Origin of the sequence: Halococcus sp. IIIV-5B, from assembly GCF_003602035.1 — an archaeon.
Taxonomy (GTDB): domain Archaea; phylum Halobacteriota; class Halobacteria; order Halobacteriales; family Halococcaceae; genus Halococcus; species Halococcus salsus.
The window spans coordinates 1-53699 of sequence record NZ_QZWE01000021.1; the positions used below are offsets into that span (position 1 = coordinate 1).

The window sequence follows — 53699 nt, forward strand, 5'->3', positions numbered from 1 at the left end:
GGGGAACCCGCCTCGGTGGCGACGTCGGACACCGTCGGCACCAAAACCACTATGTCGGTAGCTCCGTAGGTAGCCTATGGTCAAAACCGCGATCCAACTCTACACCCTCGACGGGTTCGCCGTCTCCGAAGGCACGAAGGTTCGGATAGCGGCCGAAACCGACGTCGACGGTGTCGAGATGGTCCACTACGACGCCCCGTCGGCGGAGACGGTGGCCGCGCTCGACGAGACCGGGCTCACCGTCGCCGGTCTCTCGGTCGCCGCGGCGGACCTCGACGAGTCCATCGAGGCGGTCGTCACCGCCTGCGAGCGGCTCGACTGCGGGACCGTCGTGCTCGGCTTCCTCGGGCCCGAGCACTACCGCTCCGAGGCGGCGACACGCGAGACCGCACGAGCGCTCTCGGCGTACAGCGCAGCGCTCGCCGAGCACGGCCTCCGATTCCTCTATCACACCCACCGCCACGAGTTCGAAGCGACGGGCGACCGGAGCCGCTTCGAGCTGCTGATCGAGGCGACCGACCCGTCGGTCGGCATCGAGTTCGACCTCGGCTGGGCGGGCGTCACCGGCGTCGACCCCTACGACCTCCTCGCGGAACACGGCGACCGGATCGAGCGGGTCCACCTGAAGGACATGGACTTCGCGACGGAGACGTTCGTCAACCTCGGGGACGGCGACCTCGACGTCGAGCGCGGGGCGAAGACCGCAACCGACGCGGGCGTCGAGTGGCTGATCTACGAACACGAGGACCCCTCGGACCCGGTCGAGTCGGTCGTCACGGGCGCGTCGAAGCTCCGGCAGTTCGCGTCGACACCGGTTTCGAACTGAACCTCACCGATCCCGTTCGATCACCCGCCCCGCGAGACCCGTCTGGGGAACGAATCCCCGGGTTCGTTCGAGGTGGTCCGCATGCGCCGCCCGTCCGGTCGATCGGAGGCGGTCGAGGTAGGGTTCGAGGTCGTCCGGGTGGAACGGCCCACCGTCGACGAGCACCTCCCAGACCGGGTCGGCGGGTGCGCCGGGCGCGTCGGGGTTGCCGCCGGAGCGGTCGCGGGCGGTGTCGAGGAGTCGAGCGCTCTTCCACTCGTCGAGGAGGGCGAGTCCGGTGCCGACTACCTCGGGCCGTTCGTCGGCGATATCGTCGGTGAGGTGGGGGTCGGTGTGGACGTCGAAGACCTGGACCGCCGGGAGCGCCTTGTAGGCGTCGTGGTAGCTCCGACAGAGGAGATATCGGTCCCATCGAATCGCACGCTGGGCCGCCCACGCGGCGGTCGACGTCACGACGTACTCCCGCTGGCCGGCGGTCGGGTCGCGGCCGGCGAGCGCCGCGGCGAACGACCGGCCGTCCCACCGGGGGCCTGATTCACCGCCGACGAGTTCCATCACCGTCGGCGGCAGGTCGAGGTGATATCTGAGCGCGGTGTCGACGCCCGGCTCGACGCCGGGACCCGCGACGACCAGCGGGACGTTGGTGACGGGGTCGTCGGCGGTAGCGTGGTCGCCGTAGACGTTCCGCTCGCCGAGGCTCTCACCGTGGTCGGCGCTGACGACGATCAGGGTCTCCTCGATGAGCCCGCGTTCGTCCAGCGTTTCGAGGAGCGTTCCGATGTGGTCGTCCATGTACCGGATGCCGGTGTCGTAACCGTCGACGAGATGGCCGAAATCGTGGGTGTCGCGGATCGCGTCCGGCATCCGTTCGTGGACCACCGGCGGTTCCTCGTCGCCGACGCCGTCCCAGTAGAAGTGGAGGTCGCGGGCGCTGAACGGCCCCGGTTGCTCGCGCTGGGTTGCGATCCGCTCGTCGGTGAGCCAGCCGGGCGTCGGGTCGTCCGCGAACGGGTCGCCGTAAGAGTGTGGGGTTCGGTACGGCGTGTGTGGGTCCCAGAAATTGACGTGGAGGTACCAGTCGCCGGGCCGGCCGTCTAACCACTCGGTGGCGGCCGCCGTGACCTCGTCGGCGGTCTCGCGACCGTTGCCGCCGGTGTCGAGCCACTCGTCGAAGCCGTCGAGTACGTGATGTGCACCGTGTCGCGACGGGAACGGCGAGACGAAGGCGGTGTGGTAGCCCGCGCGCTGCATCGCGGCCGGCCAGGTGTGGAACTCGCCGAGACCGGTGAACGCCCGGCGCGCGCCGATCGGTCGCGGGTCGGCGTTCCGACCGCCGTGACTGACGACGCCAGTGTGGAACCCGAACCGGCCCGTGAACAGCGCGGTTCGCGAGGGGAGACACGGCGTATCCGAGGCGTAGAGGTTCTCGAACCGCCGACCGCGTGCGGCGAGCGCGTCGATGGTCGGCGAGGTGTTTCGGTCGTAGCCGTAGCAGCCGAGGTGGTCGGCACGCAGCGAATCGCAGTCGAGGTAGAGGACGTTCACGACTCGACTGGTGGCCGCCGTCGTGGCATACCTCTTTCGGCGAACGCGGTGGCTCGACCCGCAACGGAACTCAGCGCTTAAGCCGATCACCGTCGCATCAGGGGTCGACGCATGGCACAGGGATTCGGCCTCGACGGACTGACGGAACTGCGCGACGAACGAAGCCGCTCGATAACGCCCGAGAACCCGACGGGTGCCGTCGGCGGTGGCGGCACGGCGGCCAGCGACCTCGGTCCGGGCCGGAAGGGCCGACCGAACGTCACGGTCGAGCCGGGCGAGACGGCGACCCTCGCGGCGATCGAGGGATCGGGGGTCATCCGACACGTCTGGATGACGGTCTCTGGAGGCGACGCGAGCGAGGACCACGCGCTTCGGAACCTCGTGTTGCGTGCGTACTGGGACGACGAGGACGAGCCGTCGGTCGAGGCCCCGCTCGGGGACTTCTTCTGTAGCGGTCACGGGCGGTTCGCGACGGTCAACTCGTTGCCGGTCGTGGTCGCGCCGAAGGGTGGCTTCAACTGCTACTTCCCGATGCCGTTCCGCGAGGGGGCGCGGGTCACGCTCGAATCGGCACACGACGAGGACCTGATGCTGTTCTACCAGATCGACTACAGCGAGGAGGTGGTCGACGACGACGTCGCGACGTTCCACGCCCAGTGGCGGCGGACGAACCCGACGACGCTCGGCGAAGACCACACGATCGTCGACGGTATCGAGGGTGACGGCCAGTACGTCGGCACCTACCTCGCGTGGGTGGCGCTCGGCGATCACTGGTGGGGGGAGGGCGAGGTGAAGTTCTACCTCGACGGCGACGAGCAACCGACCCTCTGTGGCACGGGAACCGAGGACTACGCCGGCGGAGCGTGGTGTTTCCTCCCGACCGGCGCGAAGGGGCTCACGGACCAGGAGACCTACTCGACGCCGTATCTCGGCCATCCGTACTACGAGCACGACGGCTCACATCCGCCATATCACGGGATCTATCGCTGGCACGTCCCGGACCCGATCCGGTTCCGAGAGGACCTCCGGGTCACGGTCCAGACCATCGGCAACGACGGGACCGGATTGTTCGAACGCGCCGACGACGTCGCCTCGGTCGCCTACTGGTACCAGCGCGAACCGCACGCGACGTTCCCCGACCTCCCCGACCGCCGGGCGCGCCGGCCCCGCTGAGACGCCGCAGAACCACTCCCTTCTATCGACACCGGATTCGCGCGACACGGTCGCCTGTCGTCACCAACTAGACCGAAGGGCCCAAATTCATCCATGTCGGAAGCAACGGCACTTGTTTCCGACGATAGGGAAGGGTAGAGTGAACGATCATAAACGAAAATCGCGTTCGTCCGATCGCCTCCGTCAGTGACGGATAGTTCGAGCCGTAGTCGAAGTCGAAAATTGATCGTATTTATCGTCTTTTCGGCGTCTTTTCGTAGCTACCGGCTCTATCTCGAATTATTCGTCTTTTTCTCGGCTCGACTTCGGTTTCACAACCATCCCCTATGGTCGGAAGGTCTATGTTCACCGGCTGTGAATTCGAGGACATGCCCGACGAAGACGGTATCAAGGCCGTTCGGACGACGTTCCGGATCGTCGAGGAGCTCCGGGTGGCCGAGCGCCCGCTCGGGGTTTCGGAGCTCGCGCGTCGGCTCGGGCTCCCGGTGAGCACCGTCCACAGCCACCTCACGACCCTGGTCGAGAGCGAGTTCCTGACGACGCGGAACGGGACGTACGACCTCGGCTACCGGTTCCTTGAGGTCGGCGGGCATCGACGCCACCGAACGCGGCTCTTCGAGTACGCGAAACCCAAAGTCGACCAGCTCGCGGCCGAGTTCGGTGACGAGGTCGGCCTCTGTGTCCCGGACCAGGGACGCGGAGCGCACGTCTACTTCGCGCGCGGTGACGAGGCGATCGGAACCGACACGTTCACCGGGATCCGGCTGCCGCTTCACGCGACCGCGACCGGCAAGGCGATCCTCGCACACACGCCACGGGACCGTGTCGAGACGGTCCTCGATCGGTACGGGCTCCCCGAAGTCGGTCCGAACACGATCACCTCCCGCGACGCACTCGACGCGGAACTCGACGGGATAGCACGCGAGGGGATCAGTTACGACCGGCAGGAGCGGCTCGACGGTATCCGCGGCGTCGCGGCCCCGATCCCGCGTCCCGATGGCCCGAGCGCCGCGATCGGGCTCACCGCCCCTGTCGGCCGACTCACCGGCGATCGCTTCGAGCACGACATCCCGGAGCGGATCGGGAACATCGCCGAGACGATCCGCATCAAACTCCGGTACGCGTGAGTCCCGCCCAGCACGACCGAAGCCACTGTCCGACGTGGTCGGAACAGTGAAGAGCCGACCGAGACCAGGGACACCGGTCGACCCGTAACGTCAGTAGGGTCGTTACACGAGTTCGAGGAACGGCTATCCGTGGAGAGTGCTACTCACGGGAGCAAGAGTCAAAGACAGAGTTAATTAATTTGCCGAGGACGGGTAGCTGTGGAAAGATCGCTGATCGACCGAGGATCGTCAGCAAACAGTACACGCTTAGAGGGCTTCGTTCGTCGCTTCGACGGTGTTCTAAAGCAGCCTTCGATTTTCCCGAGAGACGGTCATTTGCGTGATGTTGTACGGGTATGGTGAGGAAGCAGTGGGCCCCACCGATAGATTTTCGCTTTTTTGTTTAAACCACGAGTATCCGTTGACTTGTGAGTATTCGAAGCCTTCTCGAGGTATATCTCGAATATAGAGGTCTGATTTGTTGAGAAAGTTGATTTACTTTGGATCCAGTCCTGTATCAGAAATTATTGTCTGATCGAGGGGCGGCGGCTGTGACTCTCAGGTGAAAGGATGACGACAAAGCGACGGTAGTGGAGCTTCCAGCGGGGACCAAGGGAACGAAGTCAGGGATCGAACCAGCTATCGCCGGATCAGTGAAGTGGGTCCTGAAGACCCGCTTCCGTGAACGCTTCCTCGCGCTCGATACACGCCGGACACTCCCCGCAGGGCTCTCCATCCACGTCGTTGTAGCAGCTGAAGGTGCGTTCCCAGTCGACCCCGAGACGTTCACCGAGGCGGAGGACGTCCGCTTTCGAGCGGTCGATTATCGGCGTCCGGATCCGGATCGAGTGCTGGTCGGTCGAGCGGTCGACCGCGCTCTGGGCGGCCTCGATGAAGCTCGGTCGGCAGTCGGGGTAGTCGGTCTCGTCGTTTCGCTGGGCCCCGTGGTAGAGCGTGATGGGCTCGCCAGCGTCGGTGTGGTGCTCGGCGAGCGCGGCGGCCGTGGTGAGGAAGTGGAGGTTTCGCTGGGGGACGTAGCCGACGCTGTGGCGCTCGTCGGTGGTGTGATCCCGGTCGTACGCCTTGTCCTCGATGGTTCCCTCGGCGAACCCCGCAAACACGGTCCGATAGTCACAGTCGTGAAGCGGGATGTCGTGTCGGTCGGCCTGGGCTTCGGCGTTGGCCCGCTCGATCGCCTCGGTCTGCTGGCCGTAGTCGATGTGGATCGCCTCGACCTGGTCGTGGTCGCGGAGCGCCCGCTGCAGGCAGACCGCCGAGTCGATACCGCCCGAGAGGAGCACGAACGCCGTCGAAGTCGTGTCGGTTTCGTCAGTCATGGTGGAAGATGGTACAGGGTGTCGACGTCGGTTCGCAGGGATGGTTGCATCGGCTATCGCCCCGCCTCGTCGTTCCAGAGATTGACGTGGAGGCGCGGGGTGTACCGGTAGCCGTGTTCCATCGCGAGGTCCGCGACGGTCCCACGGTCCCCGGCGATCTGGGCTTCGGTTCGTCCCTCGGGCATCAAGAGCACGTCCCCGTTCCGTATCCGAGCGCTCGTTCGTTCGCGAACCCGGTCGACGAGGTCGGTTATCTCGTCGAGATCCGAGGGATCGGTGACGACGAACTTGAGCTGTGTGGGGTAGTCCTCGACGAGTTGTGTCAGTGCATCGAGGTCGAGACGGCGCGTTTCGTGGCGTTCACGCCACTCGCCGTCACCCTTCGGGTCCCGTGCCGGCGTAGGGGTGCTGCTGGCGAGCTTCGGGCTGATGCTCGCGAGGTCGATCGCGGCGTCGCGGTGGACGGTCCCGTTGGTCTCGACGGTGACGTGGTAGCCCTGATCCCCGAGCGTGTCGATGAGGGTGACGACATCCTCGTGGATCAGCGGCTCGCCGCCGGTTATCACGACGTGTTCCGCCCGGTCGTGGCTCGTCACCTCGTCGACGATCGCTCCGATCCCCATCCAGGCGTGGGTCGGTTCCCACGAGGTGTGGTACGAATCGCAGAACCAGCAGCGCAGGTTACAGCCGCTGGTTCGAACGAAGACCGAGGGAACGCCGGCGAGTTTTCCCTCGCCCTGAAGCGAGCAGAAGAGCTCGTTGACCGGCAGCCCCGCCGCGTCGGGGTCGACTTCGTTTCGCGCGTCCTCACCGGGTTCGGCCTCGGCGTTGACCGGCATGCTATCTCGGGGCTTCCGTCCGGAGTTCGCTCGTTTCGGCGACCGAGACGGCTACGTCGGTGACCGTCGACGGCAGCCGCTCGACCAATCGCCGTTCGAGCACGATGCTCATCACCTCGGCCGTCGGGGGCGCGTCGAGCACGACCAGCGCGTCGCCGTCGCCAGCGTCCTCGAAGGCCTCGACGAGGGGGTCGCCGTGTTCGAGCAGGAATCGGTGGTCCCACTCGTCAATGACGGCCGTCACCGTCCCCTTGTCGACGACCCAGCCTTCCTCCCGTAGCGTGCCGGTGACCTCGACGCCGACCTCGTAGTTGTGGCCGTGTGGACGGCTACACTTGCCGTCGTGCCGACGCAGTCGGTGGCCCGTACTGATACGGATCGGCCGTTCGTGGCCGATCGAGAGCGTCCGTTCGTCACCGATAGCCGACGACGAGTCGCCGATGGCCGACGACGAACCGGTTCGATGTTCGTTCGAGGCGATTCGGGGCATAGCTGGCTATTATCCCACAGTAGCATAAGGGTGGTCAAACGAGCGAGGCGGGCCTACTCCTCGTTGTCGAGTCGGCCGTGGCGGTCGTCGATATCGTCGAGCAGATCGAGGGTCTTCCGCATCGAGGCCCGGATCGCTTCGCTCCGGTTCACGAACTTGCCGTGTTCACCGACGTGGCTGTCGAGGTCGTCGAGGAGCTCTTGGGGGACGTCGACGCTGATCTTCGGCATGCTCGATAATAGCCATCGAATATACTAAAGTCGCTTCGCTGATCCGGGCGCGGCCTCCGTCACTGTCGAAGAGCGGGTTGTGCAGGGGGAGGCAGTAGTTTCGGATAGCAGGCGGAACCGGTGCGGTAGCATCGATTAGGGACCATCCCTCCAGTTCGTCCGCGATTCAGCGGTGGCTCTCCGTTCGGTGGCTCTTCATCGCCCGTTCCTCCAGAAACGGGGTGTTGCACTCCGGACAGCGAAAGAGACGGTCGTCGAGGGTCTGTCGAGGAGTGGTACTGGTATCGTCACTCATGTGTGTACAACACTCACACACGAGAGGTAGTAGAGTTTTCTACTCGTCTATTTCTACGTCAAGTCGTCTCCGAACAGTAGCCACATTGGATTTTCTACGTCTTTTTATCGAACAGTGAGAGGTCGTGCCCAGGAACCAATTATTTCAGGGGAACAGAACGTGCCCGTTTGGCGTTCGAGTCGGGAGTGTCGGGTGCCGTTCCGGCCTCCTGTTTCGAGAGCCGGAACGAAAGCGGATCACCGAAACCGTGTCGATCCCCGAGAACCGCCGTCCGAACGACTAAGACGAACGGCCGATCACGGTCGATACGGATATTCGCCATGGAAGACGACGCAGAACTGGTGTACTGCAACTCGTGCGGGAAGGCAACGTACGACCTCGTCGAGGTCGAACAACCCCTGGCTGGGGGGACGACGTTGGCTTGTCCCCGGTGTAAGTCCACGGACACCGTCCCCAGTGCTCGACGGGCCGACCTTCCGGACTCGACCGGGAACTACCCGTCCGGACTGCTCGAATAGTCGGCGTTCAGTCCGATCCCGAACAGCACTCGGGACAAGCGCCGTCCTCGAGATACTCTTCGAGAACCGTCTCACCACATTCGTCGCACGCTTCGAGCGGGGTATCCCTCGATTGCGTCGCCATACTTGCTCTTGCAGGCCCGTTCGTTATAACAGTTCGGGAAAGGTGGCTCGTTCGTCCACGAGAAGAGGGGAGTGTTCGTCCCTGCTGTCGAACGGTGACCCCGCCGCGGACGACATACACGTTCTGGACGGCATACGCGGTCGCGGGAACACGCGAACGGGCGGCGACTGGCCATCGAAAGCATGGGTCTGATGGGTTCGTCGCCCGTACGATCCGGTAGGCATGCGACCACCGATGTACCGGTGCGACTCGTGTGGTGAGGGGGTCTCCCTCACCGTCGTCGCGGAACGGCCCGACAACCGGTCGACGCTCGAATACAGCTGTTCGTGCAGAATGAAGCGGATTCGAGCGGCCGACCTCGAACGACTCGACGACCTCCCCGAGGGGGAGCTGCCTCACAACTGGGAGCGCGTGAACGTGTTCCAGCCGAGCGCGACCGCGTAGCCGACCGTTCGCGGCGAACGTCCTCGACACGCCCGAAGAGGACGCGGTTTCGCATCGTGCAGTCGAGTGAATACGGTACGGACACAGCGAGGTTTAGCGAGGAGTGTGTGGAAATAAACACAAGGGTCGGTGACCATCGACCTAAACATCTAGAGCGATCATTGACAGGTCGGACGACGGAAACATCGTCCATGACGAACGACGACGACAAGCAGAACGGCATCGGTCGACGAACGGTTCTCCGTCGCGTCGGGGCGCTCGGCGTCGCCGGGGCGGTCGGTGTGGGCGGGCTCCAGTATTTCGGGACGGAGCCGGTGTTCGCGCTCGAAGAGCGGACCTTCACCGCCGACGACGTCTCCATCACGTCCGGGGACGGCTCCATCGACGACATCTGGTTCAAGCCGGTGCCGACCTACTCGTGGTCGGCGCTCGATTCCTCGCCGGAGTCGATCACGTTCACCCTCGAAGCCGAGGGCAGCGGTCTCGACGGCCAGTACGAGGAGCTGGGAAGCGAAACCAAGTCCCTCTCCGAGGCCGGCCAGTCAGGTGAGGGCGAGTACACGTTCGACTCCGAGATCAGCCTGATCTCGGAGTCGGCGTCGTGGAGCAAGGAGCGCTTCGAGGCCGAAGAGGACGGTGCGTCCGAGGACGTGGGCCCGATCGGCGTGCGGATCGAGGCCGAGATCGAGACGTCGACGGGTGAGACGCACACCGATACCAACGAGTCCGAGTTCGTCGTCGACGTCACGAACGAACAGGTCCAGTTCGGTGGTCACGAGGGCGACAGCGGCACGGGCGGCGTCGGCGGGGTCGCCGGCACCGGTGGGAGCTGAGCACTCCCAGAGGCCGCTCGCGTCGAACGCGTCGTCCACGTGACGGCTCACCGGGCGGTCGTGTGACCGACGACCGGCGAATCCAACAGCTCCGTTGCCGCCGACGAATCACTTTTGTACCGTGCCACTGACGTGTATCTATCGAAGATGAGGGCGATCAGACCAGGCTCGACGAGCGAGGGATGAGACCGTGACCTGTCCCGTCTGTGGCTACCGGGGAGCCTACGACGACGAGATGGACCTCCGGTGTAGTCACGAAGGCTGTGAGAACTACGGCGAGGTGATCGTCACCGACGAGGTTCCCTCCGCGCAGGCCCCCGAAACGGAGACGAGTGGCTGACGATACGGGCGACTGCTCCCGCTCCAGCACCTCGTAGTCCTCGGTTGGTTCGGGCGTAGCCTACTCGAACTGCGCACGATCGTACTTTTCATCCGCCAGACCGACCGTGAGTGACGGGAGCGGCGACGCGAGTCCGGAGCCGAGCGTCCAAGCGGCTGAGCTATCGCTTGATGAGAACTGTGAAAACCCGAAAAGCCTAGGCCGGGATTTGAACCCGGGGTCTCGTCCTTACCAAGGACGCGCTTTACCGCTAAGCTACCCAGGCGCCATCCACGACTATCGGCGAATCGCGTTTATCCGTTTCGATTCACGGATCGGTCGCCGACCCGACGCCCGCCGGTTGGACCGGGGTGTCGACGTGGGCGGCGAGCGACTCGCGGGTCGTCGGGTCGAACGCGTCGTCCGCTGGCGGGAGTTCCCCGTCGAACGACTCTGCGAGGTCGGCGACGAACTCGCGACACGCCGCCGAGGGGTGGACATCGACCGCCGTCAGGCCCGCGACGAGCGCGAGGTCGAGGACGTCGGCTTCGAGCGGGCCGACGGGGTCGTCCGTCGGCGCGGCGGCGGTCCGGTCCCGACCGAAGGCTCGAACGGTCTCGACAGCGCGTTCGGCGGCCTCCGTTCGCGCGAGGAGGTAGAACCCGCGGGCGACGAGGACGTCCGCCACGAGGACGTCGAGGTTCGCGTCGGTGTCCTCGTCCTCCCACGGCGCGTCGTGGGCCAGCGCGCGGGTCAATCGGAGCCCCTCGTAGATGAGCTGGGTGCCCGCGGCGCGGGTGGCGACCGTCCCGAAGCCGACCGGCTCGTCGGCGGCGCGTGCCGACAGGACCACGAGAACACCGGGGGCCATCGACCCGCTCTCGACGACCGTCTCGATGGCGTCGCGGAACGCGCCGGGGTCGACGTCACGGACGGCCTCCCGGGCGGCACGACGGACGTGGGAGGCGTCATCCATCACGCTGAAAGAGGCGCGCGGAGGGCAAAGGCCTTTGGAAACCGTACACAGTCGTCGGCATGATACGCACCGAAACCGACGGTCGCGTCGGCTCGCTGACGATCGACCGCCCGGAGAAACGGAACGCGCTCACCGCCGACGCACTGGCCGCCCTCGAAACCGGGATCGAACGGCTCGAAACCCCAGTGATCTGCCTTCGCGGTGCGGGACCCGCCTTCTGTGCGGGGGCGGACCTCGACGCGGTCGCGGCCCTCGACGGCGAGCGCGCGGCCGAGTTCGCCCGGTGCGGACAGCACGTCGCGAACGCCATCGAGGAGACCCAGTCAGTGGTCGTCGCGGCCGTCGACGGTCCGGCGCGCGGCGGCGGGGTCGAGCTCGCGCTGGCGTGTGACCTCCGGGTCGCCACGCCCGACGCGACGTTCGCCGAACCCGGCGTGAAACTCGGGCTGTTCGGCGCGTGGGGCGGCACGCACCGCCTCCCGGCTATCGTCGGGGACGGCAACGCGCTCGACCTCTCGCTCTCCGGACGGGTCGTCGATGCCGAGGAAGCGCTCCGAATGGGGCTGGTCTCGCGGGTCGTCGAGGATCCGGCGACGGTCGTGTCCGCACTCGCCGAGAACGACCCCGCCGCGCTTCGAGCGGTGAAGGAGCGCCTGCACGACGATGCGTCGGCAGCGGTTCAGGACGACCGGGAAGCCGAGGCGTTCGCGGAGCTCGTCGAACGGCGGGGGTCGGAGAAATGAGTCGACGGGTTACGGTGCGGGCGGCATCTCGCGTTTGTGCGCGCTCCGGGCGACGAGGGTCTCGACGTTCTCGATGAGTTCGGGGTCGATGTCGAGTTCGCGCGCGGTCGCACTCTTCGAGAGCGGACCGTCGACGTGGAGCGCGAGCACCGCGTCGAGGGTGTCGTAGCTCATCCCCATCTCCTCCTCGTCCGTCTGCCCGACCCACATCCCCGCCGTGGGAGTTTTGTTCACGAGGTCGTCGGGGACGCCGACGTGGCTCGCGAGCTGGCGGACCTGCTGTTTGTAGAGGTTGCCGATGGGGAGGCAGTCGACCGCACCGTCGCCGTACTTGGTGTAGTAGCCCGCAAGCGCCTCGCTCCGGTTGCCGGTGCCGAGCACGATCCGGTTCTCGTGGTTGGCGACGAAGTAACCGAGCACCGCACGGGTCCGAACCCGGACGTTGCCGACGGCGGTTCTGAGCGGGTCGGATTCGACCTCGTGGTCCTCGATGGGTTCGGGGAAGGCATCCAGAAAGGCGTCCACGATGGGTTCGATGGCGAGCACATCGTACTCGATCCCGAGGTCCTCGGCGACGCGCTCGGCGTCGCTCATGTTCCCCTCACTGTTCACCTCGCTCGGCATCACGAGCCCGTGGAGGCCGTCGGTGCCGAGGGCCTCGACGGTGAGGTAGGCCGTCAGGGTGCTGTCGATGCCGCCCGAGAGCCCCAGCACGCCGCCGTCGGCCCCAGCGTCGTCGGCGGTGTCGGCGATGAACTCGGTGATCCGGTCCCGCGTGGCGTCGAGTTCGTCGTCGGAAAGCGAGAGGTCGAGCGGTGCGTCGGGCCGGACGGCGGATTCGGTGTCGGACATGACCGGTCGTAGGAATCCGCGTTACTAATAGCTACCACCCGATACGGTGGAGTGGGATTTCGATCAATATCTTGCCGAGAGATCCCAAAAGTGGAAGGTAGACGCTCGATAGCGTGCCGTTCGTGGGAACCCGTCTGATGGGCGGCATTCGTCAAGATGCGGCGGTGAACGGCAGGAAACCGGAACTCCCGGGAGACACAAGCCCGTACCTTAGTTTTCGGCCGTTTGAGGACTCTTCAAGATTTATTGAGTGTTTCTATACAGAGGATCTGTGGATTTTGTCGTGAGGTGAAGAGGAGAGTCAATAGAGCCGCCAGATCGTCATCGCGGCCCACGTGTCGAACGGGACGATGACAGCGAGTTCCGGAAGGGCGAACGCCTCCGACCCCGTTGCAGCGACGGCGAGCAACCACACGACTCCCCCAGCGGCGACGGCTCCAAGACCGAGCGTTGCCGCACCGAGACGCGGTGCCCCGCGAAGGAGGTTCCCCGCTCCGTAAACCCAGAGTCCGACCGGGATCAGGAGGAACTGAACGAGCGCGATCGGGTCGTGGAGCGGGGTCGGGTAGGGGAACACTCCGGCCAACACCGCGAGGAGATAGGCGAACGCTACCGAAGCGGCCCCGACGTACTCGACCCGGTGAACACTGCTCGTGAACACGCCATACGCGAACACGAGGGAGAAGAGGCTCCCGAGGATCAACCCGCCGTTGTATGTCCACGCGTGGTCGGCCCCGACCGCGCCCAGGTCGGAGATCGCACCCGTCGTCCAGCGAAACGACGGCGAGAGAACGACTGCCGAGAGAAGCGACCCGTAGAACGTCACGATTCCAGCGATTCCGCAGTAGGCTGCGATGCGGGTCTGAGGGACCATCTCGAAGTGTACGTTCCCGTGGACGGAGTCCGTATTTATCGTTGTCGCGCCCGTTCCAGCCGCAACGATACACCAGCGATTCGGCCGGTTCCCGGTCGCCGGCGGTACACCGCCCGCACGAGATCCCCGTTGACGTTGGAGAATCCTACGATGCGATGGTGAACAGGAGCAGGTTGTGTGCGCCGGGGCCGAGCCCGACGGCGGCGACCGCGCCGAGCAGGAGGGTGCCCTCACCGGGCTCCTCACAGACGTAACTCGCCAGGAGGACGAGTACCGCCGCCGCGAGCGCGAGTTTGGTGACGACGAACAGCCAGCCAGCCCCCAAGATGGGAGCGGTCGGGAGCGTGGCGGCGAACTCGATGATCGCCCGGGAGAACGGCGAGCGCTCGCCGAAGCCCAGAACGTCGATCCCGACGGCGGTCGAGACGCCGTCGAGCGCGTGGCCGAAGACGCAGAGCCCGCCGACCAGGCCGGTCACGCGAGTCGCGGGCACCAGCCGTCGGAGCGCTGCCCAGACCGTCACCGCGCAGACGACCGCGACCGCTAACGCCACCGCCGGCCAGACCGGGTGAAGGTCACCGGGTGCGCTCCACACGAGCGCCCAGCCGACCACGACGACCGCCAGAAGGGCACCCGAGAGACCGACCACGCTCGGGACGGATGGGGGCCGCCAGCGGTCGACGGGGAGGTCGGCGGCCGCGCTCGCCGCCCAGACCGCGCCCGCGAGCACCGCGACCGAGACGTAGACCGTGGGCGAGGAGAAGAAGGGTTTGAGAAGGAACGAGGACGTCTCGTAGACCTGATAGAGCACGTAACAGGACGAGCCGACGACCATCCACGGCGCGAACGAGACCACCACTCGGTCGGTGACGCGCGGGCCGAGCCGACGGAGTGCGAGCGCCACGCCGGCGAGCGCGAGCGCGAGCACAACGAGATAGGGTAACGGGGGGAGCGTCGACCCCTCGGGGAGGATCTGAAGAACCTGCATAGCGAAATCGGCAGTGGGGCGGGCGAAAGCGTTGCGGTCGGCCGACCGCGGAGTTATCCGGGTCGACCGTCTCACGCGGGCATGGACCGCACCGCGCTCGCCGCCGCCATCGACCACACGGTCTTGGGTCCCGAAACCACCCCAGGGGACGTCGAACGGGTCGTCGGCGAAGCCGCCGAGTACGGCATGAACGCCTGCGTGCCGCCGTGCTATCTCGACGTCGCCCGCGAGACGGGTCCCGACGTGACCCTCGCCACCGTCGTCGGCTTCCCGCACGGCCAGCACGCACCCGAGACCAAACGCGACGAGGCGGTGCGGGCGTGGGAAGCGGACGCGGACGAACTCGACGTCGTACTCAACGTCGGGCGGCTCCGCGCGGGCGAGGACGACGCCGTGGCCGACGAACTCGCCGAGGTGGTCGCCGGTGTGCCCGTCCCCGTGAAAGTCATCATCGAGGCCCCCCTCTTGGACGACGACGAGAAGCACCGTGCGTGCGAGTGCGCCGTCGCCGCCGACGCCGACTTCGTGAAGACGGCGACCGGGTTCGCCGATGGCGGCGCGACCGTCGCCGACGTCGAACTGATGAGCGAGTACCTCCCGGTGAAGGCCAGTGGAGGAATCGGGAGTTACGAGGAAGCGAACGCGATGTTCGAAGCGGGTGCCGAGCGGGTCGGTGCGTCGAGCGGCGTCGCCATCGTCGAGGGGTTCGACGCGGCGACCGAGTGAGTTACTCGCCGGCCTCGATGGCGCGAACCACGCCACTCACCACGAGCCACGGCACCGCCCAGAGCCCGACGAATCCAACGACCGTGGCCGCGAGCAAGCCGCCGAACGCCGGGAGCCCGTAGCCCACCAGCCACACGGCGAGGAGCCCGAGCGCACCTCCGACCAGCCAGCGCAGCGCGGCCGTGACGGACGGCCCTGCGCTGCCGGAAGCGGGACTCCGACCCCCGAAGTCGGTACTCGACCGCTCGATACGTCCTCCGGCGTCCGCGAATCCGTCGTAGTTCATCTCTACTCCACCGTAGTCCACCGTTCCCGATAAGTGTTATCTGAAATACATTTCTGTAATCCGTTCAACCGAAGGCGATTTATGTAAAATTTCAGGATTTTCGACGATCCGGCGGCGGAACTACTCGCGTGTCACGTCCAGCACTCGCACGTCGCCGTCGATGGTGAGCGAGAAGGTCTCGTCGTCGGCGGGGATCGTGAAGCGCACCCGCCAGGGGTCGGTGCTCTCGACCACCACGTACTGTGCGTCCCAGAGGTACTCGATCTCCCAGGAGGGCGTGCGCCAGACGTCGATGCCGTGGTCGTAGAGGAAGGCGATGACGGCGGGCGAGGACTGGAAGGTCTCGCCGACGGCGGTGTGCATGTCGGCCCCGCAGCGCTGACAGGTGTGGACGACCGTCGGCGGGTCGTCGGGGTCCTCGCCGGCGACGAGTTCGGAAGTTCGACGGCCGAAACACCACGTACAGAGGCCGTCGACGGCAAGCGCGGTCTGGGCGCGCATCCAGCCGTCGTAGACCCAGAGGAGGTCGTCGGTGTCCCGACCCGCGAGGGTTCCCGGTGGGAACGGGAAATCGTGGAACTCGATGCCGCAGTCCGGACAGCCGATCACGACGTACTCGTGGTCGTAGCGCGCCACGAGGGTCGCCCCGCAGTCGTAGCACTCGCTGTCGAGGGCGAACGGCTCGACGCTGTGTTCGTCGGCGAACGACGCGAGCATCGACCGGCAGACCGCGAGGCCGCTGAACAGGAGGGAGTAGCCCTCGTCGGTCCGGTAGATGAACCGGCCGGTGAGCTGTTTGAGGTGGTAGTTGAAGCGGCCGCTGTCGCCGAGGCCCACGCGGTCGTTGAGGTCGGAGAAGGACACCGCCCGGTCGGGGGAATCGTAGAGTTCGAAGAGGATTCGGACCCGAGTCTCGTTCGCCAGGGTTCGAAACGCGCTTTCGAGGCGGTCGGTCGGTACCGTCGCCGCCGTGGTCTCCTGTTTCATCCCGCGCTCCCGAGGGTGAGTGTCGTCATAGCGGTGAGTGGAATCGGGGCAGGATAAACGCACGGCACGAAACGAAGTCGGTTTGGTCAGACGGGGGCGATCGGGAACGTGGACCAGCACGATGGACCGCAGCGCCGCCCGTTCGGCTTCGTCGAGGACCACCCGGTGATCCGGCGGATCGGCGAGCACGACCTGTTCCTCGGGAATCGGCTCGCGGTCGATCCCGCGCGCCACGACCGGGCGTTCGAATTCGTGCTCACGCTTGCCAGTGATACAGAGCCGCTGACGACCCACCACCGGCCACTCGTCGACGGGCCGGGCAACGACTGGTCGGCGTTCGAAAGCACGGTCGACACCGCTCGATGGCTCTTTCGCCGGGACGGCTCCCTGTTGGTCCACTGCACTGCGGGGATCTCGCGGAGCAGCACGGTACTCGCGGCGACCCTGGCCGCGGAGGAGCGGACGAGCCTCGCCGAGGCGTTCGACGTCGTTCTCGACGCGCGCCCATCAGCCGTCTCCCATCCGGCGCTCCGCGAACTGGCGGTCGTCTATCTCGCCGCTCGGACGGAGTCCTCGTCTCACGGGTGAGGCCGCGAGTCCGTCGCGTTTTTGCCCGCGCGGCCCCGAGCGACGGTGACCGGATGGCCAGCTATCACATCGAAACCTACGGCTGCACCGCGAACCGTGGCGAGAGCCGCGAGATCGAGCGCCGGCTTCGCGACGGGGGCCACCACCCCGCCGACGGGCCGAAAGCAGCCGACGTGGCCATCCTCAACACCTGTACCGTGGTCGAGAAAACCGAGACCAACATGCTCCGGCGGGCGCGCGAACTGGAGGACGAAACGGCCGACCTCGTCGTGACGGGCTGTATGGCGCTCGCCCAGGGCGAGCAGTTCGCCGACGTCGACGCCCGGGTCTGTGGCTGGGACGAGGTCCCCGAGGTCGTCCGCAACGGCGAGTGTCCGACCACCGCCCCCGGCGCGGAGCCGATCCTCGACGGTGTCATCGGGATCCTCCCGATCGCGCGGGGCTGCATGAGCAACTGCTCGTACTGCATCACGAAGCACGCCACGGGAAAGATCGACTCGCCACCCATCGAGGAGAACGTCGAGAAGGCCCGCGCGCTGGTCCACGCCGGCGCGAAGGAAATTCGAGTTACTGGCCAGGACACGGGTGTCTACGGCTGGGATAAGGGCGAGCGCGTGCTCCACGAACTCCTCGACCGGATCTGTGACATCGAGGGCGACTTCCGCGTTCGGGTCGGGATGGCCAACCCGAAAGGGGTGCACGGAATCCGCGAGGAGCTCGCGGAGGTCTTCGCGGCGAACGAGAAGCTCTACGACTTCCTCCACATTCCCGTGCAGTCGGGGTCGAACGACGTGCTCGGCGCGATGCGCCGCCAGCACCAAGTGAGCGAGTTCCGCGAGGTGGTCGAGACCTTCGACGACCACCTCGACCACTGGACGCTCGCGACGGACTTCATCGTGGGCTTCCCCACGGAGACCGACGCCGACCACGAGCAATCGATGGATCTCCTCCGGGAGACGACGCCCGAGAAGATCAACGTCACGCGTTTCTCGAAGCGCCCCGGGACCGACGCCGCCGACATGAAGGGATTGGGTGGGACGCTGAAGAAGGAGCGTTCGTCGGCGATGACGGACCTGAAGATGGACGTGGTCGAGGACGCCTACCGCTCGATGGTCGGCGAGCAACACGAAGTGTTGGTGGTCGAGCAGGGGACTGGGGATTCGGTGAAGGCCTACGACGAGGCCTACCGCCAGGTTATCATTCGCGAGGCGGACGAGCGCGGCATCGAGCCCGGCGACTTCGTCGAGGTCGTGGTGACCTCGCAGAACACGGTCTACGCGTTCGGCGAGCCGGTCCGGGCCGAAGCCGACCCCGCTCCCGCCGCGTGAGCGCGGGGTCGGTGCGATCGAGCGGTCCCGCGATCACTCCTCCGTGGCCGTCGCGTCGTCGGCGTGCGAGCGCACCCAGAGTTCCCCGATCCGCGAGAGCTTCGTGCGGTGGGATTTGCCCTGTGAGTCCTGTTCGATGTAGCCCTTGTCGCTCGGTCCCAACCGGTCGACGTTGTAGATGACCTTCGAGCGGAAGCTGTCGGTGTACTCCTCGGAGAGTTCGCGCGCGAGGGCGTGGGCGAGTTCGGAGACGCTCTCGAACGGACCGTCCTCGCCGAGCTTGAACAGGATCAGCTCCTCGAAGGGTTTGACGTTCGAGAAGGAGGCCACGGGAATTTCGAGGATGTGCGAGCCCTCGACGGCCTTCGCGCCGATGGTGGTCCCACGTTCGTCGAACTCCGCGAGGAGGTCCCGGGCGCTCGCGACGCGTTCGCCGATCCGGTCGTCGTCGATCTCCGTCCCGAGGTCGTCCAGCAGGTCGGTCTGGCGGCGGAGCTCCTCCGCGAGCTCGGTTTCGAGGTACTTCTCGGGCACCGTGTAGTAGGTGTGGATCCGGTCGCGGTCCGCGCTGCGCTCGACCCCGATGGAGTGGGCGGCGGTGGCGAAGGCGAAGCTCACCGGTCGCGGCATCGCGCTGACGTTGGCCCAGACGTCCCGACCCGCGTCGAGTTCGGCGTTGATGAGGCCGTAGGCCTGCTCGAACGCCGCGTCGTAGTCGTAGACATCTTCGACGACGAACCGCTCGGTTTCGGCCCCCAGCAGGTTCCTGAAGTCCTGTTCGAGCTTCGCCGCGAGATTTCGAGAATACTCGACGTTCGCCGCGCTCCCGACCGCGCCTTCGAGGAGGATCACCCGGTCGACGTCGAGTTTGTCCCGGACCAGCGGGGCGATGAGCCGGTCGTAGTCGAACCCGACGGGAACGATGTGGGTCTGCATACACGACCTACCCGTGAACGACGAATAAACGTTGTCGAGCTGCTTCGAAGAATACGAGTCTTCAAAGCCGGCTATTTCTGTGGATAACCCGCACAACTAAATCGGTGAGACTCTGTGAGTTCGATAGAGGCGATCGAATACGATGGAACGAAACGAAGCGGTCACCGTGTCGGACGTACTCGACAGAATTCCCGTCGGGCGATTTCACCACCGCTTGCTCGCGATCTGTGGCGGCGCGTGGGCGTTCGACGGGATGGAGGTCATCATCATCAGCTTCACCCTGCCGGTGCTGATCGGCGCGTGGGGGCTCTCCGGGCTCACGGCGGGGCTGTTGGGTGCGGCGAGCCTGATGGGGATGATCGTCGGGAACTGGTGGTGGGGTTGGTACGCCGACCGCCACGGGCGGAAGGGGGCCTTCCAGTGGACGGTGCTGATCTACTCGGTGTTCACCGGGCTGACGGCCCTCTCGGTCGGGTTCTACTCGGGTTTCGGGCTCCGATTCCTCACCGGCATCGGGCTCGGTGGCGCGCTCGCGGTCGACACCTCCTATCTCTCCGAACACCTCCCGACCGAGCGCAGAGGCCGGTATCTGGTCTACCTCGACGCCTTCTGGCCGATAGGGAACGTGCTCGCCGTGGCGCTCGCGTGGGTCTTCCTCGCCCAGCTCCCCACCAACGGCATGGTCGCCCTGCCGGTGCTCGGTGCGGTCGAGGGCTGGCGGTTGCTGTTCGTGAGCGCCGCCCTGCCCGCACTGCTCGTGTTCGTGATCCGGTCACAGCTCCACGAGACGCCGTACTTCCTCGCGCGAACGGGCGATTTAGAGGCCGCGAACGACCGACTCAAGGCGATCGCCGAGACCAACGGCGAGGAACACACGCCGATCGAGGGGCCCATCACCACCCGCCCCGCCGCTGGAATCCGACGCCTGTTCGAGGCGGATCTCCGGAAACGAACGGTGATGATCGCGGTCGCGTGGTTCGCCATCAACTTCGGCTACTACGGGGTGTTCATCTGGCTGCCCCAAACTGTGGGCGCGTCGGGGGTCGTGGGAAGCATCTACGGCTACTTCATCCTCATCGGGGTGGTCCAGATACCGGGCTACTTCAGCGCGGCCTACCTCGTCGAGCGGGTCGGTCGAAAGCCCACGCTCGGCGTGTACCTCGTTCTCTCGGGGGTGTTCACCTTCGTCTTCGCCGCCTCGATGCCGGGGGTGGACTTCCTGGGGCTCGGGCTCGCCGGCTTCTGGCCGTTCTTCGGCGGACTACTCGCCGCCTCCTTCTTCACGCTCGGCGCGTGGGGGGCGATCTACGCCTACACACCCGAACTCTTCCCGACGAACGCGCGGGCGACCGGCAACGGCTTCGCGGGCGGCGTGGGGAAGATCGCCGCCGTCATCGGCCCGATCCTCGCCGGGGCGCTCGTTTCGCGCAGCTATCTGGTCGCACTGCTACCCCTCGCCGCGGCGTTCGTCGTTGGGGGAGTCGTGGTGCTCGCCTTCGGCCGCGAGACGATGGGCGAACCGCTCACCTGAGCCGTCGAACCGCGGTTGCCGGTTGAGTCAGTAGATCCGGGAACCGTTCTCGACCTCGCTCTCGGGCTGGAGGTGAACCACACCACCGTCGCCGTCATCGACACCGGTCACGAGACACTGGCTCTCGAAGCCCGCGATGTTCACCGTCCCGAGGTTCGTCACGGCGACGACCTGGCGGCCCACGAGGTCGTCCTTCCCGTAGCGGGTCAGCCCGGCCGCCGACTGTCTGGTCTCGCCACCGAAGTCGACCTCGAGTTTGTAGACGTCCTTTCGCGCCTCGGGGAAGTCCTCGACCGAGACGACCTCGCCGATGCGCATCTCGACGTCCGAGAGAAACGTCTCGGGATCGATGTCGGGTTCGTCGATGCCCATGGGTCGCCATCGGGCTGGGGGTGTATGATTCCAGCGGCGCTTTCTCCAGGTCCGTCGACAGAGCAGACCGTCGCGCTACGCCGAGAGGATCTCCTCGGCCAGATCCTTCGCGTAGGTCGACGTGACGCTACTCACGGCGACAAAGACGACGAGCGTGACGACGAGGCCGATGAACCCGTAGTAGAGCCCGAATTCGTACTGACTCGGGATCCAACCGAGGAAGTAGCCCAGCACGACGGCCTCGCCGACCACCATCGACGCGATGCTCCCTTCGGCGGTGGCCCCGTCCCAGTAGAGCGTGAAGTACAGCGTCGGCGCTATCGGGCCGTGCATGACGACCGCGAGCGCGCCGAGCTGGAAGATGGTCGCCGGCCGGATGTACGCCAGAACGAGGGCGACGACGATCAGCGCGAGGAGGATCACCTGCGTCGCTTGGACCTCCCGTTTCTCGCTCGCGTCGGGGTTGATGTGCCGTCGATAGATGTCACGACCGATGAGGGAACTCAGCGACAACAGCAGCGAGTCGGTCGTGGACATCAGCGCCGCGACGGCTGCGGAGAGGATGATCCCGGACACGACCGGCCCCGTGATCTCCAGGAAGACCTCCCCGATCGCGTAGTCGGGGTTCTGGATGTCCGGGACGATACCGACCGACCAGACACCGATGACGATGCCCGCCAGCGACATGAGGAGTCCGAGGACCGGGAGGAGTACCGCCGACCGTCGCATCGAACGGGTCGAGTCCGCAGCCAGGAACCGCTGGAAGAGGTGGGGCAGACTCGTCGAGGCGACCGCGAACCCCAGACCGAACGTGACGACGAACAGCGGCGTCCACGACCCGACCGGTCCCTCGAACGTGAACAGGTCGGCGTCCACGTTCTGAACCCCGCTCACGAGTTCGCCCGGACCGACGATGACCAGGATGGCGACGACCGCTCCGATGAGGCTGAGGAACATCATGGACCCCTGTACGGTGTCGGTCCAGGCGACGCCGAGCATCCCGGAGACGTGGATGTAGATGGCCATGAACGCCGCCATCGCGACGATGGCGTACACGTACGGGACGTCCATCAGGATGTTCAGCGCGACCCCGCCACCGATGATCTGGACCGTGGCGTAGCCGATCAGTGCCAGCGTCGTCAGCGCGATGTAGACGATGGGCACGACTTCGCTGTCGAACCTGGCGCGGACGTATTCGGCGGGCGTGATGTAGTCGAACCGGTCGCCGATCCGCTTCACCTTCGTCCCGAAGGACGCGAACATCGGTCCCCAGAAGACGACGTTGATGATGAACACGGCCGCCACACCGAGACCGGTCCCCCTCGCCTGTGCGCCGAGCCCGAAGAAGGTGAACGAACTCAGGATGGAGGACATCAACGTGAAGAGGAGGATGACGGTGCCGAGGCCCTTGTCCGCCACGTAGAACGAGCTCGGTGTGTCCTCGATGTAGCGTGACGCGACGATCCCGATACAGAGCACCCCCAGCATGTAGACCGCGAAGACGACCGTTTGGACGATGGCGACCATTCACTTCACTCTCGACGTCCGCGTCGTCCGACCGGCGGCGCTTCCAGGTGCGGTGATGAAGACGACGACGAGGGCGTACATCACCAGCGCGACGGCGAAACACACCCAGAACCAGACCGGGAGCCCGAGGAGGAACCCATCGAGCGACCCCGACAGCGGAGCGACGACGAACGGGAACATCGTCACCACCAGCAGCGCGACCAGTGCTGCCCACTGAACCGCGGTGAGGTGTATGGTAACAGCCATGACGATCGTAGCGTATATCTTCGCCAAAAAAGTTCTGGTTCGTTAATGATAGTTTTCGGCCGTCCACCCGAGTGGTCGGTCACGCGCACGCAGGAACGGTGACCGACCGTGGCCGATGAACCGGGCCTCCGTCACCGAATACGGGAGCTGGCCGAAGCCGCCCTGCCAGCCCGCCGTCGAGTTCACCGTGATGGTCCGGCCCCAGCCCCGCCATCACGGTTCGGTCGATTCGGGAGGAAACCCGTGGCTGCGGGGCGGTGGTGGACGGTTGCGGGCGGTGGTGGACGGTTGCGGGGCGGTGCGGTTGCGGAGCGGTCCCTCGGTCGTATCGTGCGAGCCGGTGGTCAGCGTACTCATCCGGAAGGTCGTCCCTCTCGGGCGCTCGCTCCGATACCAACCCTCATTCGGCCGGCCGTCCCATCCCCCGCATGACCACCGTCGTCTGCCTCCGCCACGGCGAGACCGACTGGAACGCGGACCGTCGGCTCCAGGGCTGGGCTCCCACCCCGTTGAACGACCGCGGCCGCGAGCAGGCCGCCGCGGCGGGCGACCACCTCGCCGCGAGCTACGACGTCGACCGCCTGCTCGCCTCTGACCTCCGACGAACCCGCGAGACCGCCACCATCCTCCACGAGTCAGGAGTCGATCCCGAACCTGCCTTCGAGAAAACGTGGCGCGAGCGGGATTTCGGGGTCTATCAAGGGCTCACCTACGACGAGATGTTCACGGAGTATCCCGAGTTCGCGGTCGGGCGCTCGGGCGAGTCCGCGCTCGCGCGCAACCCCCGAACGTGGCGAGAGCCTGCTCGACCTCCGCGAACGCGTGGTCGAGGGATTCGACCGCCTGCTCGCCGAGTCGGGAGCCGACGAGACGGTCTTGGTCGTCACCCACGGCGGGGTGCTCTACGCCCTCGTCAGCCACCTCACGGACACCGACTTCGTGACGGTCGTCGACGAGGGCGGACAGGGCAACTGCGCCATCAACGAGTTTCGAGCGGTGGGCGACGGGATCGAAGTGGTTCGGACGAACGACACGAGCTATCGGGGGTGAGTTCTCACCGATCGTTCGCGATCCGCCGCACCGCGTGGAGGTCCGCGACCTCGTAGGTCGGCGAGACGGAGAGGGACAGTTCCTCGCGGTGGGGGCGACGGACGAACGCCGAGTCGACGTCCGCCCGGTCTGCGGCCATCACGTCGGTCTCGCTGTCGCCGACGTAGAGCACCCGGTCGTCGACCGCGTCGAGGTCCGCCAGCGCGCGCTCGAGGTAGTGTGGGTTCGGCTTCCGGCGCGCGAGGTTCTCGATCCCGTTCTCGCGACCGTAGTAGGTCTCGAAGAGGTGGTCCAGGTCGAAGTGGTCGAGCACGAACGCGATCGTCGCGTGGTGGTTGTTGCTCACGACGCCGCGCGTGGCCGCGATGTCGCCGATCGCGTGCACGTCGTCGTAGGTCGTCCGCGACCCGTCCTCGAAGGCGCGCTCCTGGGTGCGCTCGTCGTGGCGCTCGCGGGCGTTCCAGACCGCCTCGGGGTCGACGTCGTAGGCCGCCGCGAGCTCGCCGATCCGGTCGGCGTTCGGGTCGGTGACGAGCCCCGCGAGCGTCTCGCGGTCGACGTCACCTATCCCGAGGTCGTCGAACGCCGCCCGCGCCGCCGCGACCTGACGCTCGCGTCGGGGCGGCGCGACGAGGATCCCGTCGCTGTCGAACACCACCGCGTCGTATTCGCTCACGCTCGGATCGTACGTCCGCGAGGAAATCGGTGTTCCGGTCCCGGTCGTCGTAGCTGGATAGGATCAGTCGTTCGCGGTTGGATACTCGACGTCGAGGTCGAGGTCGTCGTTCGCGGGGCTGACGCTACCCGTCCGGTAGCCACCGAGGTCGAGGGTGACGTGGTCGAAGCCGATGTCGGTGAGGTGGTCGCGGGCGGCCTGCGCGAAGTCGGGGTCGAGCGCGCGCGCCAGTTCGTCGGGCGCGACCTCGATCCGCGCGAGGCCGTCGTGGTCGCGGACCCGGAACTGCTCGAACCCCCACGTCCGGAGGAGGGTCTCGGCCCGTTCGACCCGGCTGAGGCGCTCCTCGGTGACTTCCAATCCCGTCGGGATCCGCGAGGAGAGACAGGCCATCGAGGGTTTGTCGGCCACCGAGAGGCCATAGCTGCGGGCGATCTCACGGACCTCTTCCTTGGTGATATCGTGGTCGAGCAACGGCGAGTAGGCGTCGAGTTCCTCGACCGCACGGAGACCGGGGCGGTGGCCCTCGCCGGGGTCGGAGGCGTTGGTGCCGTCACAGACCGTCTCGATCCCGCGCTCGCGCGCGGCGTCGAACATCGCCGAGAGCCGCATCGTCCGGCAATGATAGCACCGCTCGCCGTCGTTCTCGACGAATTCCTGACTACTGAGCTCCGAGAACTCGGCGAGCGCGTGATCGATCCCGATCTCCTCGGCCACGCGTTTCGCGTCGTCGAGCTCCGCTTCGGGCAGCGTCTCGCTCTTCGCTGTGCACGCCACCGCGTCGTCCCCGAGTGCGTCGTGGGCGAGCGCCGCGACCACGCTCGAGTCCACCCCGCCCGAGAAGGCGACGAGCACGCCGTCGCGCTCGGCGAGCGATTCTCGGACGGCGGCGGCCTTTGCCTCCGTGTTCATGGCCGTTCCTCGTGACCAGCGGACAAAAACGCGTTGTCCCCGCACCCCGGTTGGTTTTTCTCCCCGGCGCGACTCGACGGATGCGATGGAGTTCGAATCCATTGTGGGGGTGGGTGCGAAGACCGCGGAGCGGCTCGCGGCGCTCGACGACCCCGAACGCGCCCTCAGCGAGGGCGACGTCGTGGCGCTCGCGCGCGCACCCGGCATCTCGACCGGCCGGGCGGCCGCCATCGCCCGCGCCGCCATCCGCGACGAACACGACGACGCCGGGGAGTTCCTCGCCACCGACCGCGCCCGCGAGATCTACCGCGACGCCCTCTCGCTCCTCCAGGAGCGGGCGGTGACCGACCACGCGGCCCACCGCCTCGAAACCCTCTATCCCACCGGCAGCGAGTCGCGGGTGACCGAGGTCCGCGAGTGGGTTGCGACAGCGATGGAGCGCGAACCCCGCCAGGACGTGCTGGACGCGCTCGACGGGGTCGCGCCGCTCGACGACCCCCCGAGGGACCGGATCCGCGACCGCTGCCTCGCGACCGCCGACGCCGAAACCCACGCCGCCGCCCAGGACGAATTCCCCGAGCTCTCGGTCGAGGTCGTTGAGGACACCCGCGGGCTCGCCGACCTCGCCAAGGGCTACTCCACGGTGATCGCGCTCGACGAGGCCTTCGCCGGTGTCGACATCGCCGGCGACGTCCAGGTCAGGCCGGACGCGCTCGAAACCCCGGAGGAAGTGGTCCCCGAGCGGGTGCTCTCCTTTTTCGCCCACAACCGCGAGCGCCTCCAGGCCGCCGCCAGGGTCCACCGCGCAACCGACCTCGATTCACCGGTGGACCTCGCAAGGCTCGACGAGGCGCTCGCGGGCCTCACCGAAGAGGGCACCGTCGTCGGCGACGAGGAACTCGATAGGCTCGGACGGGCGGTCGACGACCTCGACGCGGCGGTCTCCACGGCCGAGAGCGTCGCCAACGACCGGCTTCGCGAGGCGATCGAGGAGCGGGACGTCACCATCGAGGGCGCGGATCTCCTCTCGCTCGTCGAGCAGGGCGCGGGCGTGGACTCGCTGCTCTCGCGCGAGCTCGCCGACGAACACGCCGCCGCGATCGACGCCGCCCGCGACCACCTCGTGGACTCCCTGCAGCTCGACAGCGGGGAGACCGAGCTCGCCACCCGCGCGTTCCCCGAGGAGCCGACGTTCCCGGTCGAACACGACGAGGGGACCGTCAACCGCCTCCGCGAGGACCTCACCGCCGCCCGCGATCGCCGGGCGACGCGGCTGAAACGCGACCTCGCGACCGAGTTCGCCGACCTCCGGGCGGGCTGTGACGACCTCGTCGGCGCGGCGCTCGGGCGCGACCGCGAACTCGCGGTGGCGCGGTTCGCCGACGACTTCGACTGCGTCCTCCCCGAGTTCGGCGGTCGCGGTGTGGCGATCGAGGGCGGGCGCTCGCCGCTGCTCGACTGCGCCTTCGAGGCGGTCGAACCCGTGGACTACGCCGTGGCGGGTCCGACGCTGCTCTCGGGGGTCAACTCCGGCGGGAAGACCTCGACCCTCGACCTCCTCGCGCTCGTCGCGGTGCTCGCCCACATGGGGCTGCCCGTGCCCGCCGACGAGGTCCGGATCGAGCGCTACGAGGCGCTCCACTACCAGGCCAAGACCCAGGGCACCCTCGACGCCGGCGCGTTCGAGGCCACCCTCCGGGAGTTCGGCGACCTCGTCGCGGGCGGGCGGAAACGATTGGTCCTGGTCGACGAACTCGAGAGCATCACCGAACCCGGCGCGTCGGCGGTGATCATCGCCGGTATCCTCGAAGCGCTCGACGGTGAAACGACTGGTGTGTTCGTCTCCCACCTCGCCGGCGAAATCCGCGAGGCCGCCGGGTTCGAGGTCCCCGTGGACGGCATCGAGGCGGTCGGCCTCGTGGACGGCGAACTCCAGGTCGAGCGTTCGCCGAAGAAGGACAGCCTCGCGCGCTCGACACCCGAGCTCATCGTCGAGAAGCTCGCGACCGAGGACGCGACGGACGAGAACGAGGTCTTCTACGAACAGCTGCTGGAGAAGTTCGAGTAGCACTGACTCGGATACTCGTTTCACGTCTCGGTTTCGCTTGTTTGCTCACCAGCTGATCCGTCGATGGCAATACCCGATGCAAATGAGGGACCGCACCGCCCCGCATCGGCCACGAGCCTCCCCAGCCGACTGCGCTCCTCGGTCGTTCGCCTTCGGCTCACTCCCTGCGGTGCTCATCCCTCGCACGGGCGTTTCGCGCCGACCGCTCCGCACCGCAGCCACCGCCGCGGAAGATCGTCGTGTTCGTGATGATTTCGAGGGCGGTGCGGTGGACGGGCGATAGGGGCGGGGAGACCGTCGTCTATATAACGGATGCCACACAATCACAGCCCATGCCGGAATGCCAGAACTGTGGTGCGTTCGTGACGGCGGCCTATGCGCGAGTGTTCACCCCGAGCGGCATCGACGAACCACGCGTCTGTCCCCAGTGTGAAGACAAGATCCGCGACGGGGCGAAGGTCAGACAGGCGCGCTCGACACGGCGGAGTTAGAGCTCATTCTCGGCGGGCGTCCTCGACGAACCCGCTCGCTTTCTCGAAGGCGGACGTACAGGCCTCCTGGCTCCGAGCCTCGGCGGTGATCCGAACCAGCGGCTGGGTTCCGCTCGCCCGGATCAGGAACCAGCCCTCGTCGAGGTCGGCCCGGACGCCGTCGAGGGTTCGCACCTCCTCGAACGCCTCGTCGACGCGTTCGGCGACGCGTTCCATCACCCCTGTTTTGTCGGCGACCTCGATGCTCTCGCGCGCTATCGGGTAGGTCTCGATCTCGGCCACCCGGTCGTCGAGCGAGCGCTCGGCGGCGAGTGCGGCCAGTCTGCAGGCGGCGAGCGGGCCGTCGGGACACAGCGTCTGGTTCGGCCAGATCCACGCGCCGGAGGGCTCCCCACCGAAGACGACGTCGGGGTCGGTCGCCCGTTCGGCGACGAAGCCGTCGCCCACGCGCGTGTACGTCACCGTGGCTCCCAGGGGTTCGAGCGCGTCCGCGACCGCGAGGCTGGTGTCGACGGGCGCGGCGACCTCGGGGTTCTCGACCTCGCTCTCGCGGACCGCCTCGCGCGCGAACAGCGCGAGGAGCACGTCGCCCGAGAGGTACGCGCCCTCGCCGGTGGCGGCCCGAAGCCGGTCGGCGTCGCCGTCGTGGGCGATCCCCACTTCTGCGTCGGTGGTCTCGACCAGCGCCCGGAGCGACTCGCAGTTCTCGGCCGTCGGTTCGGAGGGTCGACCCGGAAACGCGCCGTCGGGCTGGGCGTTGAGAGTCTCGACCTCGCAGCCGAGCGCGGTGAGCGCGGCCACGCTGACCCCGCCCGCACCGTTCCCGAGGTCGACGACCACCGAGGGCGGGTCGTCGATCGGGACCGCTTCGTGGAGCGCCTCGACGTGGCGCTCGCCCGCGTCGATCTCGATGCGGTCGCCGAGGTCGTCCCAGTCCGCCGGCTCGAACGCTTCCTCGCGAATGCGCTCGGCGATGCGGTTCTGGTCCTCGCCCGTGAAGGCTTGCCCACTGGGCTGCCAGAGTTTGAGGCCGTTGTCGGGTGCGGGGTTGTGGCTCGCGGTCACCGAGACGCCCGCGTCGGCGTCGTGCCACCCGACCGCGCGTGCGACGGTCGGGGTGGCGGCGAGCCCCGCGTCGAGGACGTCGGTGCCCGACTCGCGCAGCCCCGCCGTCAGTGCACCGACGAGGAACGACCCGCTCTCGCGGGGGTCGCGCCCCACCACGACGCGGTCGGTATCGACCCCGAGTGCGCGCCCGAGCGCGAGTGCGAGCTCCGCGGTGACCTCGGTGCCGACCGGACCCCGAATGCCGCTGGTGCCGAACATACCGGGCGAACGCGCGACCCGACCAAAAAAACGCCGCCTGATGGACGCTCACGGGAATCGCCGGGCGGCCGTTTCGTCTCCGTTCGGGAACGGTTCACAAATGATCGGCCACGGGGAAACATTATATACACCGTCTTTGTCTTCGACATAAGATGGAGTTTCAGTTACGATCGAGACAGTCATTAGCTATTCTCGCCGTCGCGGTCGCGATGGTCGTCGCCGTCGGCGCGCTCGCCGGCGGCGTCACCGGCCAGGCGAGCGGCACGACCCAGGCACCCGACCTCCAGTCGGTCGATGGGTTCGAGTACGATGCCAGTAACAACACGACGAACGTGACGTTCAGCTTCGACGAGGAGGTCGACCTCACGAGCAGCGGCGGGAACTTCAGACTCGTCCCGACCGACGGGGGCACGGACGTCGGCGGGCAGAACGCCGGGGCCAACGGGACCACCGTCGCCGTCGAGTACAGCGGGCAACTGACCGAGAGCGACATCGCCCGCGGCGTGGTGAAGAAGAACACCGTCAAGGTGTCGGGTGGCGGTGACGAGACGAACAACCCGACCCAGGCGGCCGACGTCTCGAACGACGGCAACTCCGCCGATCCGGACCTCGTGAACGTCACCGTCAACGAGAGCACCAACAGCCTGATCTACGCCTTCGACGAACCCGTCAGTGTCGAGAGCGACGGCGGGTTCGAAGCCTCCGCCGAGAACGCGACGACGATGGGGAGCAGCGTGGCGACCGACTCGCTCGCCACCCCGAAACTCGTGAACGTCACGTTCGACCAGTACGACGTCTCGGAGGTCGTCGGCGCGTCGGTGACCGAGGGAACGGTCTCGAACACGAGTGACAGTGACCGGACGAACTCGCTCGACGGGGTGACGGTGAGCAACGAGTCCCCGCCCGCGTTCAGCAAGTGCGGGACCGGGAGCGGCACGGACGACACCGGCGACGCCGGCAACGCGAGCGGCCCGACCGCCGCGCCCGACCTCGTGCAGATAGACAACGTCACCTACCGGCAGAACCCCGAGGACACCAACTGTCAGACGCTGGTCGAGTTCGACTTCGACGAACCGGTGAACACCCAGGGCGGCGCGGGCAACTTCCAGCTGGTCCCGATCGACGGGGGCCAGACCTACGACGGCAACAACGAGATCGTCGGGGAACGGACGGACACCACCTCCCTCACGGTGCCGTTCGACGGCCGTATCGACCCCTCGACGATCGCACGCGGGTTCGTCGACGCCAACACCGTTCGGACGCAGGGCGAGAACGATACGACCCTCAACCCGAAGCAGGCCGCGGACCTCAACAACGACGGTAACACCGAGAACCCCGACCTGGTGAGCATCACCCGGAGTAGCGCCCCGGACGGCGCGCTGCTCTACGAGTTCGACGAGGAGGTCGGTGAGGTGGGCGACACCAGCGGGTTCAACTTCTACGACGGCACCGGGACCGAGACCGACGCCCAGGAGGTCGCGACGACCGACGACCCGAGCGTGCTCTCGGTCTCCTTCGAGGAGGGAGCCAACGTCTCGACGGCCGCGGTCGGCGGCTCGGTCGATGCGAACGCCGTGGTCGGGACCGATACCGAGCGTAGCGATGGCGACGTCAACCAGCCCGACGAGGTGGAGATCAGCGGGAACGAGTCGATCCAGTGTGGGAACGCGACGACCGTCGAGAACGGCTCCGGGCCGACCGCCGCGCCCGACCTCGAAGCCATCGACGGCTTCTGCACCGGGAACCTGGCCTCGATCAACGGCCAGCAGACGTTCGTGAACTTCACCTTCGACCAGCCGGTCGACATCGTTGGTGGCGCGGGCAACTTCCAGCTCGTGCCGGTCGACAGTACGACCATCGGGAACCAGCTCTACGACGGCCAGGGTGAGGTCGTCGCGGGCAACGGGACGAAGACGGTGACCGTGGCGTTCGCCGAGAACGTCACCCGATCGGACGTCGCCCGCGGCTTCGTCGACGCCGGCACCGTCGCGGCGGTCGACGGACAGAGCCCGCCGACGAACCCGAAGCAGGCGGCCGACGTCTCGAACGACGGTAACACCGCGAACCCCGACCTCGTGTCGGTCTCGCCGGGCGGCACGGACCAGCTCCGCTTCGAGTTCGACGAGGAGGTCTCGGAACCCGGTGACACCAGCGGCTTCAACTTCTACGACGCGAACGGGACCGAAGTCGACGCCCAGAACCTGAATCAGACGAACGACTCGTCGGTCATCTCGGTCTACTTCGAGCCCCAGGCCAACGTCTCCGAGGAGGCGGTCGGCGGGTCGGTCGACGCGAACGCGGTGGTCGGAACCGAGACGACGCGGGAGGACGGTGACGTGAACCAGCCCGACGAGGTCGAGCTCGACGACAACGGGTCGGATCTCGCGCCGATCGGCAACGCGACCGATCCGCCGACCGACCCCGACGGGGACGGGAAGTACGAGGATGTCAACGGCGATGGAAGCGTGACGCAGGCGGACGCACAGGCGCTCTACGACAACCTCGATTCCCTCAGAGGGAACACCGCGTTCGATTTCAACGGTGACGGTAGCGTGACGCTGGCCGACACCCAGGCACTCTACAGCGAATCGGTCGGCAACTGACCCAGACAAGACACCAATGATTCCGAAGCTACACCGACGGCGGAAATCTATCGTTAGCATCGCGCTCGCGGCACTCCTTCTCGTATCGGCTGGGGCCGCAGTGACGTTCACGGCCAGCGCGGCCGGCGAAACGACGGTTTCGCTGTCGCCGACGGAACGAAGCGTCGAATCGAACGAAACGACCACCTACGCGGTCGTCGTCGAGAACACCGACGAGGGTATCGGGACCACCGACGCGAGCATCAGCATCGACGATCCATCGGTCGGGTCGATCACGGGCGTCTCGCTCGCGGGGACGCCAGCGAACAGTGACACAGATATTGCCAGCGACGGCTCTACGGCGTCGTTCGAGGCGAACTACTTCGCCAACGCGCTCGGTGACGATCCGGACGGCGTCACGATCGCCACCGTCACTGTCGAAGGAAACACCGCCGGATCGACGGACCTCTCGGTCGACGTGACCGAGATCAGCGATTCGAACGGTGAGATCTACACCGTGACGGGAACCGAAGGCGCGACGCTCCAGGTCGATGGTGGAACGGAGACCACCACGGCGACGGAGACAACGACTGCAACCTCGACGGCGACCGCAACGGCGACTGAAACCGCCACGGCAACCGAAACACCGAACGAAACTACGACTGCAACCTCGACGACCACCGAAACGGCAACTGAAACCACCACGGCAACCGAAACACCGAACGAAACCACGACTGGAACGTCGACGGCGACCGAGACGACGACGAGTACCCCGACCACCGAGACGGAGACGACCGGACCGACGGCAACCGAAACGACGGAGACCACAACCGCCACGTCGACGGCAACCTCCACGACCGGAGCCCCGACGGCAACGACGACTTCGACGGAAACCGAAACGGCGACGACCACCTCCACGACCGGGACCACGACAACCGAGACGGGAACGGCCACGGAGACGACGACCGGACCGACGGCGACTGAAACGACCGGAACCGAACCGACGGGAACCGCGACCGACACGTCGACCGCGACCTCAACGACCGGGACGTCGACCACCGGAACGGCGACCGAGACCCGGACGACGACGGTGAGCGGGACGACAGCAACCGAATCGACGGAGACGGACACGACAGCAACCGAATCAGCGGAGACGGATACGACGGCGACGAGCGGAACCACGACCGGGACGACCACCGGAACCACGACGCAGACGACCGCCACGACGACCGCGGTGGGCGGGAACGACTCTGCAGCAGATGAGAACGACTCCGCGACGGACGGGAGCACCACGAACGAAACCGCGGGCGCGGGCGGTGAGGGCGACCAAGCGGCGAACGAGCAGGCCGCGCGCGACGCACTCGCGGGTAGCGGACTCTCCGACGAACAGGTCGACGGGGTCGCGTCGGCGCTCGCCGCGAGCGGGCTGTCGGCCGACCAGCGGACCGCGATCACCGACGCGCTCGCCGGTGACGGTCTCACCGACGAGGATCGCGGGGCGGTCGCCGACGCCATCGCGGACGGGCTCTCCGAGAACGAACTCGTCGCGTTGAGCGAGGCGCTCGACGACGGTGTGCTCACGAACGCCGAACGCGAATCGCTCGACTTCCTCGACCTCGCACCCGACGACGCCGCCTACTACCAGGTCGACCTCGTGACGGGCGAGCCGATCGAGGAGCTCCGGAGCGACGAGGGCTACTACACCTCCGACAGATTGCTTCGGTTCGCCCACGGTGACACCGACGACGGCATCACGCGCGTCTCGGATGGCGAGTTCATCGAGAACGAGTCGGTGGCCGACCGTATCGAGAGCGAGGATATCACCGTGGAGAACGGCACCGCAACGGTGACGGTGACCGTTTCCGAGGGTGATCCGGTCGGTCTGACGCTCGCGAGCTACGAGAAGATCGGGCCGGGCTGGAGCCCCGCGACCGAGGCGAAGCAGACGTTCGTCGACAGCGAGACGCGGACCCTCACGTCGGGAACCCACACGTTCACCGTCGACCTCCCCGAGGGAGCAGACGGCTCGGCGGCGTAGGATAGCGCCGTCGCTCTCGACGTGGCGACGAAAAATTGAAGCGGTCGAACCTTACAGGTCGCGCGGCTGAACGGTCTTTCGGTCGTTCTCGTCGGCGCGCCGTGCGGCGTCGGCGAGCAGCTCCGAGACTTCCTCGTCGAGCGCGTCGTAGAAGTCCGACGAGACGTTCATTTCACTCAGCTCATCCTTGACGGCGGCTTTGACGATCAGGTCTGCCATACACGCCCCACTTCCGAAGGATGATTTATAAAGGTTGCCATAATCGCTCGTTATCGGGCTTCTCGGGCGGGTTCGTGCGCCGTCGACCCCCCGATCCGAGTCGATGGTGAGTTGTGGGTCGGGCACGGACCCCGTCCATGCACGAGACGCTCCGCGCGCTCGCGGCGGGCGAGATCTCGGTCGCCGAGGCCGAATCCCGCCTTGCGGGCTACGCGACAGGCGAGAACGGCCGCTTCGACGCCGCCCGCGAGTCGCGGAACGGGGTCCCGGAAGCGGTGTTCGCCGAGGGAAAACCGCCGGACGCGGTCGCCGAGCTGGTCGCGCTCGCGGTCGAGACCACGGGCCGTGGGCTGGCGACGCGGGTCGATCCCCGGTCCGCCGAGGCGGTGACCGATCGACTTGCAGAGGAGTTCCCCACGGCGATGGTCGAGTACGACGAGATCACCCGCGTGCTCACGGCCCGCGCGGCGGACGCCGAGGTGCCCGCGCTCGACGCGGTTGTCGGTATCGTCACCGCGGGAACGGTGGACGCCGGACCGGCGGGCGAGGCGGCGGCGGTCGTCGCGGCGATGGGGGCGACGGTCGAGCGGTACGACGACGTCGGCGTCGCCGGGATCCACAGGCTGATCGACGAACTCGACGGCCTGCGCGAGGTCGACGTGCTCGTGGTCGCCGCCGGCCGCGAGGGCGCGCTGCCGACGGTGGTCGCGGGGCTGGTCGACGTGCCGCTCATCGGGCTGCCCGTCGCCTCTGGCTACGGCCACGGTGGCGACGGCGAGGCCGCACTCGCGGGCCTCCTCCAGTCGTGTACGGTGCTCTCGGTCGTGAACATCGACGCGGGGTTCGTCGCGGGGGCACAGGCGGGTCTCGTGGCGCGAACGCTCGACGCCGCCCGTCAGGAATGAGTCGCAGTCGTGTACGGGCTACGAGCGCCCGGGAAGGCTATGTACCGCCCCGGACTCGTCGATCACCCGTCGTCGCCGAGGTCGCCCGCGAACGCGCCGACATCACCCGATGAGCCACCACGTCTACATCGTCGAGTGCGCCGACGAGAGCCTCTATACCGGGTACACCACCGACATCGAGCGCCGGGTCGACGAACACAACGCGGGCGAGGGCGCGAAGTACACCCGTGGTCGAACGCCCGTAAACCTCCAGTACGTCGAGACGTTCGACGAGCGGGGACCGGCCATGTCGCGCGAGTACGAGATCAAGTCGCTCTCGCGCGCCGAAAAGCTCGAACTCTGTGGCGAGCGGGCGACGACCTTTTGAGACGGGGCTGAGAGGGGTTCGTATGAACGCGATCTCCTTCGGCACCGACGGCTGGCGTGCGACCCTCGACGTCTTCACGACGCCACGGGTTCGGATGGTCGGCCAGGCGGTCGCCACCACCCTCCGCGAGGCGGGCCACGACGACCCAGTCGGGATCTGTTACGACGCCCGCGAGACCTCGCGCGGCTTCGCCGAGGAACTCTCCCGAACCCTCGCCGCCAACGGTTTTGATGTACTCCTTCCCGACCGCGACCGCCCGACGCCGCTGCTGGCGTGGGCGATCGCCGAGCGCGGCCTCTCGGGCGGGCTGATGGTGACCGCCTCGCACAACCCCTCGGAGTACAACGGCGTGAAGTTCATCCCCGACGACGGCGCACCCGCGCTGCCAGCGGTGACGGACGCGATCGAATCGAACCTCGCCGAGCCCGACCCGCTGCCCGAGGAGGAGTGGGGAACGGTCGAGGAAGTCGAGTTCATGGAGCCGCACGCCGAGCACGCCCTCGACCTCGTGGCCGACTACGCCGGTGACGGGAGTGATATCGACCTCGACGGCCTTCCGGTGGCCTACGACGCGATGTGCGGGAGCGGGCGCGGCGTCACCGACGACCTCCTCTCGCGGGCGGGTGCGACGGTTGACCGGCTGCGATGTGAGCGCCAACCCGAGTTCGGCGGCACCCCGCCGGAGCCGAGCGCCGAAACCCTCGGGGAGCTCACCGAGACGGTACGAAACGGCGACGCGACGCTCGGGATCGCGAACGACGGCGACTCCGACCGGCTCGCGCTCGTCACGCCGAAACGGGGCTACCTCGACGAGAACCTCTTCTTCGCCGCGCTCTACGACTTCCTGCTCGAAGCCAACTCGGGTCCTGCGGTACGCACGGTCTCGACCACGTTCCTGATCGACCGGGTGGCCGAAGCCCACGGTGAAGAGGTGGTCGAGACCCCCGTCGGATTCAAGTGGGTCGCCGAGGCGATGGCCGACGCGGACGCGCTGGTGGGCGGCGAGGAGTCGGGCGGCTTCTCGGTGCGAAACCACGTCCGCGAGAAGGACGGCGTGCTGATGGCGCTGCTCGCGGCGGCCGCCGAGGCCGAGGAACCGCTCGACGACCGTGTGGACCGACTCCTCGACGAGCACGGCGAGATCCACCAGTCGAAGGTCAGTGTGGAGTGTCCCGAGAGCGAGAAGGAGCGGGTGCTCGCGGACCTCGACGGCGCGCTGCCCGACAGCGTGGCGGGCGCGGACGTCGCGAACGTCGTGACCGAGGACGGCTTCAAGATCGTGCTCGACAGCGGTGCCTGGCTCCTCGTCCGCCCCAGTGGCACCGAACCCGTCCTCCGAGTCTACGCCGAGGCCGAGAGCGAGGAGCGGGTCGCGGAGTTGCTCGATGCGGGTCGCGACCTCGTCGAACCGCTGGTCTGAAGCGGATCCGCTCTTTTCAGAAGCAAATCGCCCTGAGCGACGCGATTCCCGTTCTCGGCGGTTCTCAGTCGTAAATCACATGTAGCGATATCAATTCGGGGAGCGAACGGTAAGGCGAGTTGAGAACGCGTCTTGGGAGACCGGGATTCAGGGAGGAGGTATCGACGGGATTCAACGCTTATCCGCGAGGACCGCCTACTGAGCACCTATGGCAACCGATTCAGACGTTCATCCGTCACGTGAGAACGGGCTCCGAGCGGTCATCGAGAACGACGAGCCCGCGCTCGGGGTGCTCGACGACCTCTACAGCCCGGAGATGGTCGAGATATACGGCGACATGGGGTTCGACTTCGTCTGGCAGGACCTCGAACACGCCGGTCCGGCCCCCACGGACGCAGCCTCGCTCGCTCACCTGCTCCGGGCTGCCGACGCCGCCGATACCGAACTCCTCGTTCGGATCCCGGAACCGGACCCGGCAACGGTGCACAAAGTGCTCGACACCGGGGTTCGCAACGTGTTCATCTCGCACGTCGAGACCGCCGCGGACGTCGAGAGAGCGGTGAAGGCAGCCCGATTCACCTACGACGGCGACCCCGGCGGCCGTGGGTTCGCGAACCCACGGGCCAGTCGGTGGGGTGGGGCCGACGAGTACGTCGAGACCGAGGACCGCGAGATCATGGTCGGGGTCACCATCGAGGAACCGGCCGCCGTCGACGACATCGAGGGGATCCTCGCCGTTCCGGAACTCGATTTCGTCTTCGTCGGCCCACTCGATCTCGCCGTCGCGATGGGCCATCCCGGCGACGTCGCCCATCCGGACGTGCAGGAAGCCGTGGATAGGGTGGTCGAGGCGGCCCGAGAGGCGGACGTGACCATCGGTGGTCTCGGGTTCGGCGAGGACGACGTAGAGGAGAAGATCGCGGACGGCTATCGGATCCTGCACGTGGGGAGCACTACTGGCGCGGCGAGGGAGGCCCTGGAGTCGTGGCCAGCGGCGTTCGGTTCCCGATGAGCCGCGCACACGCGTCGCCGGTTCCCCGCTTCGAACCCGAGTGAGAAGGGATCGCGTCGAAGCCCGCGGACCTATCGGTTGTCGTACTTCCAGTTGTCGATGGGGACCTGACCGCCGTCGACACGGAGCTCGTGGCCGTTGACGTAGTCCGAGGCCGGCGAGGAGAGGAAGGTCACGGCGTCGGCGACCTCCTCCGACTCGGCGTACCGACCGAGCGGGTTGAGCTCCGTGATCTGCTCGTGGGTCTTCTCCGAGAAGTCCTCGACCATCCGGGTGTTCGCCCAGCCCGGCGCGACGGCGTTGACCCGCACCCCTTCCCGCCCGAGTTCGAGCGCGAGGCTCTTCGTGAGCCCGAGCGCCGAGAACTTCCCGACGTCGTACTCGGGGGACATCCCGACGCCGTTCTTGGTGTGGATCGAGGTGATGTTGACCACTTTCCCGTAGCCCGCTTCGACCATGTCGTCGACCACGGCGTTGATGCAGTTGATCGACCCCCAGAGGTGGACGTCGAGGTTGAGCTGGAAGCGGCTGTCGTCGTCCTTTTCGAGGAACGGGCCCGCGTCGCCGACGCCGGCGTTGTTGACCAGGATGTCGATACTTCCCAACTCGTCGACGCCCTCGGCGACCATCGCGTCGACCTCGTCCGCGTCGCTGACGTCGGCGGTGACGGCGACCGCCTCGCCGCCCGCGTCGGTGATGAGCTCGACCGTCTCTTCGGCGGGTTCCGCTTCGAGGTCGTTGACCACGACCGACGCGCCGTGGGCGGCGAGGTCGCGTGCGATCGCTCGGCCGTTCCCCCGGCCCGCGCCGGTCACGAGCGCCGTCCGTCCGCTGAGGTCGGTGTCCATGTTCCTCTCGGGATGGAGCCCCGTCGCCATTGGCCCTTTCGGACCCGTCGGGTTCCGAACCGCCGATGGCTATTTGCGGCGGGCCGTCGAACCGCAACTATGTCAGTACTGGACGAGTTCTCGCTGGAGGGACAGCGCGCGGTGGTCACGGGTGCCGGTCGCGGGCTCGGCAACGTCATGGCGACCGCCTACGCCGAGGCGGGGGCGGACGTCGCCATCGTCGACGTGGACAGCGAGACGGCCGAACGGGCTGCCGACGAGATCGCCGAGCTGGGTGTCGAGACCACGTCGGTCACGGCCGACGTGAGCGACGAGGCCGAGGTCGAGGCGATGACCGAGACCGTCGTGGACCGGTTGGGTGGGATCGACATCCTGCTCAACAACGCCGGTATCGTCTCGAACACCCCCGCCGAGGAGATGCCCGTCGACGAGTGGCAGGCGACGATGGACGTGAACCTCACCGGCGTCTTCCTCTGTTCGAAGCACGTCGGTCGCCACATGCTGGAGCGCGGGTCGGGAACCATCGTCAACATCTCCTCGATGTCGGGGCTCGTCGCGAACCACCCCCAGCCCCAGATCGCCTACAACGCCTCGAAGGCCGGCGTTATCATGGTGACCCGCTCGCTCGCCTCCGAGTGGGGGGACCGTGGGGTCCGAGTGAACTCCATCGCGCCGGGCTACATGCGAACCGACCTCGTCGAGGACGTCCTCGAAGAGGACCCGGAGATGGCCGAGACCTGGCGGGAGTACACCCCGATGGGCCGGCTCGGGAAACCAACGGAGCTCGGCCCGGTCGCGGTGTTCCTCGCGAGCGAGGCGTCCTCGTTCATGAACGGGGAGATCGTCTCGTTCGACGGCGGCTACACCGTCCGCTGAACGGGCTCGACCGTCGGGAGACGCACCGATATTCGTCGACGAGGCTCGGCGGTCCACGTCGCCGAGCGAGGGGTTCATCTCTGCAGAACACGGTATCAGCAGTATGGGGAAGCAAGCCCGATACGCGGTGAAGTCGGTCGAGACCGCGTTCAGGATCGTCGACGCCCTCAAGACGTTGAACGGGGCCGGCGTCTCCGAACTGGCGGCCCACCTCGATATCCCGAAGAGCACGGTCCACAACTACCTGAGCACGCTGGTCCAGGAGGAGTTCGTGGTGAAGGAGGGGTCCTCCTACCGGGTCGGGATCCAGTTCCTCGAATACGGGGCCTACGCCCGCTCGGAGCTCGACATCTACGAGATCGCGAAACCCGAAACCGACCGGCTCGCCGAATCGACGGGCGAGCTGGCGAACCTGATGGTCGAAGAGCACGGCCGCGGGTCCTACCTCTATCGGGCGCGCGGGGAGGACGCAGTCCAGGTCGAAGCCCACGTCGGAACGCGGGTGCCGCTCCACACCACGGCGCTCGGCAAGGCGATCCTGGCCTACCTCCCGCCCGAACGCGTCGATGAGATCGTCGACCAGCACGGCCTGGCACCGGCGACCTCGCGAACCGTCACCGACCGCGACGAGCTCGACGAGGAACTGGCGGAGATACGCGAAGCGGGCGTCGCGTTCGACGACGAGGAACGCCTCGCGGGCCTCCACTGTGTCGCCGCCCCGATCCTGAGCACTGACGACCGGATCCTGGGTGCGCTGAGCGTCTCCGGCCCCTCGAATCGGATCCAGGACGAGCGCTTCACCGAGGAACTCCCGCGGAAGGTGCTGGAGACGGTCAACGTCATCGAGCTCAACGTCACGTACTCGTAAGTCGGGATCGCGGGTATTCGACCCGCACACGTCGCGTCTCGTCGTTCGAGTCGCGTCAGGTACTTTTCGACCGGAGTTCACGAACGGGCTTCCGAGAGCCGGAGCTCCCGTTGATTCGTCGTCGGGATCGTTCGAGACGACGATTTTGTATCTCAACATGAAATTTATGGATGTACGCCGGACAGGGGTCGATCGGCGCTGCAATCGCTCTCGCGTATCTCGTCGAGGGGATAGCGGAGCATATCGAAAAGGCGAGCAGCTGACCCTCTAGCAGCAGTCACACCCGTCGCGACGAGACAACGGTTATAGTTCGATCGTCCGAATAGTCTGGTATGGTCCGTTCGAAGCTAGCGGAAACACCGGTCGGAGAATGGATACTTCCCGGACTCGTCGGACTCGCACTCGTTCCGATCGTGTGGATAGCATCGAGCCAGCTGCTCGACAGAGTACCGGGACCAGCCGTCGCTCTCACGAATCAGATCGGTGAAGTCAGCGTGGTGCTGCTCACCGGAGTGCTTGCTATGGCGCTGGCAACGGGGCTGATCGTTGGGATCGGCGAGATCGACCGACGGGTTCGTCGGAACGCGTAGTTTCACGGTCTGCCGGACGTGCGTTCCCGTCGGGAGAGCGAGAGCGTGTACAGGAGCGGCAAGCGATTCGTGGCCGTTACTCCCGTGAAAGACGTCGTGCGACGGTTCTTCTCCGTCGCGTTTGTCCGTCTGTCGTGTTCGAGCTTCAGCGCTCGCACCGGCCCCGGAGTCGGTCGGGGTCGGCGGTCGGTCGGGAGACGAAGCCGAGCGCGTCGTAGAAGGGCCGGACCCGGCGGTCGAACTCGACGACGAGCGGTCCGTCGACGGCGTCCGTTGCGGCGTCGACCAACCGAGTGCCGATACCCTGACCGCGGCGTGACCGCCGGACCGCGATCGCGTCTATTTCGTCGTCGGCGAGGACGCACGCCCCGAGAACTCGACCGTCGACCGTCGCGACCAGCACCCCTCCCTCCGTGATCCGCTCGCCGACCCGGTCGGCGTCCACCGCGAGCAACGCGCCGTCGAGCACGCTCATCACGTCGGGGAGTTCGGCGGGCCGGGCAGAGCGAACTTCCATCCCCTCACCCACCCTTGACGAGCCGGAGCACCCGTACCGAGTCGGCCTCGACGGTGCCGTCGTCGGGCACCGGTCGGTCGTCGACCAGCACCGTGGCCTCGTGGCGATTCAGTCCGACGGCGGCGAGCAGGTCGGCGTAGGTTTCGTGGTCGTCGAAGGGTACCTCGTGGGTATCACCGCCGACGACGTCGACCCGAACCATACCCGTGCCTGTGGACGGGCGGGCTTGAGGCTGTCGAGCGGCGGTGGCGTCTCGGGTGGCTTAAGGGTGGCCCGGCCGTCCCCCACGCATGAGCGAGGCCGAAGCCCGTGGCCGGGGCGAGATCTGGATCGAGAAATACCGCCCGCAGCGGCTCTCGGCGGTCGCCGGCCACACGGACATCGTGGGCCGGCTCGAAAGCTACGTCGCGCAGGACGACCTCCCGCACCTCCTGTTCACCGGGCCGGCGGGGGTGGGCAAGACCACCTCCGCGATGGCGATCGCCCGCGAGGTCTACGGCGACGACTGGCGCGAGAACTTCCTCGAACTCAACGCCTCGGACGAGCGCGGGATCGACGTGGTGCGCGACCGGATCAAGAACTTCGCGCGCGCGAGCTTCGGCGGCTACGACTATCGGATCATCTTCCTCGACGAGGCCGACGCGCTCACGAGCGACGCGCAGTCCGCCCTCCGCCGGACGATGGAGCAGTTCGCGAACAATACGAGATTTATCCTCTCGTGTAACTACTCGAATCAGATCATCGACCCGATCCAGTCCCGCTGTGCGGTCTTCCGGTTCGGACCGCTCGACGGGGACTCGGTCGCGGAGTACGTCCGCCGGATCGCCGAGGAGGAGGGTATCGAGGTCACGGAGGAGGGCGTCGACGCGCTCGTCTACGCCGCCGACGGCGACATGCGAAAGGCGATCAACGGACTCCAGGCCGCCGCGACGACGGGCGAGACGGTCGACGAGGAGGCCGTCTACGCGATCACGGCCGCGGTCCGTCCCGAGCAGATAGAGACGATGGTGACGACCGCGCTCGACGGCGACTTCACCGCTGCGCGCGCAAAGCTCGACGACCTGCTCACCGAGGCGGGCCTCGGCGGGGGCGACGTCATCGACCAGCTCCACCGCTCGGCGTGGTCGTTCGACCTCGACGACCGCGCGACCGTCCGCTTGCTCGAACGCGTTGGCGAGACCGACTATCGGATCTCCCAGGGCGCGAACGAGCGCCTCCAGCTCGAAGCCCTGCTCGCGTCGCTCGCGCTCGAAACCCAGTAGTCAGTTCCCGTTCTCGACGGCGGTTTCGACACCCTCGTCGCTCACTGCGACGCCAACCGCACAGACCGCGTGTTCGAAGTCCGCGTCGTAGGCGGTCCGTGCCGCTTCTTCGGCGTTCTTGACCGCGAACTCGAACGACTCGGGGTGATCCTTCTCGTAGGTCGCCACGAGCGTCGGCTCGGTGACCCGTTCGACGACGAGCGCGTCACGGCGGACGATACCGAGATAACTCTCGTCCGCGCCGACGACACCCGCCACGCGGGGGGTGTCGTAGTCGTCCTTCTCGAAGTCGAGCGCGAGGAGCGAGAGCGCGAGCGCGTCGCGCGCGGGGTAGCCGAGTCCGAGTTTTTCGGCGATAGGGTCGGTGTGCGAGCCGTTGCCGACGACGACCCTCGACTCCGTGGGGCGCACGCAGTTGTAGGAGACGTAGGGGTTGTCGGTTGCCTCGGCTTCGCTGGTGGGAACGACGGTGAGATCGCCCTCGCGTTCGATGACCTTCCGGTTGGGGAACGACCGTGAGGAGACCCGATAGGCCCCGATTCCAGGCCCGACGACGACGAAGCGTCCGATGTACATGGTCGCGTTCGGAGGGTGGAGTGCAAGTAGCCATCGAAGTAGGCGGAGCTACCGTCCGCGCCGGGCGAGCGCGACGATGACGACGGTCGACGCCAGGAGGGCGGCGTTCAGGAGGACCACCGGTTCGGTCGCGTTCGCCGCGGCGAACGAAGCGAGGTCGGCGAGCGCGCTGGGTAGCACGGTGGCCGCACCGAGGAGGAAGACGAACCCGAGATACGCGACGACCGCCCCGCCGACGAGTCGAAGCGTGTCCATCGTCCGTGCTCGCGTCGCCGAACGGATGATTCTACCGGCGTTTCGACGGCGATCTCGGTCGGAATGAGAGTCGGTCCGCGGTCGCTTCCAACAAGGATAAGTAGCGACTCGCACAAGTGACGGGTACAGTCCCATGGGGTAGCGGCCAATCCTGAAGCCTTCTGGGGGCTTCGACCCAGGTTCGAATCCTGGTGGGACTACTCGAACTTCTACGCTCTCGAAACGTAACAGCGGTGCTCAACGGAACGGTGTATGGGTAGTAGTGCTCGAAGAGGGATCCATTAGTCGTCCAGCGGCCTCAGTTGACCGACCCACCGATAGCGCCACCGACCGCGCTCGGGATCGCGGTGAGGAACGCGATCAGGACGCCGACGGCCAGGACACCGCCGCCGAACAGCGCCCCAAGCCCCGAGGATCCGAAGGCGAGGCCGAGCAAGGAAATGGCAATACCCGCGAGAATTGCGACGATGACCCCGCCGAGCGCGCCGGAGAGCAGCGAGTGCCACGCGCCCTCCCTAGCACCGTGGTTGGTGAGATACGCCGAGATGAGACCCGCGAGGAACCCGGCGATGACCGTCCCGAGCCCCGGAAGCGCGAACGCGACGACCCCGAACACGACCTGGAAACCGAACCCGATACCGACCGAGCGCCAATCAGTCATTGAACAGTCGATACGTGTGTCCGGCCACTGAAACCGGTACGGCTTGCGACACCTGTACCCGTAGCGATTGGTCAAGGTCGTCGAGTAGTGGTCACGGACCAGGTGGCTACAGGTGTTAACTGAGTCAAGCACTCTCGCCCGAGGATCTAGTCGAACCGATAACTCGACCAAGATTCGAATCTTAGAATCCCACCACTTGATGGAACTATTCGAACTTCTCCTTCATCAAATCTCACATATCTTAGAGGTCAAACTGCTGTGCATACAACCTATTGTCGATGATTCTGTATAAAGATTCTCCATCGAGGATTCTGTACAAATCCCGAGAGCTCAAAGAAATGACCTCAAGATCGTCATCGGAAACAGTGGTTGCCCTCATCGCGTCAGTATCAGAATCTTCTCCTGAGATACCGTTCCAAGAAACAACAATGCCCAAAGTAGATTTTGTGTCACGCAAATTCCCTATTAGTTTATCAACTCCACCGACAGCCATGCTCTGGTTTCTATTCTTACACTCTATAAGTACAAACCTCGAATAATAGCTAAATAGGCTTTTCCTAGATGCGGTATGCTCCAAAATAAGATCTATTTCTCTACTCTTTGTTCTCAGGTTCCTGTCCCGAATCACGACATCTTTCATTCCATCAAATAGGAATGCTACGACATCCTCAAGTGCATCTCCCTTTTCATTCGCTGTCGACGCATTATAGGCACTATATAGTAGATCAGCGTAGTTGTCAATATTTAACTCAAAGTTGTCTGTTTGAACAGTTGCTCTATACTCGGGTGTGATCTCAGAGTCGGCAAACAACCATCGCGTGAGCTTGGTTTGATTCGGATGATGTCCTGGGGGAAAGTTTTGAGATTGACCTGTAGGAAGATTATCTGGGGGAGAAAGGAGATCGTGGAGACGTTTTATGTCATCTTTCGATATCTCTGATATTTTCACTATTTCTCCGGGATTTAGTGGGTCAACAGGGGGTTGAGAAATGAGTAGGTGTTCCTTAGATAAGCCGACTGTGTACTCAGCATTGGTAGAAATCGCAGCTGCGTAGAGTACTTCCAGATCTGGTTGAGGGTTCGAGAAAGTTTTGATTGTGAGGTACGGTGGTGCGGTTATGGTTTCGGCAACAGATGCATCAAAATAGATCTCGCTTCTCTTTATTATGTTTCGAGCAATAGGGTTTGTCCTGAACCTCAGATCTAGAAACACATTGTCACCTCCGTATCCTAATATATCTAGTAATTCTATCGCAACTTGCTGAAGTTGTGACTCGTCATGATCAGTATCAATACCGGGCACATAGTCATCTGATTCTAGTGATTTGAAAAATTGAGTGAGTGAATCTTGCGATTCGCGCGACGGCATATATACCCGAATGATGTGCTATGACAAAATAGTATCCTATGAAAGAAGACTACCGAGTTCGTTCACCAGCAGCGCGATGAACAGCAGAGCACTCACGACCAGTAGCGAGTTGAACACCGGGCCGTTCCTGTCGGCCGGGTTCACCCGGTCGGAGTTGAGGAGGACGAGCAGCGAGATAGCCAGAAACGGCATGAAGACCGCCCCGAGCGCGCCGTAGACGATGATGATGAAGACGGGCTGGCCGAGGAAGTAGAGCAGCATCGGCGGGAACGTCAGCCAGAGCACGTAGAACTTGTAGGCGGTCGTCTCCCGGAGTTGGCTCTCCTCGGTCGGGCCGCCGGTGAACCGACCGACGAAGTCGGCGAAGAGATACGAGACGCCGTGCCAGGTCCCGAGCACGGAGGTGAACGAGGCCGCCCAGAAGCCGATCAGGAAGGCGTACCGGAGGGCGGGGTGGAGCTGGTTGCCGAGGTTGGCGGCCAGCGTCAGCAGGCCGTCCTCGCCGGAGACCGAGGCCCCGGTGCCGTAGAGCAACGCCGCGCTCATGATTATCAGCGCGATCACGAAGATCCCGGTGATGATGTAGGCCGAGGCGGCGTCGCGGCGCATGACGGGGATGTAGCGCGAGCCCTCCCACTCCTTCTCGCTGAGCCAGTAGCCGTAGGAGGCCATCGTGATCGTGCCGCCGGTGCCGCCGATGAGTCCCAGCGCGTAGATCGTCGAGCCCTCGGGGAGGGCGGGGAGCCCGGTCGCGATGATGTCGCCGAGCTGCGGGAGGACGAAGACCGCAGCGCCGACGACGGTGACCACCATCAGCGAGATGAAGGCGGTGATGATGTCCTCGAAGACCTCGTAACGGTTGGCGAGCACGAGGACCGCGCCCGCGATGGGATGGACGACGACGTAGACCCAGAACGGGATCCCCGGAAAGAGGGCGTTCGCGGCCAGCGCACAGGACGAGCTCGCGGCGGCCCCGTAGACGAACCCCCAGAGGAGGGAGTAGCCACCGAAGAAACCACTCGCCCACCGCCCCAGCGAGTGGATCCCCTCGATTATCGTCCGGTCGGTCGCGAGGTGGTAGCGCCCGACCCCCTCGTTGAGCGCGAACTTGAGGACGATCCCGACGAGGACGGCCCAGACGAAGTTCAGTCCGTACCGGCTCCCAGCGACGAGGCCGGCGGCGAGGTCCCCGGCACCCACGCCGGTGGCGGCCACGAGCAGTCCGGGGCCGAGCAGGGACCACTCCGGGTCGTCGCTCGAGTCGTCGCGTGCGGTCATTCGGGGGGATATTCGGGCGGGGTGTATAAGCTATCCTGTGGCTATCCGGAAAATATCGCGGTCGCCGCGATCGTTGTGATTGATTCCGAGCCGAGCGCTATCCGTCGGTTCCCGGTCCGATGGGAAGGCCACGGTCCGTAGCGGTACAGATCACTTATGTTTATTTTATATGACGACGCACGCCGGGATATGGACTGTCCGCTGTGTGGGGCCACGCTTCCGGCGGCCCGTCCCGGATATCGCGTCGCGCTCAGGGTGGTCGACGGGACGCGTTCGGCGGCATCCGACGACGGGACGACCGACCCCGTCCGCGTCTGTGAGGACTGCTGGAACGGGATCGAGGCGGAGCTCTCGTGAGGGCGAGCGGGCTTTGAATACTGAGCCTTTATTAGGGGGGCTCTCCCCAGGCGAGGCATGGATTGTCCGCTCTGTGGTACGGCCCTCTCTGCAGAACAACCGCACTATTATATCACGCTCAGCGACGGCGAGAGCTCGGCGGACGAACGGGACGTTCGGGTCTGCGAGGAGTGCTGGGAACGGTATCGAACGGCGCTGTTCTGACGAGCGACCGAGCGCGGTCGAGTCGGTGGAATCGATGCGCGGTGGTTTCGCTCAGTGGAACCCGGTCGGTGGGGTCGTCGCGGCCTTGCAAGCAGAAGGCTATAGCGGGTGTGAGATGTACACACACTGATGCGACCGCTCGATGGCTCCGGGACGGACGACCGCCGGTCCGTTCGGGAATGGATCACGTGCCCCTACTGTGAGAACCGCGACGTGGACATCGAGATATGGAACGCGGAGCAGGTGGTCTTCGACTGCGAACAGTGCAACAGCACGGCCACGTTCTCCGTCGGGGAGTGAACGGTTCGCCGACTCGACGAATTCAGTTCCAGGGTGCGTGGTCGGGGTCGACGACCCGGTAGTCGCCCTCGACCGAGTCGATCAGGTCGACGTCCGCCTCGTCGAGTTCGATGTCGCGCGCCGCGAGGTTGTCGCGGAGGTGGTCCTCGCTACTCGCCTTCGGGATCACGGCGACGTTGTCCTTCGCGAGCAGCCACGCGATGGTGGTCTGGGCCGGCGTCGCGTCGTGTTTCTCGGCGACCTCCTCGATCTCGGGGAGGTCGAACACCTCGCCCCGGGCGAGCGGCGAGTACGCCACTAGCCAGTGGTCGTGTTCTTGGGCGTAGGCCACGAGCTCCTCCTGCTGGCAGAGGGGATGCATCTCGACCTGGTGGGCGGCGAGCGGCGCGTCGAGGACTTCGCGGGCCTCGTCGAGGAGCTCCGGGGTGAAGTTCGAGAGCCCGATATTGTGGGCCTTGCCGGCCTCGTAGGCCTCGTCGAAGGCGGGGAGCACGTCCTCGTGACCGTAGATCCCGGAGGGCCAGTGGACGTAGAGCAGGTCGACGGCGTCGACTCCGAGCCGGTCGAGACAGCCGTCGATGGCCTCGGGGACCTCCTCGGGTTCGGGCGGTACGTCGACGTGGACCGTCTTGGTCGCGAGGAAGACGTCGTCGCGGTCGACCGACGACGACCGGATGCCCTCGCCGACGCTTTCCTCGTTGCCGTAGACCTGTGCGGTGTCGACGGCGCGATAGCCCGTATCGAGCGCCGTGGAGACGGTGTCGGCCCAGTCGTCGCCCTCGTCGCTCGAATAGGTCCCGAGTCCGAGCCGGGGAAGATCGATCGGCATGGTCCCGTTCGGCGGTCGAACGGTTTGACTCTGGTGTTCGTGGCAGTCCACTAAAAGGGGTGAGTGGCGGCCGTCGTCACCGAGAACCGACCGTTCATTCGGTCCCTGCTCGCACGGGGGAGTGCAATGGTATACAAGAAGGTCACGCTGATCGGAACGAGCCCCGAGAGCTTCGAGGATGCCGTCGACAACGCGGCTCGGGAGGCCACGGACAGCCTCGAGAACGTCTACTGGATCGAGGTCGAAGGATTGAGCGTCGAGGTTGCCTCGGCGGACGGCCACGAATACCAGGCCGAGGTCGAGGTCTCGTTCGAAGTCGAGGGGTAAGGCGACACGAGCGACACGCGGTTCGAGCGCTCCTCAGACGACCTCGATCCCGGCGACCCGCGCGGTGGCGATGTTCTTCGGGTCGTTGTTCGGGTAGTTGACGACGAACCGCCACACCTCACCGGGTGCGAGCGTGTCGCTGCCGACCCAGCCACCGGCGAGCAGCTCGCCGGCGTCGTCGAGAAACTGGATATCGAGCCGGACCTGCTCGATGGCCGACCCCGAGACGTTTCGGAGCCGGCCGACGACCGCCGGCACCCCGGTGTACTGGCTCGCGAGCGACGCGCCGAACAGCGCGACCCGGCCGTCGGCGTAGAGCGACGCCCGCCGACCGTTGTCGAGTGTCGTCGACCCGCTCGGCTCGGGGACGGGGATCGACCCGTAGGCGGGCCCGTTCTCCGGCCCGTCGCTTAGGAGCGCGTCCGCGCCGAGCATCCCCCCGGTACCGAGCAGCACCGCTCCGCCGGCACCGGTCGCGACGAACGTTCGGCGGTCCATAGCCGGCGTGGGTCGGCCAGCGTGGAAAGCCGTTCGAATCCGTCGCGAGGCGATTCGGCTGCCGAGCGGTGGCGGTTCGGTCGCAGTGGCGCGCGGGAGCACGCGGAACGTGCGACTCGTGCGAGGTCTGCACGAGCGGAGTGAGTGCAGGCTTGGCAGAGCTTTGCTCTGCCAGTGGATGAGCACCGGAGTGAGCGAGCGACGCGAGCGAACGAGGAGCGCAATCGGCTGGGGAGGGTGTGGCTGACGCGGGGCGGTGGCGGTGGCAGTGAAGAGTTAGTGATTGTACCGCGAGCGACCAGCGGGAGCGAGCGGCAGTTTTTAGTCCGCCGGAAGACGTGGTTCGAAACGGCTTCGCCGTTTCGTCATCACGAGAGAGCTTCGCTCTCTCGAACGACTTCGCGTCTTCCGAGCCTTGCTTCGCGATGCTCAGCAAGACAGGTTTTTGGGCGGGGGTTGAGCGCGAGCGAACGGAGTGAGCGAGCGCGATGCCCCCGTCGAAAAAAGTGGAGGGTCAGGCGTTCAACACACGCCGGAGCACGTCGGGTGCGTCGTCGAGCGCAGCGTCGAGGTCGTCGGTGTTGGGACCGCCGCCCTGGGCGAAGTCCGCAGGCCCGCCGCCGCCGCCACCGACCCTGGCGGCGAGCTCACCGACCACCTCGCCCGCGTCGATCCCGACGCCGTCGGGGACCGCGACCACGAACTGCGCGCCGTCCGCGCCGCTCCCGACCACCGCGACCTGCCCCTCCTCGGCCAGCGCGTTCGCCGTCGCGCGGAGCTCGTCGACCGCGGCGTCGAGGCGCTGGATCACCGCCGTCGCGTCGCCGACGTCGACCTCCTCGCCGTCGATGCCGCCCGCGGCGCGCGCCTCCGCGAGTTCGGCTTCGAGGGTCTCGATGCGCTTGCCGCGCGCCTTCCACTCGCCGAAGAAGCGCTCGGCGGTCCCCGGCACCTCCGCCGGCGAGACGTCGAAGGTCTCGGCCGCACCGTAGAGGGCGTCCTCGGTGTCCTGGGTCGCCGCGATGGCCGCCTCGCCCGCCGCGAAGGTCAGCCGTTCGACGCCGTCCTGGACGCGCTCGGTGGAGCGGACCTTGATCGTCCCGATGTCGCCGGTACGCGAAACGTGGGTTCCGCCGCAGGCCTGGACGTCGTCGGAGACGTGGATCAGCCGGATGTGCTCGCCCGGCGGGATCCCGCCCTGATAGAGGTCGAAACCGTACCGTTTCTCGGCGTCGTTGCGGTCGGGCCACTCCGCCGTGACCTGGACGTTGTCGGTGACGAGTTCGTTGGCGCGGCGCTCGATCGCCTTCACCTCCTCGCGGGAGATTCGGTCGTAGTGGTGGATGTCGAGCCGCGACCTGTCGAGGCCCTTCTGCGCACCAGCCTGTCGGATGTGGTCGCCGAGCACCTCGCGCGCGGCGTGACCGACGATGTGGGTCGCGGTGTGGTTGCGCATCAGCTGGCGTCGCCGGCCGGCGTCGATGGTCCCGCGAACGAACTCGCCGGTGCCGGGGTCCTCGTCGGTGTGGTGGACCACGACGTCGCCCTCCCGTCGGACGTCCTCGACGTCGGCGGTGACGTCGTCGGTGTTCAGCGTGCCCGTATCGGCGGGCTGGCCGCCGCCCTCGGGGTAGAAGAGGGTCCGGTCGAGCACCACGTCGTAGCCGTCCTCGCGCTCGAGGACGTCGAGCACCATCGCCTCGAACTCCATACGTTCCTGGTCGTCGTAGTAGCCGAGCTCAGTCTCGGGGAGGTCCGCGATCCGCTCGTCGACCGTCTCGGTCGCCGTCTCGTCGGCCTCGGGGTCGCCGTGACGCGCCGCGACCCGGCTGTAGAAGTCGTCGGGAACCGCGACCTCGGCCCCCTTCTCGCGGGCGATCTCGGCCACCATGTCGGGCTGGATCCCGTGTGAGTCGTAGAGTTCGAGGAGCTCGTCCGTGGGGATCGGTTCGTCGCGGTCGGCGTACTCCTCGGCGAGCTGGCGGACCCGTCGCCCACCGCGTTCGAGGGTTTCCCGATACTTTTCGAGCTCCGTCCGGACGATGTCGCGGATGGTGTCGCGGTTCTCGTAGCCGAGCCGGTCGGCCTGCATGTCGACCAGCTCGTCGAGCGGCGCGTCGATGTCGACGGTGTCACAGAGGCGTTTGGTCCGCCGGAGCACCATCCGGGCGAGATACCCGGTGGAGACGTTCGAGGGGACGATCTCGTCGCCGAGCATGTACGCGAGGGTCCGGCAGTGGTCCGCGACCGCGTAGATGGCTTCGAGGGGTTCGAGGAGCTCCCGAAGCTCGTCGACCTCGACGCCGAGCTGGTCGGCGATCTCGCCGCGAGCCGCCTCCGCGTCCTCGGCCTCGTCGATGTCCATGTGGCCCGAGAGCGTCGCCGCGCGCGTGACGAGTTCCTCCTCGTCGTCGGTGTGGTCGATCCCCGCGTTTTCCTTCAGGAAATCGATCATCTCGGGGTAGATCGCCTCGTAGACGGTCGGCGTCCCCTGGGAGACCCAGGTCCAGCGTTCGAGGCCGTAGCCCGTATCGACGATGTAGGTGTCCATCTTCGAGTATCGGTTGCCGTCCTTCAGTTCGTAGTCGCCCTCGGGGTCCTGCTCCATCGACATGAAGACGAGCGTGGCGAGTTCGACTCCGCGATAGATGACCTCGATCGCCGGGCCGGCGTTGCCGCCGCCGACCCACGGGTCCTCGATGTAGGTGATTTCTTCAACATTTGCCCCCATCGCCTCGAAGAACGAATCGCAGTAGCGGACGGTCTGGTCCTTCCAGTAGACCTCGCCCTCGTAGGCGTACTGGCCGGGGTCGTCGAGGTCCTCCCGTGCGTTGAACGCGGTGTGGGACATCATCTCGAAGGCCATCGTGTGCCGGCCGGTCTTCCCGACGTTGTCGATGTCCTGCATCCGGATGCAGGGCTGGCTGATCGCGAGCGGGTTCGCCGGTGGCGGGCTCTTGCCGGCGGTGACGAGCGGCTGGAAGTCGTAGATCGACGCCTGCGTGAGCAAGACGTCGTCGCGCCAGCGGTTCGCCGCCACGGGGTAGGGGTCGACCCGTTCGTGGTCGTGCTCCTCGAAGAAGGCGAGGAACGCCTCGCGCATCTCCTCTAAACTGTGCGCCTCGTCGAGGCTCCGCTCGCCGATGAAGGCGTACTCGTCACACGGCGGTTCGCCACAGGTCTCCCGGCCCTCGTCGCGCGTCCAGAAGAACGACCCACAGCCCGGACACTCCTTCCGAGTGAACCCCTCCTCCTCGAAATACGCTAATTGGTACTCGGCTTCGAGCGTGCTCATGATACGCAGTCAAACCGGCGTTGGCGTAAAACGGTTGCGTACCCGCTCACGGAAGTGGATTCACCCAGGACGACCCGGTCTCGTCGGTAGTTTTTTCGCGGTATCGATCGGGAAAAACGCAATGGCAATCCGTTTCCGATCGATCCGACCACCGACATCGTGGCGCGAGGCGCTTCTCGTGGGTGCGGTCGCGTCCGCGGTCTACCCGCTGGTCGCGATCGGGTTCGCGTTGGCTGTCGGGCAGGACTTGCGTTTCTCCGGGGGCTTCCTCACGGGCTATCCGACCACCGTCGGTTTTACGCTCGGGACCGTCGGCATGCCGGTCGTCCTCTGGCTCCGATTCGGCTACCGTGGGCCGATAGCGCTGATGAGCCTGGTGCTCGTGTTTCTCACGTTCGTCGCACCGCTCGTGGCTCCAGGAAGGGGCGATGCACCGGCGTTCGCGCTGGCCATCTACTGGGCACCGTTCTACCTCGTGCTCTACGGTGTCTCCGCCGGCGTCGAGTTCTGCTATCGGCGCTGGCGGACGGATCCGGCCGACTGACCCGAGGGACGGTCGGTTCAGAGCGAGTCCTCGACCTCCCGGAGTTCGTGTGCGATCGGTTCGCGTTCGAAGTAGAGGAGTTCGACGGCGACGACGCCGACCGCGAGCGCGACCACCACGACGAACGTGTCGAACTCGGT

Annotated in this window: 62 protein-coding genes, 2 tRNA genes and 1 pseudogene (1 of these 65 running past the window's edge); 32 read left to right on the forward strand and 33 right to left on the reverse strand. The window is 66.3% G+C overall.

Features of this window, described 5'->3' with window-relative positions; translation table 11 throughout:
* Positions 1-76 precede the first annotated feature (76 nt).
* Positions 77-826 carry a sugar phosphate isomerase/epimerase gene (locus D3261_RS13635; RefSeq protein ID WP_120073263.1) on the forward strand — a complete coding sequence of 250 codons (750 nt, stop codon included), beginning with the start codon at positions 77-79 and terminating at the stop codon, positions 824-826.
* A 3-nt stretch (positions 827-829) separates the two neighbouring features.
* Here the strand turns inward: D3261_RS13635 and D3261_RS13640 are convergent, their stop codons facing one another.
* Positions 830-2371, reverse strand: coding sequence for a sulfatase (locus D3261_RS13640; protein ID WP_120073265.1), 1542 nt, complete (start codon positions 2369-2371; stop codon positions 830-832).
* A 111-nt stretch (positions 2372-2482) separates the two neighbouring features.
* Between D3261_RS13640 and D3261_RS13645 the strand changes: the two genes are divergently transcribed.
* Together D3261_RS13645 and D3261_RS13650 are read left to right on the forward strand one after the other, a co-directional pair.
* Entirely contained in the window at positions 2483-3544 is a 1062-nt protein-coding gene (locus D3261_RS13645; protein ID WP_120073266.1) for a glycoside hydrolase family 172 protein, read from the forward strand.
* Positions 3545-3912: 368 nt separating this feature from the next.
* Positions 3913-4671, forward strand: a complete 759-nt coding sequence (locus D3261_RS13650) for an IclR family transcriptional regulator (RefSeq protein ID WP_158589391.1) — start codon at positions 3913-3915, stop codon at positions 4669-4671.
* 629 nt (positions 4672-5300) lie between these two features.
* On the opposite strand, the gene D3261_RS13655 is transcribed toward D3261_RS13650, so the two are convergent.
* From D3261_RS13655 to D3261_RS20870, 5 genes are all read right to left on the reverse strand, one after another.
* A complete protein-coding gene (locus D3261_RS13655) occupies positions 5301-5987 on the reverse strand; it encodes a 7-cyano-7-deazaguanine synthase (RefSeq protein ID WP_120073269.1) in 687 nt (228 codons plus the stop codon).
* Between the two features lie 53 nt (positions 5988-6040).
* Complete coding sequence (locus tag D3261_RS13660; RefSeq protein WP_120073271.1) at positions 6041-6826, reverse strand: 7-carboxy-7-deazaguanine synthase QueE; 786 nt, start codon at positions 6824-6826, stop codon at positions 6041-6043.
* Between the two features lies 1 nt (position 6827).
* On the reverse strand, positions 6828-7316 hold the full coding sequence (locus D3261_RS13665; RefSeq protein ID WP_120073272.1) for a 6-pyruvoyl tetrahydropterin synthase family protein: 489 nt from the start codon (positions 7314-7316) through the stop codon (positions 6828-6830).
* A gap of 53 nt (positions 7317-7369) precedes the next feature.
* Entirely contained in the window at positions 7370-7546 is a 177-nt protein-coding gene (locus D3261_RS13670; protein ID WP_120073274.1) for a ribbon-helix-helix domain-containing protein, read from the reverse strand.
* A 166-nt stretch (positions 7547-7712) separates the two neighbouring features.
* Positions 7713-7841 carry a hypothetical protein gene (locus tag D3261_RS20870; protein WP_255409226.1) on the reverse strand — a complete coding sequence of 43 codons (129 nt, stop codon included), beginning with the start codon at positions 7839-7841 and terminating at the stop codon, positions 7713-7715.
* A 320-nt stretch (positions 7842-8161) separates the two neighbouring features.
* Here D3261_RS20870 and D3261_RS13680 point away from each other — a divergent pair, with 320 nt between their 5' ends.
* The 4 genes from D3261_RS13680 (at position 8162) to D3261_RS20060 (ending at position 10100) form a co-directional block, all read left to right on the forward strand.
* Positions 8162-8359: a hypothetical protein gene (locus D3261_RS13680; protein WP_120073277.1), complete on the forward strand. Its 198-nt coding sequence runs from the start codon at positions 8162-8164 to the stop codon at positions 8357-8359.
* A gap of 358 nt (positions 8360-8717) precedes the next feature.
* Positions 8718-8927: a hypothetical protein gene (locus tag D3261_RS13685; RefSeq protein ID WP_233553993.1), complete on the forward strand. Its 210-nt coding sequence runs from the start codon at positions 8718-8720 to the stop codon at positions 8925-8927.
* Positions 8928-9118: 191 nt separating this feature from the next.
* Positions 9119-9760, forward strand: a complete 642-nt coding sequence (locus tag D3261_RS13690) for a hypothetical protein (protein WP_120073281.1) — start codon at positions 9119-9121, stop codon at positions 9758-9760.
* Between the two features lie 190 nt (positions 9761-9950).
* Positions 9951-10100 (forward strand): hypothetical protein, encoded by a 150-nt coding sequence (locus D3261_RS20060; RefSeq protein WP_158589392.1) that lies wholly within the window; start codon positions 9951-9953, stop codon positions 10098-10100.
* A gap of 193 nt (positions 10101-10293) precedes the next feature.
* Here the strand turns inward: D3261_RS20060 and D3261_RS13695 are convergent.
* Together D3261_RS13695 and D3261_RS13700 are read right to left on the reverse strand one after the other, a co-directional pair.
* Positions 10294-10365: transfer RNA gene (locus D3261_RS13695), tRNA-Thr, on the reverse strand.
* A gap of 42 nt (positions 10366-10407) precedes the next feature.
* The gene (locus D3261_RS13700; protein ID WP_120073283.1) at positions 10408-11055 is read right to left on the reverse strand and encodes a hypothetical protein; all 648 of its coding nucleotides are present in this window, start codon (positions 11053-11055) and stop codon (positions 10408-10410) included.
* A gap of 59 nt (positions 11056-11114) precedes the next feature.
* On the opposite strand from D3261_RS13700, the gene D3261_RS13705 reads away from it, so the two are divergent.
* Positions 11115-11798, forward strand: coding sequence for an enoyl-CoA hydratase/isomerase family protein (locus tag D3261_RS13705; RefSeq protein WP_120073285.1), 684 nt, complete (start codon positions 11115-11117; stop codon positions 11796-11798).
* Positions 11799-11807: 9 nt separating this feature from the next.
* Here D3261_RS13705 and D3261_RS13710 read toward each other — a convergent pair whose 3' ends face one another.
* The 3 genes from D3261_RS13710 to D3261_RS13720 all read right to left on the reverse strand — a co-directional run bounded on the left by D3261_RS13710 (position 11808) and on the right by D3261_RS13720 (position 14512).
* On the reverse strand, positions 11808-12650 hold the full coding sequence (locus D3261_RS13710) for an NAD+ synthase (RefSeq protein ID WP_120073287.1): 843 nt from the start codon (positions 12648-12650) through the stop codon (positions 11808-11810).
* 301 nt (positions 12651-12951) lie between these two features.
* A complete protein-coding gene (locus tag D3261_RS13715) occupies positions 12952-13524 on the reverse strand; it encodes a DUF998 domain-containing protein (RefSeq protein ID WP_120073289.1) in 573 nt (190 codons plus the stop codon).
* Positions 13525-13669: 145 nt separating this feature from the next.
* Positions 13670-14512: a DUF63 family protein gene (locus tag D3261_RS13720; RefSeq protein ID WP_120073290.1), complete on the reverse strand. Its 843-nt coding sequence runs from the start codon at positions 14510-14512 to the stop codon at positions 13670-13672.
* Between the two features lie 81 nt (positions 14513-14593).
* Here D3261_RS13720 and deoC point away from each other — a divergent pair, with 81 nt between their 5' ends.
* Positions 14594-15238, forward strand: a complete 645-nt coding sequence (gene deoC / locus D3261_RS13725; protein ID WP_120073292.1) for a deoxyribose-phosphate aldolase — start codon at positions 14594-14596, stop codon at positions 15236-15238.
* 1 nt (position 15239) lies between these two features.
* Here the strand turns inward: deoC and D3261_RS13730 are convergent, their stop codons facing one another.
* Together D3261_RS13730 and D3261_RS13735 are read right to left on the reverse strand one after the other, a co-directional pair.
* Positions 15240-15524 (reverse strand): hypothetical protein, encoded by a 285-nt coding sequence (locus D3261_RS13730; RefSeq protein WP_120073294.1) that lies wholly within the window; start codon positions 15522-15524, stop codon positions 15240-15242.
* Between the two features lie 120 nt (positions 15525-15644).
* Positions 15645-16511, reverse strand: coding sequence for a helix-turn-helix transcriptional regulator (locus D3261_RS13735; RefSeq protein ID WP_120073296.1), 867 nt, complete (start codon positions 16509-16511; stop codon positions 15645-15647).
* A 108-nt stretch (positions 16512-16619) separates the two neighbouring features.
* Between D3261_RS13735 and D3261_RS13740 the strand changes: the two genes are divergently transcribed.
* Together D3261_RS13740 and D3261_RS13745 are read left to right on the forward strand one after the other, a co-directional pair.
* Positions 16620-17099, forward strand: coding sequence for a dual specificity protein phosphatase family protein (locus D3261_RS13740; protein ID WP_233553994.1), 480 nt, complete (start codon positions 16620-16622; stop codon positions 17097-17099).
* Positions 17100-17152: 53 nt separating this feature from the next.
* Positions 17153-18427 carry a tRNA (N(6)-L-threonylcarbamoyladenosine(37)-C(2))-methylthiotransferase gene (locus tag D3261_RS13745; protein WP_120073300.1) on the forward strand — a complete coding sequence of 425 codons (1275 nt, stop codon included), beginning with the start codon at positions 17153-17155 and terminating at the stop codon, positions 18425-18427.
* A 33-nt stretch (positions 18428-18460) separates the two neighbouring features.
* Here the strand turns inward: D3261_RS13745 and D3261_RS13750 are convergent, their stop codons facing one another.
* Positions 18461-19363 carry a DUF6293 family protein gene (locus tag D3261_RS13750; protein WP_120073302.1) on the reverse strand — a complete coding sequence of 301 codons (903 nt, stop codon included), beginning with the start codon at positions 19361-19363 and terminating at the stop codon, positions 18461-18463.
* 142 nt (positions 19364-19505) lie between these two features.
* On the opposite strand from D3261_RS13750, the gene D3261_RS13755 reads away from it, so the two are divergent.
* Positions 19506-20894: an MFS transporter gene (locus D3261_RS13755; protein ID WP_120073303.1), complete on the forward strand. Its 1389-nt coding sequence runs from the start codon at positions 19506-19508 to the stop codon at positions 20892-20894.
* A gap of 27 nt (positions 20895-20921) precedes the next feature.
* On the opposite strand, the gene D3261_RS13760 is transcribed toward D3261_RS13755, so the two are convergent.
* The 3 genes from D3261_RS13760 to D3261_RS13770 all read right to left on the reverse strand — a co-directional run bounded on the left by D3261_RS13760 (position 20922) and on the right by D3261_RS13770 (position 23039).
* Positions 20922-21266, reverse strand: coding sequence for a tRNA-binding protein (locus D3261_RS13760; RefSeq protein WP_120073305.1), 345 nt, complete (start codon positions 21264-21266; stop codon positions 20922-20924).
* A gap of 75 nt (positions 21267-21341) precedes the next feature.
* The gene (locus D3261_RS13765; RefSeq protein WP_120073307.1) at positions 21342-22793 is read right to left on the reverse strand and encodes a sodium:solute symporter; all 1452 of its coding nucleotides are present in this window, start codon (positions 22791-22793) and stop codon (positions 21342-21344) included.
* A complete protein-coding gene (locus tag D3261_RS13770; protein ID WP_233553995.1) occupies positions 22794-23039 on the reverse strand; it encodes a hypothetical protein in 246 nt (81 codons plus the stop codon). It lies immediately after the preceding gene.
* A 428-nt stretch (positions 23040-23467) separates the two neighbouring features.
* Between D3261_RS13770 and D3261_RS20875 the strand changes: the two are divergent.
* A pseudogene (locus tag D3261_RS20875) lies at positions 23468-23668 on the forward strand (histidine phosphatase family protein); the annotation flags it as partial.
* Between the two features lie 103 nt (positions 23669-23771).
* On the forward strand, positions 23772-24089 hold the full coding sequence (locus D3261_RS20880) for a histidine phosphatase family protein (RefSeq protein ID WP_255409227.1): 318 nt from the start codon (positions 23772-23774) through the stop codon (positions 24087-24089).
* A gap of 4 nt (positions 24090-24093) precedes the next feature.
* Here the strand turns inward: D3261_RS20880 and D3261_RS13780 are convergent, their stop codons facing one another.
* Complete coding sequence (locus D3261_RS13780; protein ID WP_120073309.1) at positions 24094-24765, reverse strand: HAD family hydrolase; 672 nt, start codon at positions 24763-24765, stop codon at positions 24094-24096.
* 63 nt (positions 24766-24828) lie between these two features.
* Positions 24829-25677, reverse strand: coding sequence for an ATP-dependent sacrificial sulfur transferase LarE (gene larE, locus D3261_RS13785; RefSeq protein WP_120073311.1), 849 nt, complete (start codon positions 25675-25677; stop codon positions 24829-24831).
* Positions 25678-25762: 85 nt separating this feature from the next.
* On the opposite strand from larE, the gene D3261_RS13790 reads away from it, so the two are divergent.
* Together D3261_RS13790 and D3261_RS20385 are read left to right on the forward strand one after the other, a co-directional pair.
* Positions 25763-27745: an endonuclease MutS2 gene (locus D3261_RS13790; RefSeq protein ID WP_120073313.1), complete on the forward strand. Its 1983-nt coding sequence runs from the start codon at positions 25763-25765 to the stop codon at positions 27743-27745.
* A gap of 332 nt (positions 27746-28077) precedes the next feature.
* Positions 28078-28236, forward strand: coding sequence for a hypothetical protein (locus tag D3261_RS20385; protein ID WP_007690694.1), 159 nt, complete (start codon positions 28078-28080; stop codon positions 28234-28236).
* Between the two features lie 3 nt (positions 28237-28239).
* Here D3261_RS20385 and glmM read toward each other — a convergent pair whose 3' ends face one another.
* The gene (gene glmM / locus D3261_RS13795) at positions 28240-29562 is read right to left on the reverse strand and encodes a phosphoglucosamine mutase (protein ID WP_120073315.1); all 1323 of its coding nucleotides are present in this window, start codon (positions 29560-29562) and stop codon (positions 28240-28242) included.
* Between the two features lie 209 nt (positions 29563-29771).
* Between glmM and D3261_RS13800 the strand changes: the two genes are divergently transcribed.
* Both D3261_RS13800 and D3261_RS13805 read left to right on the forward strand, forming a co-directional pair.
* A complete protein-coding gene (locus D3261_RS13800) occupies positions 29772-32165 on the forward strand; it encodes a dockerin type I domain-containing protein (RefSeq protein ID WP_233553996.1) in 2394 nt (797 codons plus the stop codon).
* A gap of 100 nt (positions 32166-32265) precedes the next feature.
* Positions 32266-34182, forward strand: a complete 1917-nt coding sequence (locus D3261_RS13805; RefSeq protein WP_120073319.1) for a hypothetical protein — start codon at positions 32266-32268, stop codon at positions 34180-34182.
* Positions 34183-34233: 51 nt separating this feature from the next.
* Here D3261_RS13805 and D3261_RS13810 read toward each other — a convergent pair whose 3' ends face one another.
* Complete coding sequence (locus tag D3261_RS13810) at positions 34234-34401, reverse strand: hypothetical protein (RefSeq protein ID WP_007690701.1); 168 nt, start codon at positions 34399-34401, stop codon at positions 34234-34236.
* Positions 34402-34538: 137 nt separating this feature from the next.
* On the opposite strand from D3261_RS13810, the gene larB reads away from it, so the two are divergent.
* The 4 genes from larB to D3261_RS13830 all read left to right on the forward strand — a co-directional run bounded on the left by larB (position 34539) and on the right by D3261_RS13830 (position 38105).
* On the forward strand, positions 34539-35306 hold the full coding sequence (larB, locus tag D3261_RS13815; protein WP_120073321.1) for a nickel pincer cofactor biosynthesis protein LarB: 768 nt from the start codon (positions 34539-34541) through the stop codon (positions 35304-35306).
* A gap of 109 nt (positions 35307-35415) precedes the next feature.
* The gene (locus tag D3261_RS13820; RefSeq protein WP_120073322.1) at positions 35416-35673 is read left to right on the forward strand and encodes a GIY-YIG nuclease family protein; all 258 of its coding nucleotides are present in this window, start codon (positions 35416-35418) and stop codon (positions 35671-35673) included.
* 22 nt (positions 35674-35695) lie between these two features.
* Positions 35696-37093 carry a phosphoglucomutase/phosphomannomutase family protein gene (locus tag D3261_RS13825; RefSeq protein ID WP_120073324.1) on the forward strand — a complete coding sequence of 466 codons (1398 nt, stop codon included), beginning with the start codon at positions 35696-35698 and terminating at the stop codon, positions 37091-37093.
* Positions 37094-37301: 208 nt separating this feature from the next.
* Positions 37302-38105, forward strand: coding sequence for an HpcH/HpaI aldolase/citrate lyase family protein (locus D3261_RS13830; protein ID WP_120073326.1), 804 nt, complete (start codon positions 37302-37304; stop codon positions 38103-38105).
* Positions 38106-38176: 71 nt separating this feature from the next.
* Here the strand turns inward: D3261_RS13830 and D3261_RS13835 are convergent, their stop codons facing one another.
* Positions 38177-38983 (reverse strand): SDR family NAD(P)-dependent oxidoreductase, encoded by an 807-nt coding sequence (locus D3261_RS13835; RefSeq protein ID WP_233553997.1) that lies wholly within the window; start codon positions 38981-38983, stop codon positions 38177-38179.
* Between the two features lie 69 nt (positions 38984-39052).
* Between D3261_RS13835 and D3261_RS13840 the strand changes: the two genes are divergently transcribed.
* From D3261_RS13840 to D3261_RS13850, 3 genes are all read left to right on the forward strand, one after another.
* On the forward strand, positions 39053-39829 hold the full coding sequence (locus D3261_RS13840) for an SDR family NAD(P)-dependent oxidoreductase (RefSeq protein ID WP_120073328.1): 777 nt from the start codon (positions 39053-39055) through the stop codon (positions 39827-39829).
* 103 nt (positions 39830-39932) lie between these two features.
* Entirely contained in the window at positions 39933-40697 is a 765-nt protein-coding gene (locus D3261_RS13845) for an IclR family transcriptional regulator (protein WP_120073329.1), read from the forward strand.
* A gap of 332 nt (positions 40698-41029) precedes the next feature.
* Positions 41030-41287 (forward strand): hypothetical protein, encoded by a 258-nt coding sequence (locus D3261_RS13850; RefSeq protein WP_120073331.1) that lies wholly within the window; start codon positions 41030-41032, stop codon positions 41285-41287.
* A gap of 145 nt (positions 41288-41432) precedes the next feature.
* On the opposite strand, the gene D3261_RS13855 is transcribed toward D3261_RS13850, so the two are convergent.
* Positions 41433-41804 carry a GNAT family N-acetyltransferase gene (locus tag D3261_RS13855; protein ID WP_120073371.1) on the reverse strand — a complete coding sequence of 124 codons (372 nt, stop codon included), beginning with the start codon at positions 41802-41804 and terminating at the stop codon, positions 41433-41435.
* Positions 41805-41808: 4 nt separating this feature from the next.
* Positions 41809-42006 (reverse strand): ubiquitin-like small modifier protein 2, encoded by a 198-nt coding sequence (locus D3261_RS13860; protein ID WP_120073333.1) that lies wholly within the window; start codon positions 42004-42006, stop codon positions 41809-41811.
* 88 nt (positions 42007-42094) lie between these two features.
* On the opposite strand from D3261_RS13860, the gene D3261_RS13865 reads away from it, so the two are divergent.
* Positions 42095-43066, forward strand: coding sequence for a replication factor C small subunit (locus D3261_RS13865; protein WP_120073335.1), 972 nt, complete (start codon positions 42095-42097; stop codon positions 43064-43066).
* Here the strand turns inward: D3261_RS13865 and D3261_RS13870 are convergent, their stop codons facing one another.
* The gene (locus D3261_RS13870) at positions 43067-43642 is read right to left on the reverse strand and encodes an IMP cyclohydrolase (protein ID WP_120073337.1); all 576 of its coding nucleotides are present in this window, start codon (positions 43640-43642) and stop codon (positions 43067-43069) included. It abuts the gene before it with no gap.
* A 48-nt stretch (positions 43643-43690) separates the two neighbouring features.
* Positions 43691-43897: a hypothetical protein gene (locus D3261_RS13875; protein WP_120073339.1), complete on the reverse strand. Its 207-nt coding sequence runs from the start codon at positions 43895-43897 to the stop codon at positions 43691-43693.
* A 127-nt stretch (positions 43898-44024) separates the two neighbouring features.
* Between D3261_RS13875 and D3261_RS13880 the strand changes: the two genes are divergently transcribed.
* Positions 44025-44097: transfer RNA gene (locus D3261_RS13880), tRNA-Gln, on the forward strand.
* Between the two features lie 98 nt (positions 44098-44195).
* Here the strand turns inward: D3261_RS13880 and D3261_RS13885 are convergent.
* The 3 genes from D3261_RS13885 to D3261_RS13890 all read right to left on the reverse strand — a co-directional run bounded on the left by D3261_RS13885 (position 44196) and on the right by D3261_RS13890 (position 47205).
* Positions 44196-44558: a DUF5518 domain-containing protein gene (locus D3261_RS13885; RefSeq protein WP_120073341.1), complete on the reverse strand. Its 363-nt coding sequence runs from the start codon at positions 44556-44558 to the stop codon at positions 44196-44198.
* A gap of 241 nt (positions 44559-44799) precedes the next feature.
* Positions 44800-45861, reverse strand: coding sequence for a restriction endonuclease (locus D3261_RS19790; RefSeq protein ID WP_147464977.1), 1062 nt, complete (start codon positions 45859-45861; stop codon positions 44800-44802).
* A gap of 102 nt (positions 45862-45963) precedes the next feature.
* A complete protein-coding gene (locus D3261_RS13890; protein WP_120073343.1) occupies positions 45964-47205 on the reverse strand; it encodes an Nramp family divalent metal transporter in 1242 nt (413 codons plus the stop codon).
* A gap of 189 nt (positions 47206-47394) precedes the next feature.
* Between D3261_RS13890 and D3261_RS20065 the strand changes: the two genes are divergently transcribed.
* From D3261_RS20065 to D3261_RS13895, 3 genes are all read left to right on the forward strand, one after another.
* Complete coding sequence (locus tag D3261_RS20065) at positions 47395-47562, forward strand: hypothetical protein (protein WP_158589393.1); 168 nt, start codon at positions 47395-47397, stop codon at positions 47560-47562.
* Positions 47563-47619: 57 nt separating this feature from the next.
* On the forward strand, positions 47620-47766 hold the full coding sequence (locus tag D3261_RS20070) for a hypothetical protein (protein ID WP_158589394.1): 147 nt from the start codon (positions 47620-47622) through the stop codon (positions 47764-47766).
* A 129-nt stretch (positions 47767-47895) separates the two neighbouring features.
* Positions 47896-48066 carry a hypothetical protein gene (locus D3261_RS13895; RefSeq protein WP_120073345.1) on the forward strand — a complete coding sequence of 57 codons (171 nt, stop codon included), beginning with the start codon at positions 47896-47898 and terminating at the stop codon, positions 48064-48066.
* Positions 48067-48088: 22 nt separating this feature from the next.
* On the opposite strand, the gene D3261_RS13900 is transcribed toward D3261_RS13895, so the two are convergent.
* A complete protein-coding gene (locus D3261_RS13900) occupies positions 48089-48895 on the reverse strand; it encodes an aldo/keto reductase (RefSeq protein ID WP_120073347.1) in 807 nt (268 codons plus the stop codon).
* Positions 48896-49021: 126 nt separating this feature from the next.
* On the opposite strand from D3261_RS13900, the gene D3261_RS13905 reads away from it, so the two are divergent.
* A complete protein-coding gene (locus D3261_RS13905) occupies positions 49022-49222 on the forward strand; it encodes a dodecin (protein ID WP_120073373.1) in 201 nt (66 codons plus the stop codon).
* Between the two features lie 33 nt (positions 49223-49255).
* Here D3261_RS13905 and D3261_RS13910 read toward each other — a convergent pair whose 3' ends face one another.
* Complete coding sequence (locus tag D3261_RS13910; protein ID WP_120073349.1) at positions 49256-49720, reverse strand: FxLYD domain-containing protein; 465 nt, start codon at positions 49718-49720, stop codon at positions 49256-49258.
* Positions 49721-50234: 514 nt separating this feature from the next.
* Positions 50235-53015 carry an alanine--tRNA ligase gene (alaS, locus tag D3261_RS13915; protein ID WP_120073351.1) on the reverse strand — a complete coding sequence of 927 codons (2781 nt, stop codon included), beginning with the start codon at positions 53013-53015 and terminating at the stop codon, positions 50235-50237.
* 121 nt (positions 53016-53136) lie between these two features.
* Here alaS and D3261_RS13920 point away from each other — a divergent pair, with 121 nt between their 5' ends.
* Positions 53137-53559: a hypothetical protein gene (locus tag D3261_RS13920; protein WP_120073352.1), complete on the forward strand. Its 423-nt coding sequence runs from the start codon at positions 53137-53139 to the stop codon at positions 53557-53559.
* Between the two features lie 17 nt (positions 53560-53576).
* Here the strand turns inward: D3261_RS13920 and D3261_RS13925 are convergent, their stop codons facing one another.
* Positions 53577-53699: the 3' end of an APC family permease gene (locus tag D3261_RS13925; protein WP_120073354.1), read on the reverse strand. It continues 1185 nt past the right edge of the window; only the last 123 of its 1308 coding nucleotides appear in the window; its start codon lies off the right edge, out of view; the stop codon is at positions 53577-53579.

What these genes read in the sequence shown, in the direction of transcription:
- D3261_RS13635 (WP_120073263.1), top strand. Translation starts at nt 77, where the DNA reads ATGGTCAAAACCGCGATCCAACTCTACACCCTCGACGGGTTCGCCGTC.
- D3261_RS13645 (WP_120073266.1), top strand. Translation starts at nt 2,483, where the DNA reads ATGGCACAGGGATTCGGCCTCGACGGACTGACGGAACTGCGCGACGAA.
- D3261_RS13650 (WP_158589391.1), top strand. Translation starts at nt 3,913, where the DNA reads ATGCCCGACGAAGACGGTATCAAGGCCGTTCGGACGACGTTCCGGATC.
- D3261_RS13655 (WP_120073269.1), bottom strand. Translation starts at nt 5,987, where the DNA reads ATGACTGACGAAACCGACACGACTTCGACGGCGTTCGTGCTCCTCTCG.
- D3261_RS13660 (WP_120073271.1), bottom strand. Translation starts at nt 6,826, where the DNA reads ATGCCGGTCAACGCCGAGGCCGAACCCGGTGAGGACGCGCGAAACGAA.
- D3261_RS13665 (WP_120073272.1), bottom strand. Translation starts at nt 7,316, where the DNA reads ATGCCCCGAATCGCCTCGAACGAACATCGAACCGGTTCGTCGTCGGCC.
- D3261_RS13670 (WP_120073274.1), bottom strand. Translation starts at nt 7,546, where the DNA reads ATGCCGAAGATCAGCGTCGACGTCCCCCAAGAGCTCCTCGACGACCTC.
- D3261_RS20870 (WP_255409226.1), bottom strand. Translation starts at nt 7,841, where the DNA reads ATGAGTGACGATACCAGTACCACTCCTCGACAGACCCTCGACGACCGT.
- D3261_RS13680 (WP_120073277.1), top strand. Translation starts at nt 8,162, where the DNA reads ATGGAAGACGACGCAGAACTGGTGTACTGCAACTCGTGCGGGAAGGCA.
- D3261_RS13685 (WP_233553993.1), top strand. Translation starts at nt 8,718, where the DNA reads ATGTACCGGTGCGACTCGTGTGGTGAGGGGGTCTCCCTCACCGTCGTC.
- D3261_RS13690 (WP_120073281.1), top strand. Translation starts at nt 9,119, where the DNA reads ATGACGAACGACGACGACAAGCAGAACGGCATCGGTCGACGAACGGTT.
- D3261_RS13700 (WP_120073283.1), bottom strand. Translation starts at nt 11,055, where the DNA reads ATGGATGACGCCTCCCACGTCCGTCGTGCCGCCCGGGAGGCCGTCCGT.
- D3261_RS13705 (WP_120073285.1), top strand. Translation starts at nt 11,115, where the DNA reads ATGATACGCACCGAAACCGACGGTCGCGTCGGCTCGCTGACGATCGAC.
- D3261_RS13710 (WP_120073287.1), bottom strand. Translation starts at nt 12,650, where the DNA reads ATGTCCGACACCGAATCCGCCGTCCGGCCCGACGCACCGCTCGACCTC.
- D3261_RS13715 (WP_120073289.1), bottom strand. Translation starts at nt 13,524, where the DNA reads ATGGTCCCTCAGACCCGCATCGCAGCCTACTGCGGAATCGCTGGAATC.
- D3261_RS13720 (WP_120073290.1), bottom strand. Translation starts at nt 14,512, where the DNA reads ATGCAGGTTCTTCAGATCCTCCCCGAGGGGTCGACGCTCCCCCCGTTA.
- deoC (WP_120073292.1), top strand. Translation starts at nt 14,594, where the DNA reads ATGGACCGCACCGCGCTCGCCGCCGCCATCGACCACACGGTCTTGGGT.
- D3261_RS13730 (WP_120073294.1), bottom strand. Translation starts at nt 15,524, where the DNA reads ATGAACTACGACGGATTCGCGGACGCCGGAGGACGTATCGAGCGGTCG.
- D3261_RS13735 (WP_120073296.1), bottom strand. Translation starts at nt 16,511, where the DNA reads ATGAAACAGGAGACCACGGCGGCGACGGTACCGACCGACCGCCTCGAA.
- D3261_RS13745 (WP_120073300.1), top strand. Translation starts at nt 17,153, where the DNA reads ATGGCCAGCTATCACATCGAAACCTACGGCTGCACCGCGAACCGTGGC.
- D3261_RS13750 (WP_120073302.1), bottom strand. Translation starts at nt 19,363, where the DNA reads ATGCAGACCCACATCGTTCCCGTCGGGTTCGACTACGACCGGCTCATC.
- D3261_RS13755 (WP_120073303.1), top strand. Translation starts at nt 19,506, where the DNA reads ATGGAACGAAACGAAGCGGTCACCGTGTCGGACGTACTCGACAGAATT.
- D3261_RS13760 (WP_120073305.1), bottom strand. Translation starts at nt 21,266, where the DNA reads ATGGGCATCGACGAACCCGACATCGATCCCGAGACGTTTCTCTCGGAC.
- D3261_RS13765 (WP_120073307.1), bottom strand. Translation starts at nt 22,793, where the DNA reads ATGGTCGCCATCGTCCAAACGGTCGTCTTCGCGGTCTACATGCTGGGG.
- D3261_RS13770 (WP_233553995.1), bottom strand. Translation starts at nt 23,039, where the DNA reads ATGGCTGTTACCATACACCTCACCGCGGTTCAGTGGGCAGCACTGGTC.
- larE (WP_120073311.1), bottom strand. Translation starts at nt 25,677, where the DNA reads ATGAACACGGAGGCAAAGGCCGCCGCCGTCCGAGAATCGCTCGCCGAG.
- D3261_RS13790 (WP_120073313.1), top strand. Translation starts at nt 25,763, where the DNA reads ATGGAGTTCGAATCCATTGTGGGGGTGGGTGCGAAGACCGCGGAGCGG.
- D3261_RS20385 (WP_007690694.1), top strand. Translation starts at nt 28,078, where the DNA reads ATGCCGGAATGCCAGAACTGTGGTGCGTTCGTGACGGCGGCCTATGCG.
- glmM (WP_120073315.1), bottom strand. Translation starts at nt 29,562, where the DNA reads ATGTTCGGCACCAGCGGCATTCGGGGTCCGGTCGGCACCGAGGTCACC.
- D3261_RS13800 (WP_233553996.1), top strand. Translation starts at nt 29,772, where the DNA reads ATGGTCGTCGCCGTCGGCGCGCTCGCCGGCGGCGTCACCGGCCAGGCG.
- D3261_RS13810 (WP_007690701.1), bottom strand. Translation starts at nt 34,401, where the DNA reads ATGGCAGACCTGATCGTCAAAGCCGCCGTCAAGGATGAGCTGAGTGAA.
- larB (WP_120073321.1), top strand. Translation starts at nt 34,539, where the DNA reads ATGCACGAGACGCTCCGCGCGCTCGCGGCGGGCGAGATCTCGGTCGCC.
- D3261_RS13820 (WP_120073322.1), top strand. Translation starts at nt 35,416, where the DNA reads ATGAGCCACCACGTCTACATCGTCGAGTGCGCCGACGAGAGCCTCTAT.
- D3261_RS13825 (WP_120073324.1), top strand. Translation starts at nt 35,696, where the DNA reads ATGAACGCGATCTCCTTCGGCACCGACGGCTGGCGTGCGACCCTCGAC.
- D3261_RS13830 (WP_120073326.1), top strand. Translation starts at nt 37,302, where the DNA reads ATGGCAACCGATTCAGACGTTCATCCGTCACGTGAGAACGGGCTCCGA.
- D3261_RS13835 (WP_233553997.1), bottom strand. Translation starts at nt 38,983, where the DNA reads ATGGCGACGGGGCTCCATCCCGAGAGGAACATGGACACCGACCTCAGC.
- D3261_RS13840 (WP_120073328.1), top strand. Translation starts at nt 39,053, where the DNA reads ATGTCAGTACTGGACGAGTTCTCGCTGGAGGGACAGCGCGCGGTGGTC.
- D3261_RS13845 (WP_120073329.1), top strand. Translation starts at nt 39,933, where the DNA reads ATGGGGAAGCAAGCCCGATACGCGGTGAAGTCGGTCGAGACCGCGTTC.
- D3261_RS13850 (WP_120073331.1), top strand. Translation starts at nt 41,030, where the DNA reads ATGGTCCGTTCGAAGCTAGCGGAAACACCGGTCGGAGAATGGATACTT.
- D3261_RS13855 (WP_120073371.1), bottom strand. Translation starts at nt 41,804, where the DNA reads ATGGAAGTTCGCTCTGCCCGGCCCGCCGAACTCCCCGACGTGATGAGC.
- D3261_RS13860 (WP_120073333.1), bottom strand. Translation starts at nt 42,006, where the DNA reads ATGGTTCGGGTCGACGTCGTCGGCGGTGATACCCACGAGGTACCCTTC.
- D3261_RS13865 (WP_120073335.1), top strand. Translation starts at nt 42,095, where the DNA reads ATGAGCGAGGCCGAAGCCCGTGGCCGGGGCGAGATCTGGATCGAGAAA.
- D3261_RS13870 (WP_120073337.1), bottom strand. Translation starts at nt 43,642, where the DNA reads ATGTACATCGGACGCTTCGTCGTCGTCGGGCCTGGAATCGGGGCCTAT.
- D3261_RS13875 (WP_120073339.1), bottom strand. Translation starts at nt 43,897, where the DNA reads ATGGACACGCTTCGACTCGTCGGCGGGGCGGTCGTCGCGTATCTCGGG.
- D3261_RS13885 (WP_120073341.1), bottom strand. Translation starts at nt 44,558, where the DNA reads ATGACTGATTGGCGCTCGGTCGGTATCGGGTTCGGTTTCCAGGTCGTG.
- D3261_RS13890 (WP_120073343.1), bottom strand. Translation starts at nt 47,205, where the DNA reads ATGACCGCACGCGACGACTCGAGCGACGACCCGGAGTGGTCCCTGCTC.
- D3261_RS20065 (WP_158589393.1), top strand. Translation starts at nt 47,395, where the DNA reads ATGGACTGTCCGCTGTGTGGGGCCACGCTTCCGGCGGCCCGTCCCGGA.
- D3261_RS20070 (WP_158589394.1), top strand. Translation starts at nt 47,620, where the DNA reads ATGGATTGTCCGCTCTGTGGTACGGCCCTCTCTGCAGAACAACCGCAC.
- D3261_RS13895 (WP_120073345.1), top strand. Translation starts at nt 47,896, where the DNA reads ATGCGACCGCTCGATGGCTCCGGGACGGACGACCGCCGGTCCGTTCGG.
- D3261_RS13900 (WP_120073347.1), bottom strand. Translation starts at nt 48,895, where the DNA reads ATGCCGATCGATCTTCCCCGGCTCGGACTCGGGACCTATTCGAGCGAC.
- D3261_RS13905 (WP_120073373.1), top strand. Translation starts at nt 49,022, where the DNA reads ATGGTATACAAGAAGGTCACGCTGATCGGAACGAGCCCCGAGAGCTTC.
- D3261_RS13910 (WP_120073349.1), bottom strand. Translation starts at nt 49,720, where the DNA reads ATGGACCGCCGAACGTTCGTCGCGACCGGTGCCGGCGGAGCGGTGCTG.
- alaS (WP_120073351.1), bottom strand. Translation starts at nt 53,015, where the DNA reads ATGAGCACGCTCGAAGCCGAGTACCAATTAGCGTATTTCGAGGAGGAG.
- D3261_RS13920 (WP_120073352.1), top strand. Translation starts at nt 53,137, where the DNA reads ATGGCAATCCGTTTCCGATCGATCCGACCACCGACATCGTGGCGCGAG.